The sequence below is a fragment of the Falsirhodobacter deserti genome (assembly GCF_004015795.1).
Classification (GTDB): Bacteria; Pseudomonadota; Alphaproteobacteria; order Rhodobacterales; family Rhodobacteraceae; genus Falsirhodobacter; species Falsirhodobacter deserti.
The window spans coordinates 57,672-115,342 of sequence record NZ_ML137221.1 but is presented as its reverse complement, the minus strand read 5'-3'; the positions used below and the strand labels follow the sequence as shown (position 1 = coordinate 115,342).

General features: G+C 62.6%; 48 protein-coding genes and 1 riboswitch (2 of these 49 cut by a window edge). Of the genes, 21 read left to right on the top strand and 27 right to left on the bottom strand.

Translation table 11 applies throughout. The features are described from left to right. A protein-coding gene (gene treS / locus JX25_RS14025; RefSeq protein ID WP_128255730.1) for a maltose alpha-D-glucosyltransferase crosses the window boundary here: on the bottom strand, positions 1-1,840 show its 5' portion. Its footprint begins 1,445 nt before the window's first position; only the first 1,840 of its 3,285 coding nucleotides appear in the window; the start codon lies at positions 1,838-1,840; the stop codon falls past the left edge of the window. After that, positions 1,840-3,810 (bottom strand): alpha-1,4-glucan--maltose-1-phosphate maltosyltransferase, encoded by a 1,971-nt coding sequence (locus JX25_RS14020; protein ID WP_421781003.1) that lies wholly within the window; start codon positions 3,808-3,810, stop codon positions 1,840-1,842. Before JX25_RS14020 ends, treS begins: the two co-directional genes overlap by 1 nt. Positions 3,811-4,227: 417 nt before the next feature. Here JX25_RS14020 and JX25_RS14015 point away from each other — a divergent pair, with 417 nt between their 5' ends. Together JX25_RS14015 and JX25_RS14010 are read left to right on the top strand one after the other, a co-directional pair. Then, on the top strand, positions 4,228-5,832 hold the full coding sequence (locus tag JX25_RS14015; protein WP_128255728.1) for a tannase/feruloyl esterase family alpha/beta hydrolase: 1,605 nt from the start codon (positions 4,228-4,230) through the stop codon (positions 5,830-5,832). Beyond that, positions 5,832-6,359, top strand: coding sequence for a DUF3237 domain-containing protein (locus tag JX25_RS14010; RefSeq protein WP_128255727.1), 528 nt, complete (start codon positions 5,832-5,834; stop codon positions 6,357-6,359). The genes JX25_RS14015 and JX25_RS14010 overlap by 1 nt, the downstream gene beginning before the upstream one ends. A gap of 1,139 nt (positions 6,360-7,498) precedes the next feature. On the opposite strand, the gene JX25_RS14005 is transcribed toward JX25_RS14010, so the two are convergent. The 3 genes from JX25_RS14005 to denD are packed head-to-tail and all read right to left on the bottom strand — an operon-like array spanning position 7,499 to position 11,141. Next, the gene (locus tag JX25_RS14005; RefSeq protein WP_128255726.1) at positions 7,499-9,277 is read right to left on the bottom strand and encodes an IlvD/Edd family dehydratase; all 1,779 of its coding nucleotides are present in this window, start codon (positions 9,275-9,277) and stop codon (positions 7,499-7,501) included. Beyond that, a complete protein-coding gene (locus tag JX25_RS14000; RefSeq protein WP_128255725.1) occupies positions 9,274-10,161 on the bottom strand; it encodes an NAD(P)-dependent oxidoreductase in 888 nt (295 codons plus the stop codon). Before JX25_RS14000 ends, JX25_RS14005 begins: the two co-directional genes overlap by 4 nt. Next, positions 10,158-11,141 carry a D-erythronate dehydrogenase gene (gene denD, locus JX25_RS13995; protein ID WP_128255724.1) on the bottom strand — a complete coding sequence of 328 codons (984 nt, stop codon included), beginning with the start codon at positions 11,139-11,141 and terminating at the stop codon, positions 10,158-10,160. The genes JX25_RS14000 and denD overlap by 4 nt, the downstream gene beginning before the upstream one ends. Positions 11,142-11,238: 97 nt before the next feature. On the opposite strand from denD, the gene JX25_RS13990 reads away from it, so the two are divergent. From JX25_RS13990 to JX25_RS13960, 7 genes are all read left to right on the top strand, one after another. Beyond that, positions 11,239-12,675: an FAD-binding oxidoreductase gene (locus tag JX25_RS13990; protein ID WP_128255723.1), complete on the top strand. Its 1,437-nt coding sequence runs from the start codon at positions 11,239-11,241 to the stop codon at positions 12,673-12,675. A gap of 34 nt (positions 12,676-12,709) precedes the next feature. Next, on the top strand, positions 12,710-13,426 hold the full coding sequence (locus tag JX25_RS13985) for a FadR/GntR family transcriptional regulator (protein WP_128255722.1): 717 nt from the start codon (positions 12,710-12,712) through the stop codon (positions 13,424-13,426). A 124-nt stretch (positions 13,427-13,550) separates the two neighbouring features. Further along, positions 13,551-14,717 (top strand): fumarylacetoacetate hydrolase family protein, encoded by a 1,167-nt coding sequence (locus JX25_RS13980; protein ID WP_128255721.1) that lies wholly within the window; start codon positions 13,551-13,553, stop codon positions 14,715-14,717. 1 nt (position 14,718) lies between these two features. Continuing rightward, positions 14,719-15,258 carry a TRAP transporter small permease gene (locus JX25_RS13975; protein WP_128255720.1) on the top strand — a complete coding sequence of 180 codons (540 nt, stop codon included), beginning with the start codon at positions 14,719-14,721 and terminating at the stop codon, positions 15,256-15,258. Continuing rightward, a complete protein-coding gene (locus JX25_RS13970) occupies positions 15,255-16,532 on the top strand; it encodes a TRAP transporter large permease (protein ID WP_128255719.1) in 1,278 nt (425 codons plus the stop codon). Before JX25_RS13975 ends, JX25_RS13970 begins: the two co-directional genes overlap by 4 nt. Positions 16,533-16,559: 27 nt before the next feature. Further along, complete coding sequence (locus JX25_RS13965; protein ID WP_164876166.1) at positions 16,560-17,573, top strand: TRAP transporter substrate-binding protein; 1,014 nt, start codon at positions 16,560-16,562, stop codon at positions 17,571-17,573. Between the two features lie 68 nt (positions 17,574-17,641). Beyond that, a complete protein-coding gene (locus JX25_RS13960; RefSeq protein ID WP_241557989.1) occupies positions 17,642-18,520 on the top strand; it encodes a DMT family transporter in 879 nt (292 codons plus the stop codon). Positions 18,521-18,541: 21 nt separating this feature from the next. Here JX25_RS13960 and JX25_RS13955 read toward each other — a convergent pair whose 3' ends face one another. Next, positions 18,542-19,465, bottom strand: coding sequence for a LysR family transcriptional regulator (locus JX25_RS13955; protein WP_128255718.1), 924 nt, complete (start codon positions 19,463-19,465; stop codon positions 18,542-18,544). A gap of 226 nt (positions 19,466-19,691) precedes the next feature. Between JX25_RS13955 and JX25_RS13950 the strand changes: the two genes are divergently transcribed. The 5 genes from JX25_RS13950 to JX25_RS13930 all read left to right on the top strand — a co-directional run bounded on the left by JX25_RS13950 (position 19,692) and on the right by JX25_RS13930 (position 25,313). Further along, positions 19,692-20,981: an ABC transporter substrate-binding protein gene (locus tag JX25_RS13950; RefSeq protein WP_128255717.1), complete on the top strand. Its 1,290-nt coding sequence runs from the start codon at positions 19,692-19,694 to the stop codon at positions 20,979-20,981. 4 nt (positions 20,982-20,985) lie between these two features. Beyond that, on the top strand, positions 20,986-21,930 hold the full coding sequence (locus tag JX25_RS13945) for a carbohydrate ABC transporter permease (RefSeq protein ID WP_128255716.1): 945 nt from the start codon (positions 20,986-20,988) through the stop codon (positions 21,928-21,930). Further along, on the top strand, positions 21,923-22,798 hold the full coding sequence (locus JX25_RS13940; protein ID WP_128255715.1) for a carbohydrate ABC transporter permease: 876 nt from the start codon (positions 21,923-21,925) through the stop codon (positions 22,796-22,798). The genes JX25_RS13945 and JX25_RS13940 overlap by 8 nt, the downstream gene beginning before the upstream one ends. Before the next feature lie 69 nt (positions 22,799-22,867). Then, complete coding sequence (locus tag JX25_RS13935) at positions 22,868-23,938, top strand: ABC transporter ATP-binding protein (protein WP_128255714.1); 1,071 nt, start codon at positions 22,868-22,870, stop codon at positions 23,936-23,938. A gap of 94 nt (positions 23,939-24,032) precedes the next feature. Further along, on the top strand, positions 24,033-25,313 hold the full coding sequence (locus tag JX25_RS13930; RefSeq protein WP_128255713.1) for a Gfo/Idh/MocA family oxidoreductase: 1,281 nt from the start codon (positions 24,033-24,035) through the stop codon (positions 25,311-25,313). Between the two features lie 753 nt (positions 25,314-26,066). Here JX25_RS13930 and JX25_RS13925 read toward each other — a convergent pair. Both JX25_RS13925 and JX25_RS13920 read right to left on the bottom strand, forming a co-directional pair. After that, a complete protein-coding gene (locus JX25_RS13925) occupies positions 26,067-27,095 on the bottom strand; it encodes a methionine synthase (protein ID WP_128255712.1) in 1,029 nt (342 codons plus the stop codon). Positions 27,096-27,123: 28 nt separating this feature from the next. After that, positions 27,124-28,251 (bottom strand): DUF1852 domain-containing protein, encoded by a 1,128-nt coding sequence (locus tag JX25_RS13920; RefSeq protein WP_241557988.1) that lies wholly within the window; start codon positions 28,249-28,251, stop codon positions 27,124-27,126. Then, positions 28,235-28,384, bottom strand: a riboswitch (cobalamin riboswitch). Its footprint overlaps the gene before it by 17 nt. A gap of 213 nt (positions 28,385-28,597) precedes the next feature. Here JX25_RS13920 and JX25_RS13915 point away from each other — a divergent pair. Then, positions 28,598-28,987, top strand: a complete 390-nt coding sequence (locus JX25_RS13915; protein ID WP_128255710.1) for an NUDIX hydrolase — start codon at positions 28,598-28,600, stop codon at positions 28,985-28,987. 127 nt (positions 28,988-29,114) lie between these two features. Here the strand turns inward: JX25_RS13915 and JX25_RS13910 are convergent, their stop codons facing one another. After that, positions 29,115-29,882 (bottom strand): HpcH/HpaI aldolase family protein, encoded by a 768-nt coding sequence (locus JX25_RS13910; RefSeq protein WP_128255709.1) that lies wholly within the window; start codon positions 29,880-29,882, stop codon positions 29,115-29,117. A gap of 229 nt (positions 29,883-30,111) precedes the next feature. Continuing rightward, the gene (locus JX25_RS14905) at positions 30,112-30,432 is read right to left on the bottom strand and encodes an enolase C-terminal domain-like protein (protein ID WP_164876165.1); all 321 of its coding nucleotides are present in this window, start codon (positions 30,430-30,432) and stop codon (positions 30,112-30,114) included. Positions 30,433-30,602: 170 nt separating this feature from the next. On the opposite strand from JX25_RS14905, the gene JX25_RS13900 reads away from it, so the two are divergent. Beyond that, entirely contained in the window at positions 30,603-30,896 is a 294-nt protein-coding gene (locus JX25_RS13900; protein WP_128255707.1) for an FCD domain-containing protein, read from the top strand. A gap of 189 nt (positions 30,897-31,085) precedes the next feature. Here the strand turns inward: JX25_RS13900 and JX25_RS13895 are convergent, their stop codons facing one another. Next, entirely contained in the window at positions 31,086-32,585 is a 1,500-nt protein-coding gene (locus JX25_RS13895) for a CoA-acylating methylmalonate-semialdehyde dehydrogenase (protein ID WP_128255706.1), read from the bottom strand. Between the two features lie 89 nt (positions 32,586-32,674). Between JX25_RS13895 and JX25_RS13890 the strand changes: the two genes are divergently transcribed. After that, the gene (locus tag JX25_RS13890) at positions 32,675-33,577 is read left to right on the top strand and encodes a LysR family transcriptional regulator (RefSeq protein ID WP_128255705.1); all 903 of its coding nucleotides are present in this window, start codon (positions 32,675-32,677) and stop codon (positions 33,575-33,577) included. Between the two features lie 646 nt (positions 33,578-34,223). Here the strand turns inward: JX25_RS13890 and JX25_RS15430 are convergent. The 10 genes from JX25_RS15430 to JX25_RS13840 form a co-directional block, all read right to left on the bottom strand. Beyond that, positions 34,224-34,550 carry an aldose epimerase family protein gene (locus JX25_RS15430; RefSeq protein ID WP_128255704.1) on the bottom strand — a complete coding sequence of 109 codons (327 nt, stop codon included), beginning with the start codon at positions 34,548-34,550 and terminating at the stop codon, positions 34,224-34,226. A gap of 322 nt (positions 34,551-34,872) precedes the next feature. Continuing rightward, positions 34,873-35,634 (bottom strand): SDR family NAD(P)-dependent oxidoreductase, encoded by a 762-nt coding sequence (locus JX25_RS13880; RefSeq protein WP_128255703.1) that lies wholly within the window; start codon positions 35,632-35,634, stop codon positions 34,873-34,875. Next, positions 35,631-37,331, bottom strand: coding sequence for an SMP-30/gluconolactonase/LRE family protein (locus JX25_RS13875; protein ID WP_241557986.1), 1,701 nt, complete (start codon positions 37,329-37,331; stop codon positions 35,631-35,633). Before JX25_RS13875 ends, JX25_RS13880 begins: the two co-directional genes overlap by 4 nt. Continuing rightward, positions 37,298-38,251 (bottom strand): NAD-dependent epimerase/dehydratase family protein, encoded by a 954-nt coding sequence (locus JX25_RS13870; RefSeq protein ID WP_128255701.1) that lies wholly within the window; start codon positions 38,249-38,251, stop codon positions 37,298-37,300. Before JX25_RS13870 ends, JX25_RS13875 begins: the two co-directional genes overlap by 34 nt. Next, a complete protein-coding gene (locus tag JX25_RS13865; protein ID WP_128255700.1) occupies positions 38,248-39,324 on the bottom strand; it encodes an ABC transporter ATP-binding protein in 1,077 nt (358 codons plus the stop codon). The genes JX25_RS13870 and JX25_RS13865 overlap by 4 nt, the downstream gene beginning before the upstream one ends. A gap of 1 nt (position 39,325) precedes the next feature. Continuing rightward, on the bottom strand, positions 39,326-40,156 hold the full coding sequence (locus JX25_RS13860) for a carbohydrate ABC transporter permease (protein WP_128255699.1): 831 nt from the start codon (positions 40,154-40,156) through the stop codon (positions 39,326-39,328). A gap of 9 nt (positions 40,157-40,165) precedes the next feature. Beyond that, a complete protein-coding gene (locus tag JX25_RS13855; RefSeq protein WP_128255698.1) occupies positions 40,166-41,092 on the bottom strand; it encodes a carbohydrate ABC transporter permease in 927 nt (308 codons plus the stop codon). An 11-nt stretch (positions 41,093-41,103) separates the two neighbouring features. After that, positions 41,104-42,342, bottom strand: coding sequence for an ABC transporter substrate-binding protein (locus JX25_RS13850; RefSeq protein WP_241557985.1), 1,239 nt, complete (start codon positions 42,340-42,342; stop codon positions 41,104-41,106). A gap of 49 nt (positions 42,343-42,391) precedes the next feature. Continuing rightward, a complete protein-coding gene (locus tag JX25_RS13845; protein WP_128255696.1) occupies positions 42,392-43,558 on the bottom strand; it encodes a mandelate racemase/muconate lactonizing enzyme family protein in 1,167 nt (388 codons plus the stop codon). Further along, a complete protein-coding gene (locus JX25_RS13840; RefSeq protein ID WP_128255695.1) occupies positions 43,555-44,460 on the bottom strand; it encodes a dihydrodipicolinate synthase family protein in 906 nt (301 codons plus the stop codon). The genes JX25_RS13845 and JX25_RS13840 overlap by 4 nt, the downstream gene beginning before the upstream one ends. A 108-nt stretch (positions 44,461-44,568) precedes the next feature. Between JX25_RS13840 and JX25_RS13835 the strand changes: the two genes are divergently transcribed. Then, positions 44,569-45,489, top strand: a complete 921-nt coding sequence (locus JX25_RS13835; RefSeq protein WP_128255694.1) for a 2-dehydro-3-deoxygalactonokinase — start codon at positions 44,569-44,571, stop codon at positions 45,487-45,489. Positions 45,490-45,583: 94 nt separating this feature from the next. Here the strand turns inward: JX25_RS13835 and JX25_RS13830 are convergent, their stop codons facing one another. The 3 genes from JX25_RS13830 to JX25_RS13820 form a co-directional block, all read right to left on the bottom strand. Further along, positions 45,584-46,579 carry a Gfo/Idh/MocA family protein gene (locus JX25_RS13830; protein WP_128255693.1) on the bottom strand — a complete coding sequence of 332 codons (996 nt, stop codon included), beginning with the start codon at positions 46,577-46,579 and terminating at the stop codon, positions 45,584-45,586. Between the two features lie 509 nt (positions 46,580-47,088). Next, on the bottom strand, positions 47,089-48,693 hold the full coding sequence (locus JX25_RS13825; RefSeq protein WP_128255692.1) for an ABC transporter substrate-binding protein: 1,605 nt from the start codon (positions 48,691-48,693) through the stop codon (positions 47,089-47,091). Between the two features lie 16 nt (positions 48,694-48,709). Next, positions 48,710-50,743, bottom strand: coding sequence for an oxidoreductase (locus JX25_RS13820; protein WP_241557984.1), 2,034 nt, complete (start codon positions 50,741-50,743; stop codon positions 48,710-48,712). A gap of 98 nt (positions 50,744-50,841) precedes the next feature. Here JX25_RS13820 and JX25_RS13815 point away from each other — a divergent pair, with 98 nt between their 5' ends. Beyond that, the gene (locus tag JX25_RS13815) at positions 50,842-51,756 is read left to right on the top strand and encodes a LysR family transcriptional regulator (protein ID WP_128255690.1); all 915 of its coding nucleotides are present in this window, start codon (positions 50,842-50,844) and stop codon (positions 51,754-51,756) included. A 449-nt stretch (positions 51,757-52,205) separates the two neighbouring features. Further along, positions 52,206-52,445, top strand: coding sequence for a hypothetical protein (locus JX25_RS13810; protein WP_128255689.1), 240 nt, complete (start codon positions 52,206-52,208; stop codon positions 52,443-52,445). Positions 52,446-53,060: 615 nt separating this feature from the next. Here the strand turns inward: JX25_RS13810 and JX25_RS13805 are convergent. Together JX25_RS13805 and JX25_RS13800 are read right to left on the bottom strand one after the other, a co-directional pair. Beyond that, positions 53,061-54,365 carry a CitMHS family transporter gene (locus JX25_RS13805; protein ID WP_128255688.1) on the bottom strand — a complete coding sequence of 435 codons (1,305 nt, stop codon included), beginning with the start codon at positions 54,363-54,365 and terminating at the stop codon, positions 53,061-53,063. Between the two features lie 237 nt (positions 54,366-54,602). After that, complete coding sequence (locus JX25_RS13800; protein ID WP_241557983.1) at positions 54,603-55,154, bottom strand: L,D-transpeptidase; 552 nt, start codon at positions 55,152-55,154, stop codon at positions 54,603-54,605. A gap of 364 nt (positions 55,155-55,518) precedes the next feature. Here JX25_RS13800 and JX25_RS13795 point away from each other — a divergent pair, with 364 nt between their 5' ends. Then, complete coding sequence (locus JX25_RS13795; RefSeq protein WP_128255687.1) at positions 55,519-56,916, top strand: L-serine ammonia-lyase; 1,398 nt, start codon at positions 55,519-55,521, stop codon at positions 56,914-56,916. 114 nt (positions 56,917-57,030) lie between these two features. Here the strand turns inward: JX25_RS13795 and nagB are convergent, their stop codons facing one another. Beyond that, positions 57,031-57,671: the 3' portion of a glucosamine-6-phosphate deaminase gene (nagB, locus tag JX25_RS13790; protein ID WP_128255686.1), read on the bottom strand. 127 nt of this gene lie beyond the right edge of the window; only the last 641 of its 768 coding nucleotides appear in the window; the start codon falls outside the window, past its right edge; its stop codon occupies positions 57,031-57,033.

The following is a 57,671-nucleotide window of genomic DNA, read 5'->3' as shown; positions in this document are numbered from 1 at the left end:
GCAGCCATTGCGGCAGAACGTCCTTGCGGAACTGCGTCCCCTCGCGCCCGCCAAGGGCCGTTTCCACCCGGCCATCGCGCGCGGTCAGCGTCATGAATTCAGGCAGGATGCCCGGCATCGCCTCGTGCCAAGACGGCGTTTCCCCTTCATCGCTGAGGGCAAACCAGTAGAAGCCATAAGCGGGCAGCGTCAGCATGTAGGGCAGATCGCCGATTGGGGGGAAGGCGGACCGCCCCGTAAGCTCGATCGGGACGGTGCCGCGATGGCGGCTCAGGTCCAGTTCCACCGCTTGTGCGCTGTCGGCCAGGTTTGCCACGCACAGATAGGCCTTGCCCTCATGCTCGCGCAGATAGGCAAGGATCTTGCGGTTGCGTGGATACAGCAGCACCATCGTCCCGCGCCCGAAGGCGGGATGCTGGCGGCGCACCGTGATCATCCGGCGCATCCAGTTCAGCAGGGACGACGGATCGTCCGCCTGTGCCTCCACGTTGATGACCTGATGGCCATAAACAGCATCGATGATCGTCGGAAGGTAAAGTTGTTGCGGCTTGGCGCGCGAAAATCCGGCATTGCGGTCGCCCGACCACTGCATCGGCGTGCGCACCCCGTCCCGATCCCCGAGATAGTAGTTGTCGCCCATCCCGATCTCGTCCCCGTAATAGATGATCGGGGTCCCCGGCATGGACAGCAGCATCGAATTCATCAACTCGATCTTGCGGCGGTTGTTCTGCATCAGGGGCGCCAGCCGGCGGCGGATGCCAAGGTTGATCCGCGCCCGCGTTTCGGCCGCATAGGTCTGCCAGAGATAATCGCGCTCCTCGGACGTCACCATTTCCAGCGTCAGCTCGTCATGGTTGCGCAGGAAGATGCCCCATTGGCATAGTTCGGGAATCTCGGGCGTTTGGCGGATGATGTCCGTGATCGGATGGCGGTCGGCCTGCGCCAGTGCCATGTACATGCGCGGCATCAGCGGGAAGTGAAAGCCCATGTGGCATTCGTCGCCGTCGCCGAAATAAGGGCGTGTGTCCTCGGGCCACTGGTTCGCCTCGGCCAGAAGCATCCGGTCGGGGAAATGCGCGTCCAGATCGGCGCGGATCTTCTTCAGGACGTCATGGGTTTCGGAAAGGTTCTCGTTGTTGGTGCCGTCGCGTTCCACCAGATAGGGGATCGCGTCCAGCCGCAGCCCGTCCACGCCCATGTCCAGCCACATGCGCATGACCTTCAGCACTTCCTCCAACACGCGGGGATTGTCGAAGTTGAGGTCTGGCTGGTGGGAATAGAAGCGATGCCAGTAGAACTGGCCCGCAACCGGATCCCAAGTCCAGTTGGACTTTTCGGTGTCCAGGAAGATGATCCGCGTTTCAGGCCATTTTTCGTCGCTGTCAGACCAAACATACCAGTCGCGGGCGGCCGAGCCGCGCTTGGCCTTGCGTGCTCGCTGGAACCACGGATGCTGATCCGAGGTGTGGTTGATCACCAGCTCGGTGATGACTCGGATGCCGCGCTTGTGTGCCTCGGCGACAAAGGCCTTGAAGTCCTTCATCGAGCCATAGGACGGGTTGATGGAGCGGTAGTCGGAGATGTCGTATCCGTCATCGCGCAGCGGCGAGGGGTAGAAGGGCAGCAGCCAGATCGCCGTCACCCCCAGTTCCTGCACATAGTCCAGCCGCTGCATCAGCCCCGCGAAATCACCGATGCCGTCGCCGTTCGAATCCTGGAACGCCTTGATGTGCAGCTGGTAGATAACAGCGTCCTTGTACCAGTCGGCCTGATCGCGATCGACCCCGCCGGTGCGGACGGCAAAGTTCGCGCTGTCTCGTTTCTTCGCGGATATCTCCATCAGCGCGGCACTCCCGGGGCGAAAATCTGCCAAATGGCGTAAGGACGGGTCTGGGGCTCAAGTTCCAGCCACTGATATTTGCCGTGCCAGGTGAAGCTGTTGCCGTGGATCAGGTCACGCACCTCCACCGACGCTTCATCCGGCAGGCCGAACTTCCACATCGGAACCTCGAACCGGAAGCTCTGCGTGTTGTGCGGATCGAGGTTGACGTGGATCAGGACAAAGTCGTTCCCCCTCTGCTTGCCATAGGCGAGGATGTTGTCATTGTCCGCTTCATAGAAGTGCAGGTTCGTGAACTCCTGCAGCGCCGGATGGGATTGGCGCAGGCGGTTCATAAGCCGGATGTCGTCCTGGATGTGGCCGGGTTGATCCATGTCCCACGCGCGGATCTCGTATTTCTCGGAGTTGAGGTATTCCTCCTTGCCCGGAACTGCTGCCGCCTCGCAAATCTCGTATCCGTTATAAACGCCATAGTTTCCGCCCAGCGTGGCCGCCAGAACCAGCCGCGTGCGAAAGCCCGGCCGCCCGCTGGTTTGCAGGAACTTCGGGTTGATGTCGGGCGTGTTCACGAAGAAGTTCGGCCGCATGTATTCGCGGCACTCCTCCTGCGTCAGCTCGGTCAGATACTCGGTGATCTCCTGCTTCTCGTTGCGCCAGGTGAAGTAGGAGTAGGACTGCGAATAGCCGACCTTGGCCAGCCGCTTCATCACCTTCGGGCGCGTGAATGCTTCGGCAAGAAAGATCACGCCGGGATCCTTTGCGCGCACTTCGGCAATCATCCATTCCCAGAACGGGAAGGGCTTGGTGTGCGGGTTATCCACGCGGAAGATGCGGACGCCGTGTTCCACCCAGAACAGGACCACGTCGCGCAGCGTATACCAAAGCGAGGGCAGGGCATCGCGATAGAAGTGGACGTTGACGATGTCCTCGTACTTCTTGGGCGGGTTCTCGGCGAACTTGATCGATCCATCGGGCCGCCAGTCGAACCATTCGGGATGCTCCTTGATCCAAGGATGATCGGGAGAGCACTGGATCGCGAAGTCCAGCGCAATCTCCAGCCCATGGTCTTTCGCGGCATCGACCAGGCGGCGGAAGTCGTCAAAGGTGCCAAGCTCGGGGTGGATCGCATCGTGCCCTCCCTCGGCAGAGCCGATGGCATAGGGACTGCCCGGATCGCCTTCCTCGGCTCGCAGGCTGTTGTTGCGCCCTTTGCGGTTGGTCTTGCCGATGGGGTGGATGGGCGGGAAATACAGCACGTCAAAGCCAAGATCGCGGATATAGGGCAGCCGCGGGATCACGTCGGCGAAGGTGCCGTGCCGGTTTACGTCGCCCGACTGCGATCGCGGCATGATCTCGTACCATGCGCTGAAGGCGGCGGCCTTGCGATCTGCGAAAACCGGCAGCATCTTGTAACGGGTAAGGCTGTCGCGCAGGTCGTTCCGCTGCATCACCTCGGCGATGGCGGGATCCTTCAGCCGGGCGAAACGGGCAGCCTGAACATCGGCATCATCACCTGCGCCGGCCTGCTGCGCATCATCGTGCAAAAGCTTTTCAAGGACGGCGCGATCCTCAGACGACGCGGCGCCTTGGGCCAGCGTTTTCTCGATGATCCGGCGGCCTTCCTCCAACTCCAGCCCGATCATCTGGCCGACGGCCTGCTTCTTGATGACCTCTTTCCGCCAGGCAGCAAACAGGTCCCGCCAAGCGATGATGCTGCATTCGTACCAGCCATTTTCCGGCAGGGTAAGAGTTCCGCCCCATCGGTCGTTCTCCACCGGTAGCATGGGCACCTCAGCAAGTTCCGTCCCGCCTTTCGGCCGCCAGACAAGGGCCGCCGCGATGGTGTCATGGCCGTCGCAGAAGATATCGGCGGCAACCTCGAACGGCTGACCGGCAACGGCCTTCGCTTCGAACCGGCCGCCGTCGATCTCGATCGAGACGGCCTCGATAGCGATCCGCTCGCTTGCCAGCGCGGCAAGGACGGGATCGTGGGTCACCACAGCTATTGTTTTCTGCTCGGCCGTCTTGACAGCTTTTTGCGGCGGGCGCCGCCGCTTCTCTTGCTTCAGTTCCGGTTTCGCCACGCGGAGCCTCCTCGCTGAGTCTGTCAGCAACATCGCCCGACTTGAAAAGGTTCCGGCGTCTTCACGATGATGCCCTGTTCGAAACGGCTGGCGATCGGCCCGCTCAACGGCTAGCCGCTATGCACTATAGCATTTTTGTTGACAGGCCGCAGGATGCAACGAACACTTCCTTATCCGAAAGGCGGGAGGGCGTTTCGGGTTTCGGGGGCATCTGGATCTGGGAGGACCAATGAACTGCGCATCAACGTCTGGCGACGGCCGAACCTTTAACTGTTTCACCACAACCAGTGGGGGAAAACAGGCATGATATCAAACAAGACGCTCTTGCTCGCCACTGCCGTCGCAGCTGCGGGCTTTGCGGCGACCGCGCCGGCGCAGGAAGCTTGCCCTGACATCTCGTTGGAAGAACCGGCAGGTGTGCGGCTTGACCCCGTGACACGATCCGATGAAGCCAAGGCCTGTCTGGTCACCGGACGCATGGCCGAGCATCAAGGGCAGGACGGCAATTCCTATGCGATCCGGTTCGAGATTGCCCTTCCCGATGCGTGGAACGGCAATTTCGTGCACCAGTTCAACGGCGGCGCGGATGGGAACGTTGTTCCTGCACGCGGTGGATTCAACGTGGCACATCCCGATCAAACCGCATTGGCACGGGGGTTCGCCGTTGTTTCGAGCGATGCCGGCCACGATATGGACGCCCATCCCGATCAGGGGCTGCAGGGTCCGTCCCAGTTCGGCTTCGATGCGACGGCGCGGGCGGATTACGGTCATGCCGCAGTAGCCAAGCTGGACCCTGTGGCAAGACGGATCGTCGAGGCGGCATACGGGGCGCCTATCCGGTATTCCTATGGTATCGGCCGATCCAACGGGGGGCGGCATGCCATGGTGGCCGCCTCTCGCCTCCCCGAGGCGTTTGACGGTTTTCTTGTGGGCTATCCCGGGTTCAACCTGCCCAAGGCGGCGATCCAGCACGCATGGGATGCACAGATCTTCCACGGGTTGACCGGCGATATCCGCACCGCCTTTTCGCAACAGGAACTGGATGTTCTTTCGTCCGGGGTGCTTGATCAATGCGACCGTCTGGATCGATTGGAAGATGGCATGATCTTTGCCTTTCAGACGTGTCAGGCTGTCTTCGATCCCGACCGTCTGGCTTGCGAAGGGGATGGGTGCCTGCCGCCGGCGAAGGTGGATGCGCTGAAGCGGATGATGGCAGGCCCCCACACCACCGGCGGCGCGCCCCTTTATTCCGGATGGTACTGGGACAGTGGCATGAACAGCGCCAACTGGCGGCAATGGAAGCTTGAAGGGCCTGAGGGGGCGATGGACCGGATGCCCCGGATCGTGGCGATGGGGTCGCCCACGCTGGCACAGGTTTTCAGCACGCCTCCGGTAACGCTTGGCACCACGGCGCAGGACATGCTTGATCATCTTCTGGGGTATGACTTCGATCGCGATCCGGCCCTTCTTGCCGCGACAACCGAAGACTTTCCGGAATCGTCCCTTGACGCGATGATCCCGCCTGACCTGAGCTTTGCCGGCTTCCGCGAGGCGGGCGGAAAGATGATCGTCTATCATGGGATAAGCGATCCGGTCTTTTCGGCGCAGGATACGGTCAGCTGGTACCGCGATGCGCCGCGGGCGGACAGCTATTCCCGGCTGTACCTGGTGCCCGGCATGCCGCACGGCCATGATCCGAATGCAGCGTCCGACTTCGATCTGCTTTCGGCGCTGGTCAACTGGGTGGAGCATGGGGTGGCCCCCGGGGCCGTCGAAGCACGCACGCGGCCCGAGGAAGGCGCGGGAGTGTCCCGCCTCCTTTGCCCATATCCGACGACGGCCATCTATGTCGCCGGCGATCCCGCACTTGCCACCAGCTTTTCCTGCCAGACTGAAGGAGCACTTTGATGAAGAACGTCATGCAACGCCGCAGCTTGCTGGCCTTTGCAGCGGCAGCGCCTATCGTGACCGCACTGCCTGCCGCGGCGCAGCAGACCGCCACCTCCGAAAAGGTACCGTTTGTCACTCCCGAACTGGAATTCGTTTATGAGGCGGTGGTGGATATCGCGGAAGGCGTAGACCTTGGGGCGGGTCCGGTGGGCGAACGCCGGATGGTGCCCATTACCGGCGGCACGTTTGAAGGACCGAAATTGCGCGGCACCGTATTGGCAGGCGGCGTGGACCGGCAACTGGTTCGCCCTGACGGGGTGCGCCTTCTGGATGCGTTCTATGAAATGCAGACCGATGATGGGATTTATCTGACGGTGCGAAACCGGATGGCATCCGTGCCCGACAGAACCCGCTTTTCCCATCTTGTGATCACGGCACCCGAAGGCCGGCATTCCTGGTTGAATGATCGCGTCTTCATCGGCACCATCGGCTCGTTACGACCTGACCGGGCGGCGGTCGTGATCCGCGTCTTCACGCCGGTCTGACCATTCAGGGCAGGGTGTTCCGCACAGGCCAGCGGGGGTGCGCTAGAAACGGATGCGATCCGCGCCCGCTGGGCTGAGTGGGAGGGCGGCCAATCCGGCCCTTCCACGCCCGAATTCAACCTTTCAGGTGGTGTGGAAGGGTTCAATGCCCATCTGGCAAAGCGGATCGCAGAACAGTTGCGCACGACGATCCAGATCGACAAACAGTTCTCGGACCTGATTCCGCATCGCGGTTAACAAGGGTTCCGCCTCTCACGAATACATTCAGAACAATGCTGCGGAAGATGGCCTGACCGTCACATCCGATGGCGCTGCAGCGGACGCGCTGGAGCGGTCCTGACCAGCCGGCGGATGCCTCGCTTACAAGCTCCACCGTTGCGGCCCGGGCGGTGCAGAAGCACCAGCGGCTGCAGATGGGGGCGTAAATCGGCACAGGTCTGGTTTGGGCGGTGCCCTTCCGCAAGGACGATGCAGCCAACCGCAAAAAGGTGGATGCGGTGCTTGGATGTTTGTAGATAGACGGCTCCCTCGCCGGCCTGTCGCAGAAGTGGCTTGGGGTCACGCCTGCCGAAGATACACCTTTCGTCACGCCCGTGGCCGGATATGACACACCGGGTTCGGCGAAACGCTGAGCAACATCAACCTGACGGTTGCGAGGGGGAGCTGGTCTTCGTGGTTGGCCCCGCCTGATCCGGCAAATCGGCGATGCTGTGCTGCTCCAACCGTCCGGAGGAGCCCACCTTCGGTTGGATCGCAATCGACGGCAAGAACATCATGAACGCCCTGTCGAGCGACCTGAACCATCTGCGCCTGCAGACCCGCATTGTGTCTCAGGGCTTCCACTTTCACCCCAGAGGACCGTGGTGCGGAACGTCATGCCGGCGCAGGTGAAAGCGCTGTCCTCCGCGGCGACTGTCTTCGCGCGCTTTCTGCGGATATGCTGATAGCCATGAGCGTTAACAGGAGGTCCGGTCGATCTATTGCCCCATGTGGCCGTTTTTCCGGTGGAGGTTCAGCAGCGCAGTACCGGCCTGATGATGCGCAGCATCACAGCACATCAGGCCGGCGGCAATCTGATCATCCCCCGTGCCGGAGTGCCGCACGGTGCTTGGCGCGCTGTAACGGCCGCGCGCCCATCGTCAGTGGTTGTGGCGCGGCATGTTCGTGCTGATGCGCCGGAACTCTTCGGCCCCTTCGATCGTCCCGCCATCGACAAGCTGCGTGGCCGTGGCGCGATAGATCTTCTGCCATGGCGTGGCGGAAGCGGGCACTGCCGGAAGGCCATCGGCCTTGCGCCGCTCGATCTCTGCCGCCTCCACCAGCATGTTGCACTGGCCCTTGTTCAGGTCGATCCGGACAATGTCGCCCGTGCGCAGCCAGGCAAGCCCGCCGCCCGCCGCACTTTCGGGCGAGGCGTTCAGGATGGAAGGGCTGTCGGCCGTGCCGGACTGGCGGCCATCGCCAATGGTTGGCAGGCTGCGGATGCCGCGCTTCAGAAGCCGGTCCGGCGGCTGCATGTTCACCACCTCGGCTGATCCGGGCCAGCCAAGCGGGCCCGCGCCGCGGATCACGAGGATGGACCGTTCGTCGATATCCAGCGACGGGTCGTTGATGCGATCATGATAATCGGCCGAGCCGTCGAAGACGAAGGCCGTTCCCTCGAAAACGCCCTCGCGCCCCGGCTCGGACAGGTAGCGGGCCCGGAACTCGTCCGAGATCACGCTGGTCTTCATGATCGCGAAGTCGAACAGGTTGCCGCGCAGCACAAGAAAGCCTGCACGCTCCATCATGGGAGCGTCGAAGGCCTTGATCACCTCTCGGTCCGTGCTTTCGCGGCCCTGCAGGTTTTCGGCGATCGTTCGGCCCGTCACAGTGGGGCAACCGCCATCAAGCCGCCCCGCCTGCAGCAGTTCCCACATGATCGCGGGCACGCCGCCGGCGCGGTGGAAGCGTTCGCCAAGATAGGCGCCTGCGGGTTGAACATTGGCCAGAAGCGGGATGTCATAGCCGTGGGCCTGCCAATCCTCGGGGAACAGTTCGGCCCCCGCATGCTTGGCCATGGCCATCAGATGCGGTTGCGCGTTGGTCGATCCCCCGATGGCGGAGTTGACGCGAATCGCGTTCAGGAACGCCGCCCGCGTCAGGATGTGCGACGGGCGGATATCCTCATGCACCAGCTCCACCGCGCGGCGCCCTGTGCGATAGGCGATCTGCCCCCGTTCGCGATAGGCGGCGGGGATGGCCGCGCAGCCGGTCAGCGACATGCCAAGCGCTTCAGCGATCGCGTTCATGGTGGAGGCCGTGCCCATCGTGTTGCAATGCCCGATGGAGGGCGCGGAATCGAGCGCGGTTTGCAGGAACTCGTCCCGCGTGATCTCTCCGGCGGCATGGCGGCGGCGCGACTGCCAGATGACCGTGCCGGACCCCGCGAGCTTGCCTTCGTGCCAGCCGTCCAGCATCGGCCCGCCCGACAGTACAATCGCGGGGATGTCCACCGTCGCCGCCGCCATGATGGCCGAAGGCGTGGTCTTGTCGCAGCCCGTCGTCAGCACGACCCCGTCGAAGGGATAGCCGTAAAGAAGCTCCACCAGCCCCAGATAGGCGAGGTTGCGGTCCAGTGCGGCGGTGGGGCGCTTGCAGTTCTCGAACAGCGGATGCGACGGAAACTCGATCGGGATACCGCCCGCATCGCGGATCCCGTCGCGCACGCGCTTGGCAAGGTCCAGGTGGTGGCGGTTGCAAGGGTTCAGGTCGCTGCCGGATTGAGCGATCCCGATGATCGGCTTGCCGGACCGAAGTTCCTCGGGCGTGGTGCCATAGTTCATGAACCGCTCTAGGTACAGGGCGGTCATGTCGGCGTGGTCAGGGTTGTCGAACCAGTCCTGCGAGCGCAGTCGGCGGGGGGCGTCTTGTGTCATCTGGTTTCCTTGCTGTCAGGGGCAGGATTCATCGCTTCAAGATGCATCAGCAACCCGCTGTGATCGGTTTCGCCATGGCCCGTGGCCACGAAGTCTCGGAACGCCGCGTGTATGTTCTCAGTCGATGGCAGTGAAAGCCCTGCCGTCCGGGCCAGATCGGCCACCGCCTCCAAGTCCTTCAGTTGCAGGCGCGCAGGGCCGCCGGGCGCAAAATCGCGGTCGATCATGCGCCCGCCATGCAGATCGAGGATGCGGCTTTCTGCGAAGCCCCCCCGGATCGCCTCGCGGAACTTCGCGCGGTCGGCCCCGCCGGCGGATACCAGCATCATCGCCTCGGCGACGGCACCGATGGTGATGGCAACGATCTGCTGGTTGGCCAGCTTGCAGACCTGTCCTGCGCCGGACGGGCCGACATGGGTCAGGCGGCCAAGTGGGGCCAGAATATCGGCAACCTTTTCGACCACGTCGGCACGTCCGCCCGCCATCAGGGCGAGCGTGCCGTTTTGCGCGCCCACCACGCCGCCGGAAACGGGGCAATCGACATGACCAATGCCCAGACCTTCCAGTCGCTGCGCATGATCGCGGGCCATGTGCGGCGCGATGGAGGACGTGTCGATCACCACCGCGCCCGGTGCCATCGCCTCGGCCACGCCGCGGATGAACAGAACATCGGCCACGGCGGCGCCATCCGACAGCATGGTGAACACAATCGATGCGCCCCGCGCCGCCTGCGCGGGATCGGGCGCAACAACAGCCCCAACCGCGGCCAGAGCCTCCGCCTTTTCAGCGGCGCGATTCCAGACCGTCACCCGATGCCCCGCCGCCAGCAGGCGCCGGGCCATGGGGGCGCCCATCAGGCCGGTTCCAAGAAACGCGATGTTCATGGGGTGCCGCCCAACTCGTCCTCGATATGGACGCGGATGATGTCGTCGAAGCTGTTCTCGGCGGTGAAGCCGAGTTCGCGCGCGCGCCTCGCCTCGAATCCCGGTGCCCAGCCTTCGCACATGCGGATGATGGCGGGGTCAGGCTCTCGCCGGATCAGCGCCACGGCCTTGTCGCCTGCGACGCGGCGCAGTGCCTCGATCTGGTCGGCCACGGTGGCACTGAGGCCGGGCATCGACAGGTTCCGCCGTGGGCCCACGCGGGACAGGTCCATCGTGGCGGCGTGGATCATGAACCCCACGGCCGACCGGGGCGAGGTGTGCCAGTGCCGGATCGTGTCCGGAACCGGCAGCACGGCCTCTTGCCCCGCAAGCGGTTCGCGCAGGATGTTGGAAAAGAAACCGGACGCCGCCTTGTTCGGCTTGCCAGGACGGATGCAGATGGTGGGCAGCCGGATGCCGATGCCGTCAAAGAAGCCCCTGCGGGTATAGTCGGACAGAAGCAGCTCGCAGATCGCCTTTTGCGTGCCGTAGCTGGTCAGGGGCGTGGTGTGGAAATCGTCGGGGATCGGGAAGGGCAGAGGCGCCCCCACCACCGCGATGGAGGAGGCGAAGACGACGCGCGGAAAATACCCGTCCGTATCGTGTGCCAGCCGGACCGCCTCGAACAAATCGCGGGTACCGTCGAGGTTGATGCGGTAGCCTTTTTCAAAGTCCGCCTCCGCCTCGCCGGAAACAATGGCGGCGAAATGGAAGATCACGTCGGGCCGCCCCGACACCAGCCGTGCCGCCGTGCCGGGGGTCGACAGATCTGCCGCGATGCAGTCGGCCGTGCCGGTGAAACCTTCCGGCACCTCGGGCGCGACCACATCCACCAGCGTCAGCGTAGCGACTGGCGAACTTCCCAGCGTGCCGTCGCGCGCGAGGCGCTGCGTCAGCTTGCGGCCAAGCATTCCGGCGGCACCTATGATCAGGATGTGCATGAAGATCCTCCTCCCTCAAATCTCCGGTCGCATTCCGGCGCGGACAGGTTAGTATGATTGTCGGACAACCTGCAAACCCTAAGACACGGATGGTGCCATGACGATCCACTCCGAAACTTTGCAACACGACCCGGCGCTGTCAGGGCGGTTGATCGACATGCTCGGCGCGGATCTGGTGCTGACGGGCGAAGCCACCGCATCCTATTGTCGCGACTGGCACGGGGATGTGCAAAGCAGCGCAGTTGCGGTTCTTCGCCCCCGAAGCACCGCCGAGGTGCAGGCCTGCGTTCGCGCCGCCGCTGCGCTGGAACTGGAAATCGTTCCGCAGGGCGGGAATACGGGGCTGGTGCTGGGCGCGCTGCCCGATGCACCTGCAAAGCAGGTCGTTCTTAGCCTGGAGCGTATGTCGCGCATTCGCGATCTGGATGTCGACAACTTTTCTGCCGTGATCGAGGCGGGCGCGGTGCTGGAACAGGTAAGGGAAGCCGTCGCCGCCAAAGGTCTGTATTTTCCCCTGTCACTGGGCGCGCAAGGCAGCTGCCAGATCGGCGGGAATGTTTCCACCAACGCGGGCGGCGTGAACGTCCTGCGTTATGGAATGACGCGCGAACTGGTGCTGGGGCTCGAGGTGGTTCTGCCTGATGGCAGCGTGTTCGACGGGCTGTCGCGGCTGCGCAAGGATAACCGCGGGATAGACCTGAAGCAGCTGTTCATCGGGGCGGAAGGAACGCTGGGCATTGTCACGGCGGTGTCCGTGAAGCTTCTGCCTGCGCCCGATCAGGTTGCCACGGCGCTGGTGGCCCTGCCGCGGCTGGAGGATGTGATCGCGCTTTATCGACGCGCTCGCCGCGACTGCTGCGACCTGATGTCGGCGTTCGAGTTCATGCCTCCGCTGGCGATGGTTCTTGCGCGCGAAGCGATGCCGGATCTGCCGATCCCGCTGGAGGGGCATCCAGCCTACGCTTTGATCGAGATATCGGGATCGGGCTTGGTAAATATCGACGATCTGATGGGGCGGTTTCTGGAGGCCGCCTTCGAGAGCGGGCTGGCTCTCGACGGGGTGGTCGCCCAGTCCCACGCGCAGGCCCGCAACCTGTGGGCGATCCGCGAGGGTATGAATCTGGGGCAGGCTGAAAGGGGACGGCATCTACGCACCGACATATCGGTCCCGCTGTCGCGGCTGGCCGATTTCGTGGCCGAGGCGGAGGCCGCGATCACCCGGCGGATGCCCGGCTGCATCTGCGTGTCCTATGGCCATGTGGGGGACGGGAACGTGCACCTGAACGTGCTGCCCGATTATTCCCAAGGCGCCGGGCAGGTGGAGCCGCAGATCCTGATGGCCAAGAAGATCGTGAACGAGGTTCTGGACCGCTATGACGGGTCGATCAGCGCCGAACACGGCATCGGGCGGCTGAAGAAGTCCGACTTCGAACAGCGTTTGCCGCCGGTGCATCGTGCGCTTCTGACCTCGGTTCGCAGGGCATTCGATCCCGATGGGCGGCTGAATCCGGGTTGCCAGTTCGATCTGCCCTGATCACACACGGCCCAGACGAAAAGGAGCAGGGACAATGAGCGCCGACTTCACCCAAATCATCCGCAGCGAGCATTTGCCCGCCCGTATCGCGGCGCAGTTCACGCAGCAGATCCAGAAGGGTGTTCTCAAGCCGGGGGACAAGCTGCCCACGGAGCACACATTGTCCAAGACCTTCGGCGTCAGCCGCACCGTCATCCGCGAGGCGATCGCCCAGTTGCGCAACGAAGGCATGATCGAAACGCGGCAGGGCGTCGGCGCCTTCGTGATCGACAGGCCCACGCGCCACATCCGGCTGGACGATGGCGTACAGATGGACAAGGAGGCGTTTCGCCACCTGTTCCAGCTGCGCATCCCGCTGGAGATCGAGGCGGCCGGGCTTGCGGCAACTAACCACCGCCCGGCGCATCTGCAGCAGATGGACGAGGCGCTGGTGCGCATGACGGCCACGGGCGACGGGGCGGGTGATGGCATCGTGGCGGATCTGGACTTTCATCGAACAATCGCGGCCGCGACCGGCAACGATTATTTCGTGCAGTTCCTCGGGGCGATATCGGACCGCATCATCCATACCATCGTTGCGTCGCGCAAGCGCATCAGCCTTCATGCGCTTGTGGCAGTTATCACGCAGGAACATACCGAACTTCGTGATGCCATTGCCGCAGGGGACGCCATTCGCGCCCGGACGGCGATGCGCCACCATATGGAAAAATCAGCAGAGCGGGTGGCGCTGGAGCTGGAGTTTCATTCCTGACCTTCCAGTGCATATTCCGGTGGACAGGCCGGCGATCCCCCGCTTAGGATCATGTAATACTGTTGTCTGACATCGTCAGGCGGCGCGGTGCTGGAGGGCGCCGTTACATGAAGGGAGGGGAAAGGTGGCTTCACAGCAACCTTTGCAGGCATCGGTGCTTTTGCCCGATGATGCCGATTGCGCCATGCTGCTGGGTCGGGTCTGGTCCGATGCACAGGGCGGGCCGTGTCCCGTGCTTGTGCGCGGCGGGCATCTGTTCGACCTGACGGGAATCGCGGCGACGATATCAGGCCTGCTGGAACGCAGTGATCTGCATCAGGCACTCGCCAACACCGATCTGCCGGATCTGGGCGCGCTGGACGCATTTCTTGATGGAAGCGCCGGCCGCCTTCTTGCGCCGGTGGATCTGCAGGCGATCAAGGCGGCCGGCGTGACCTTTGCTGACAGCATGTTGGAGCGCGTGATCGAGGAGCAGGCCCGCGGAGACAGCTCCCGCGCACAAGAGGTTCGCGCCCGGCTGGCCCCCGTGATCGGGGAAAACCTGCGCGGCGTGCAGGCCGGTTCGGAAAAGGCGGGGCGGGTGAAGGCTTTGCTTCAGGAAATGGGCATGTGGTCCCAATATCTGGAGGTGGGGATCGGCCCCGATGCCGAGATTTTCACCAAGGCGCAGCCGATGTCGGCCGTGGGCTGCGGTGACAAGGTCGGCATCCATCCCATGTCGGAATGGAACAACCCCGAGCCGGAGGTGGTGCTGGTGATCCGCTCTGACGGCACCATCCTCGGCGCGACGCTGGGAAATGACGTCAACCTGCGCGACGTGGAGGGGCGGTCGGCCCTGCTGCTGGGAAAGGCGAAGGACAACAACGCCTCTTGCGCGCTTGGGCCGTTCATCCGCCTGTTCGACGAAGATTTCACGCCAGGGGATCTGGAAAACACGGTTGTCTCGCTTCGGGTGGAGGGGGAGGACGGCTTCGTGATGACGGGCGAAAGCCCGATGCAGGCCATCAGCCGCACGCCTGCCGATCTGGCAGGGCAGCTGCTGAACCGTTCGCACCAGTATCCCGACGGCGCAGTGCTGTTTATGGGCACGATGTTCGCGCCCGTGAAGGACCGGCGCGGCGAAGGGCAGGGCTTCACGCACGAGATCGGGGACCGGGTGGAGATCGCGTCCCCACGACTTGGCCGGCTGATCAACTGGGTGGACCGCACGGATCGTTGCCCCGAATGGCAATTCGGCACCTTGGCGCTGATGCGCAACCTGTTCGAACGCGGCCTTGGCGAAAGGATCTGAGATGCAGGTGCTGGTGCGGCTCTTCTTCCGGTTCCTTGACATCCTGCTTGGCCTGCTTCTTGCAGCGATGGCGCTGATGGTCTTCGTCAACGTGGTCATGCGCTACACGATGAACTCCGGCATCGCGGTTTCGGACGAACTTGCACGCTTCGCCTTTGTCTGGCTGACGTTCATCGGCGCGGTCGTGGGTTACCACCATCGGCTGCATATCGGCATGGAAACAGTGGTGTCCCAGTTCAAACGGCGCGGGCGGTTGGTGTTGATGGGGCTTTCGGACCTTCTGATTCTTGGCTGCGCCATCGTGCTGACCGTTGGCACGTGGAAGCAACTTCCCATCAACGCAAGCATGAGCGCGCCTGTCACCGGCCTTTCGATGGCATGGGTTTACGGCATCGGCCTTTTCACCGGCGCCGGCATCATCGTCATCACGCTGGAGCGGCTGTTCCGCCTTGTCACCGGCAGGATGACCGAGGCTGAGATACGTGCCTTCGGAGGCGAGATGGATCCCCATGACCACACGGCAGAGGAGCGCATGAAATGACCCTTCTGGTCTTCATCGTCTCGCTTCTGGGATCCATGGCCATCGGGGTGCCGGTCGCCTTTGCGCTGATTTTCTGCGGCATCGTGCTGATGTCCTACATGGACATGTTCAACACGCAGATCATCGCCCAGAACATGCTGATCGGCGCGGATACGTTCACGCTGCTGGCAATCCCCTTCTTCATTCTGGCGGGGGAGTTGATGAACGCGGGCGGCCTGTCCAAGCGCATCATTGACTTCGCCATCAGCTGCGTGGGGCACATCCGCGGCGGCCTTGGCCTTGTGGCGATCATCGCAGCCGTCATCATGGCCTCGATCTCGGGCTCGGCTGCGGCGGATACGGCGGCACTGGCCGCGATCCTTATCCCGATGATGGCGCGTGCCGGCTATAACGTGCCCCGATCTGCCGGGCTGATCGCGGCAGGGGGCGTGATCGCGCCCGTGATCCCGCCGTCGATGGCCTTCATCATCTTCGGTGTTGCGGCCAACGTGTCGATCTCAAAGCTGTTCATGGCGGGCATCGTGCCGGGCGTGCTGATGGGGATCGTGCTTGTCATCACCTGGATGATCGTGGCGCGGAACGACAAGGTGGAAACCCTGCCGCGCGCCAGCTGGTCTGACCGCCGCCGCACCTCGGCCCGTGCGATATGGGCGCTTGGCATGCCGGTGATCATTCTGGGCGGCATCAAGATGGGCGTCGTGACCCCGACCGAGGCTGCCGTGATCGCCGCTTTCTATGCAATGTTCGTCGGTATGGTGATCTACCGCGAGCTTAAGATTTCTGACCTTCCCGGCGTGCTGATCGCGGCGGGGCGGACGACGGCAGTGATCATGTTCCTTGTCTGCGCGGCACTGGTTTCGGCTTGGCTTATCACCGCAGCCAACATCCCGGCGGGCATCGCGAACATCATCCAGCCGTTGATGGACAACCCCAAGCTGCTGATGCTGGCGATCATGGTGCTGATCCTGATCGTGGGCACCGCGCTGGACCTGACGCCGACGATCCTGATCCTGACACCGGTCCTGATGCCGATCATCACGCAGGCGGGCATCGATCCGGTCTATTTCGGGGTGCTGTTCATCATGAACTGCTGCATCGGGCTGCTGACGCCGCCCGTGGGGGTGGTGCTGAATGTGGTCAGCAGTGTCGGGCGCGTGCCGCTTGGCAAGGTGATCACGGGGGTTTGGCCGTTCCTGATCGCGCAGATCCTCGTGGTGCTGCTGCTGATCGCCTTTCCCGCGATCGTCATCATTCCCGCAAACTGGTTTTACTGAGGCGCTATCCAGATACTGGAGGAAAACATGCTACGTTCCACACTGAAAGCCGTCCTTTGCGTCACCACTCTCATGACTGCGGCAAGTCCCGCATTGGCCGAATACCGTGACCGCACGTTCCGCGTGTCGAACGGCATCAACGAAGATCACCCCGTCAACACCGGCATGAAGGCAATGCAGGCCTGCCTGGATGAAAAGACCGGCGGCAAGATGAAGATGCAAGGGTTCTGGGGCGGCGCACTTGGCGGCGACCTTCAGGCCACGCAGGCTGTCCGCAGCGGCCTGCAAGAGGCGGTGGTCACCTCGTCCTCGCCGCTGGTCGGGATGGTGCCGGCCCTTGGCGTGTTCGACCTGCCCTTCCTGTTCCGCAGCCCCGAAGAAGCCTATGCCGTGATGGACGGACCGTTCGGCGAAATGCTGAACGAGAAGCTCGATGCGGTGGGGCTGGTCAACCTCGGCTATTGGGAAAACGGCTTCCGCAACATGTCGAATTCGCAACGACCCATCACGCAGTGGGAGGATTTCGAGGGGATGAAGGTTCGTGTCATGCAGAACAACATCTTCCTCGATACCTTCTCGAACTTCGGGGCCAATGCGACGCCCATGTCGTTCGGCGAGGTGTTCTCGGCGCTGGAAACAAAGGCGATCGATGCGCAGGAAAACCCCTACGTCACGATCGACACCTCCAAGTTCTATGAGGTGCAGAACTATATCAGCGAAACGAAGCACGCCTATACACCGTTCCTGTTTCTGTTCTCCAAGGCGATCTTCAACACTTACACCCCCGAGGAACAGCAGGCGCTGCGCGAATGCACCATCGTGGGCCGCGATGTGGAACGGGAGGCAATCCAGGAGCTGAACAAGCAGTCCCTTGAAAAAATGGAAGCCGCCGGTCTGAAGTTCAACACCATCGCCCCCGAGGAGCAGGAGGAGATGCTGGAGAAGTCGCAGGTCGTTTACGAAAAGCACAAGGATGCGATCGGCGCAGACGTGGTCGATCAGGTCCAGCAGATCCTTTCGGAAATCCGCGGAACGAACTGATCGGAAGATCTCCCGGTGCCGGAAGCGGCGCCGGGGGTTGTGCGGGGGCTGAGGGGATGCGGAACAGGATGAGCGGCAATGCGGCCGGCGCGTTGCTTATGCTGCTGGGAATGGCGGCTTTCGCGATGAATGACGCCTTGGGCAAGTGGCTTGTGGCCGATTACAGCGTGGCGCAGGTGATCCTTCTGCGCTCGCTTGCAGCGCTTGTGTTGATGATGCCTTTCCTGATGCGCGGGGGGCGCGCGTTGGCCCGCATCCGTTCGGCCCCCCGTCCGGGACTGCAGGCCCTGCGCGCGCTTTGCGCCACGGCAGAGGTATTCTGCTTCTATCTGGCTGTCTTTTACATGCCGCTGGCCGACGTGATGGCCTTCTGGATGGCCTCGCCCATATATGTCGTTGCCGTATCGCCGCTGTTGCTGGGCGAGCGTGTCAGCCCGCGCACATGGGGCGCGGTGGCCCTCGGCTTTGCCGGTGTTCTGATCCTGCTGGCACCCTCGTTGCAGATATTCACGGTTGGGGCGATCTTTGCGGTGCTGGGCACCATTGCCTTTGCCGCCATGATGATGCTGGGCCGGTCCCTGCGCGCAACGCCCGATCGTGATCTTGTGCTGTTCCAACTTCTTGCAGCAGCCGGTGCGGGATTGCTTTTGGCCCCGTTCGACTGGCAGCCGGTGCGCACGGGGGTTGATCTGGGGCTTCTGTTTCTCCTGGGCATGGTGGCGACAGCGGCGCATATGCTGGTCACACGCGCGCTGAAGATGGCCGACGCATCCGTGGTGGCGCCGTTGCAATACACGCTTCTTGTCTGGGGGGCGCTGTTCGGGTTTTTCATCTTTGGCGATGTGCCAACCCTTCCGATGTTGCTGGGCGGGGCGCTGATCGTGGGCTCAGGCCTTGCGGTCATGCGCCGGCCAGCCCCACCCGAGGTGGAGAGGACGGCAACCTAGCGGGCTGTTCTTGCGCCCCGATCAGGGGGTCTTGCGCGGGAACAGCTGCAGGCGTTCCGATTGCGCGATAAGCGCGTCAATGCAGGCCTGAACCTTGGGGTTCGCGCGGCGTTCGGGAAGAACGTGAATTCCCATGACTGCGGTGCGCGGATTGTCATCGGGATGGACCTGAACCGGAACAAGGCCTTCCTTCACGAAATGACTGCTCAGCACGGTGCTGTGGATCAGAACGGCCTCGGTGGTGCGCACGAAGTCTATGCATGCCTCCAGGGAATTGGAGGTGAAGACATGTCCGAAGCGGCTCGCATCCCCTTCGGTGCCGCCTGCGATCAGCCGTTTCTGGCGGGCATCGGGCGGATAGGCCATTGTCGTGGGGAAGGCGCGGATGTCGGCCTCGTGGTGCGCACCATCCTGAAGTGGGTGTCCCCGCCGAACGAAGTACCCGTCCTGCGCCATGCCAAGGGGAATGAAGTCCACTTTCAGGCCTTCCTTCAGCCGGTCGATTCGGTGCCCGATGAACAACGAGATGTCGCCGGCAAGAAGTTGGTCCATGCAGCGCATCATGTTGCCGATGCTGACATTGATCGGGGCTTGGGGATGGGCGCGGTGATGGTCGATGACATAGTCGCGCAGGATAAGGATCCACGTCGAATATCCGGTGCCGATGCTGATCCCTTCCTCATCCTCGGCCTTCTGGCTGGCGATGGTGGCCAGCGCATTGGAATAAAGACGCCCCATGAACAGCGCGCTGCTGTACAGCGTTTCGCCATAGCGGGTCAGCTGCACCCCGCGGGGCGAACGTTCAAACAGTGTCACGCCCAGCGTCTGTTCCAGCCGCTTCAGGTTGTAGCTTAGCGGGGGCTGAGAGACATGCAGCACCTCCGCTGCCGCGACAAGAGAGCCGGCCTCTGCCATTGCCACGAACTGCTCCAGAACCTTGTCCATCGTCACCCTCCACCCGGATGATTTACTATCAACATTCTTTATGGCTGGGCCAAAACATTATATTTGTCAGGCTGCGGCCAGTGCGTAGACTGATCTGAAGTGAACGGTACCGCGAGGGAGGCGCGTTCACGAACCACCGGCGTGGGAGTGCCGGAACAGAACGTGCGGAACCGGCCTGCGGCAAAGACCCGAGGCGGAAAACCGTATCGCATTGGGAGGGAAACCTATGACAACGCCCTTGATGGGTCGGCGCCGGTTCATCGGTGCCGGGATGCTTGCGGCTGGCCTGCCGCTGTTGATCGGCCGCGCCGCACTGGCGCAGCAAAGTGCCATACGCATGATCTGGTGGGGCGGCGATGAGCGGGCGCGCCGCACGGAGGCGGCCGTTGCGCTGTTCCGCGAGAAGCATCCGGAGATTTCCATTCAGACCGAATCCATGGGCTGGGACGATTACTGGGCGCGTCTTGCCACGCAGGTTGCAGGTGGGAACGCACCCGATTTCATCCAGATGGATTATCGGTATATGTTCGAATACGCCCGGCGGGGCGCGCTTCTGCCGTTGAACCAGTTCCTTGGTAACGAACTGAAGATCGCCGATTTCGGCGAGGCTAACCTTGCCAGCTGCTCCATGGACGGAAAGCTATATGGCGGCAATGTGGGCGTGAATGCCTATACCCTGCTGCTGGACGGCGCGGCGTGGGACGAAGCTGGCGTGGAGATGCCGGCATACGGCATGACGTGGGACGGTTTCGCCGAAAAATGCGCGGCCTTCACCGAAGCCAACCAGCGGCCCCGAGTTTTCGCCACTGCCGATGGAAGCTGCCAGGAAGCGCTGTTCGAGGCGTGGCTGCGCGCACAGGGCAAGGCGCTTTATACGCCCGAAGGTACGCTTGGTTTCAACGCCGAGGATGCAGGCCGCTGGTTCGCCTATTGGGCCGAAATGCGCGATGCGGGATATTGTGTGCCCGCGGATGTGCAGGCGCTCTACAAATTCTCGCCGGAAACATCGCCCATTGTGCAACGACGCTCTGCCACCGACTTTGGCCATTCCAACCAGTTCGTCGCCTTCCAGATGCTGGTGGACGCGGAACTGTCGCTGACCAGTACGCCCGTTCTGCCCGACGGCCAGCCCCCGCAATATTTCAAGCCTTCGCAGATGTTCTCCATCTCCTCCAAGGCGAAAGACCCGGCGGCCACAGCGCGCCTGATCAACTTCCTGATCGCAGAGCCGGAGGGGGCGAAACTGCTGGGGCTGGATCGTGGCGTTCCCGCATCGGCCGCAATCCGTGATGTCATCGCATCAGATCTGGACGAGCCCGGCCGCAAGGTGGTCCGGTTCATCTCTGACATGACGCCGCAGATTGGCATGCTGCCCCCCTCACCGCCGCAGGGTGCCGGAGAGGTGAATGACACCATCATCCGCATCAGCCAGGAGGTCGGGTTCAAGGCGGTGACTCCTGAACAGGGCGGTGCCAACCTGGTGGACGAAGCGACCTCCATTCTTGGGCGGGCCTGAGGTCATGGCGGAACAGACGCTGAGCCGCCCTGCGGCGGCCCGGATGCGGGCCTCGCCCTCCCGTTTGGGCGCTGCCATGCGGCGCAACGGTGCGGGATACTTATTCCTCGCACCGTGGCTTCTGGGCTTCTTCCTTCTGACGCTTGGGCCGGCGCTTGCTTCGCTGTATCTGTCCTTCACCGATTTCGACCTGCTGACCACGCCGGAATTCATCGGGGCCCAGAACTATGTCCGCATGGTCACGCAGGATCCGAAATTCGCGGCCTCGATGAAGGTCACGCTGCTTTATGTCTTGCTGTCGGTTCCGCTGAAGCTGGCTTTCGCGCTGGCGGTTGCAATGCTGCTGAACCGCGGGATGCAGGGGCTGCCGGTCTATCGGGCAATCTTCTATCTGCCGTCGCTTCTGGGAACATCGGTGGCCATCGCAGTGCTGTGGCGGCAGCTTTTCGCATCCGACGGGCTGGTCAACAGCCTGCTGGCGCAGATCGGTATCGAAGGGCCAAGCTGGATCTCCAATCCCAATTACTCGCTTTACACGCTGGTGGTTCTTTCGGTGTGGCAGTTTGGATCGCCCATGATCATCTTTCTTGCAGGATTGCGCCAGATCCCGACCGACATGTACGAAGCCGCAAGCCTTGATGGCGCCTCGCCCACGCGGCAATTCCTTCGCATAACCCTGCCGCTGCTGTCGCCTGTCGTCTTCTTCAACCTGGTGATCCAGACGATCGAGGCATTCAAGGCCTTCACACCCGCCTTCATCATTTCGGGCGGGTCCGGCGGGCCGATCAACTCCACGCTCTTCTACACGCTGTATCTGTATCAGGAGGCGTTCGGTTACTTCCGCATGGGCTATGCCTCGGCACTGGCATGGGTTCTTGTGATCATCATCGCGATCTTCACGGCGATTTCCTTCCTGTCCACGAAATACTGGGTGCATCACGATGACTGACGCATCGAACAACATGCCCGGCCTGCAGCCCAAGCACCCGCGGCTGACCTCCACCCTGCGCCACGCGCTGCTGATCGCCGTCTGCTTCGTGATGATCTATCCGATCCTGTGGATGCTTTCAGGGTCGCTGCGCCCGCCGGAAGAGTTGTTTGGCGGCGATGCGGGGCTTGTGCCGTCGCAGGTGACGATCAGCGCCTATCCCGACGGATGGTTCGGCCTGCAGATCAGTTTCGGCCGGTTCTTCGTCAACTCTCTCATCATTGCGGTGCTGTCGACGATCGGCAATGTGCTGGCGGCATCGCTTGTGGCTTATGCCTTCGCGCGGTTGCGCTTTTTCGGGCAAAGGTTCTGGTTCGCACTGATGCTGGGCACGCTGATGCTGCCCTATCACGTGACGCTGATCCCGCAATACGTGCTGTTCCGCAGCCTCGATATGGTCAACACGTGGTGGCCGCTGATCCTGCCGAAATACTTTGCAGTGGATGCCTTCTTCATCTTCCTGATGGTGCAGTTCTTCCGCGGCATCCCGCGCGAGCTGGACGAGGCGGCCCGGATGGATGGGTGCAGCCCCTGGCGGATCTATTGGAAGATCATCCTTCCGCTTTCGATGCCGGTGCTTGCGACGGCCGCGATCTTCTCGTTCATCTGGACGTGGGAGGATTTTTTCGGACCGCTTATCTATATCAGCGAGATGCGCAACTACACGGTCCAGCTTGGCCTGCGCTCGTTCATCGACTCTTCAGGCACATCCAGCTGGAACGAGCTGTTCGCGATGTCGGTGCTGTCACTTGTCCCGATCTTCCTGATCTTCCTGTTTTTCCAGCGATTGCTGATCGAAGGCATCGCCACCACGGGCATGAAACGCTGACGCCCGTGCAGGCCCGCCGCGCAGATCGCGGGGCAGGGCAGCCCGAGGCCCCAATTTCGGATAACGCGAATGGCTACAAGAATTGAACTGAAAAGGGTCGAAAAGCGGTACGGCGCCTTCGACGTGATCCGCGGAATAGATCTGGAGATCAAGCCGGGGGCCTTCACCGTCTTTGTCGGCCCGTCCGGCTGCGGCAAGTCCACGCTTTTGCGGATGATCGCAGGGCTGGAAACGATTTCGGACGGGGATCTTCTGATCGATGACGAACGGATGAACGATGTCGCCGCCGCAAAGCGCGGCATCGCGATGGTCTTCCAATCCTATGCGCTTTACCCGCACATGAGCGTTTACAAGAACCTTGCCTTCGGGCTGGAAACAGCCGGTTATCCCCGTGCCGAGGTTGATCGCCGCGTTCGGGCCGCAGCGGAAACGCTCCAGATCACCGATTACCTGCAACGCAAGCCAAGGGCATTGTCGGGCGGCCAGCGGCAAAGGGTGGCCATCGGCCGGTCGATCGTCCGCGATCCCAGGATATTCCTGTTCGACGAGCCTTTGTCAAACCTTGATGCGGAACTGCGGGTCCAGATGCGGGTCGAGATTTCCAAGATGCATGAACGCCTTGGAAACACGATGATCTATGTCACGCATGATCAGGTGGAGGCGATGACAATGGCCGACCAGATCGTCGTGTTGCGCGGCGGCAAGGTCATGCAGGTCGGCTCCCCGCTGGAGCTTTACAACGCGCCGGCGAACGAATTCGTCGCCGGCTTCATCGGATCGCCCAAGATGAACTTCATGCCCGTCAAAACCGAGGGCGATGGCGTGATGCTTGCAGGGCAGCGGTTGCAGGTGGGTCATGCCCTTACCGCTGCACCCGGTACCCCGCTGACGCTGGGCATCCGCCCCGAACATATCTCGGTCGGCGGCGAAGGTGCATCCCTTGGCGACGGGCGGGTGGAACTTGTGGAGCATCTGGGCGGCAGCACCGTCCTTCATGTGCGCCCCGCGGGGGATCGGAACGCCTTGGCCGTTGTGCTTCCCGGCCAGCAGCCGTGCCGCACGGGCGACACGGTGCCGATGCGGGTCGATCCGGCGAAGTGCCACCTTTTCAACCCCGACGGCTCGGCCCTTCGCCACTGAAGAACATCCCGCTGGATCATCATGAACCCGGTCCCTTCAGGGGCCGGGGCTGGAAAACCTGCCGCGACGGTGGTCGCATATCAAGGAGAAGAAGATGCGCAAGAAATACGCGCTTGTTGGCACCGGCGCACGGGCCAGAATGTTCTATGAGGCAGTCGCCGGTGCCTACCGCGACAGTTCGGAGCTGGTGGCGCTGTGCGATACCAACCAGACGCGCATGGATTACACGAACAAGGTTCTTGTAACGGAATTCGGCTATCCGAACCTACCCACCTACAAGGCCGAAGATTTCGGCCGGATGCTGGAGGAGACCGGCGCCGAAGCCGTGATCGTCACGACCATAGACCGGACGCACCACACTTATATCATCGCCGCGCTGGAGGCAGGGCGCGACGTGATTACGGAAAAGCCGATGACGACCGACGTGGAAAAGTGCCAGCAAATCGTCGACGCGGTAAAGCGCACGGGACGCTCGGTTCGCGTCACGTTCAACTATCGTTATGCCCCCCACAACGCAGCGGTAAGGGAGCTGATCGCCTTGGGCGGGATCGGTGAGGTGTTCTCGGTCCATTTCGAATGGCTTCTGGATACGAAGCATGGCGCGGATTACTTCCGACGCTGGCACCGCGACAAACGCAACAGCGGCGGCTTGATGGTCCATAAGTCCACCCACCATTTCGATCTGGTGAACTTCTGGCTGGGCACGCAGCCGGAAACGGTGTTCGGCATGGGCGATCTGCGCTTCTATGGGCGCGCCAATGCCGAGGATCGCGGACTGTTCACCCCGTATACCCGCACAACGGGTGTGGAGGCTGCGCGAAACGATCCCTTCGCCATCGACCTTACCTCCAGCCCGGCCCAGAAGGGCCTTTACTGGGATGCCGAGCATGAGGATGGATATCAACGTGACCAGAACGTCTTTGGCGATGGCATAAGCATAGAAGACACGATGCAGGTCATGGTTCGTTACCGCAACCGCGCCGTCATGACCTATTCATTGAATGCCTACGCGCCCTGGGAAGGGTTCAATGTAAGCTTCAACGGATCCGGCGGCCGGATCGAGTTGATGGTGCGTGAGACGTCCTACATCAACGCCGGCGGCGAAGCGGACCAGGAAGGCGCGGCCGAAGGTATCCAGCTTTATCACTTCCCCCTTCATGGAACGCCCCGCGTCGTTCCGGTGGAGATGGGTGAGGGCGGCCATGGCGGCGGCGACAACAGGATGCTGGCCGATATCTTCGGGCGATCCAATTCGGGCGGGCATTACGCTGCCGGTTACCGCGATGGTGCCATGTCGATTCTGACAGGGCTTGCGGCAAACCGCTCTTTCGCTACGGGACTGCCAGTGCAGGTTTCGACGCTGGTCACCCTTTGAACGGCGGTGCCGGTGCAAGGCGCACCGGCACTCGCGCTTGCATCTGCGGTATCGTGAGAGGTCTAGCTCAGCGGCGCACAACAGCAGCACGGTCAGGCCCACAAAATGCAAAGGGCCACGACAGCTGCCACTGCTTGCAGCTTGCAATCAGCGCCCCGCTAGGGCCGCGGCCTTCGCCGGAAAGGGCGGTCGCGCCCGCCGTCCCATCAGCATCGGATACCGGTTATCTCGATGAACCACGGCAGTCATCCTTGCGCGATGGAAAAGACGCCAATGTCAGCGCCGTAGAAGATGCGAAGGCGAGCATCTTCATATCCTTTGCCCGGACTGGCCCCACGCCAAAGCAGGCGATGGCGCGGCCGACTTGAGGCGACACCAGCCCGGCGCAGGCCAATGCCGCCGAGATTGCTCCTGCTAAACACGGCAACGGTCAGCCTGTATCTGCCAAGATGGGCGCGGCCAGCACGGCCATGGGATAGTAACTGCCGCCCCAGGCGAAGATCTGCACGATGCCAGCGCAGAGGTGACGGGACGGAGCCGCGTCAGGTCACTTCATCTGGTTCATCCAAATGCTTGCTCCCGCACCTGACTTGCGCTCTGCATCGGGCTCGCGCCAGACATGCTCAAGCGTCGTAAGAAGCTCCTCCTGGGGGACGACAAAATCGCTTTCGGCCAGCGGATACCTCGTTACATCAAGGCTTGCTCAGCGAATTTAGGCTCCGCTTCCGTCCCAGGCGGGCAGAAAGATCATCGTCAGGCCGAAAGTTCGTTTCGTACGATGGCTGCACCTGCGCTCAATGCTGTTAACTTTCCTTGGGCCACATGTCGGGGCAGGGGGGCCATCCCGCAATTGGTGCAGGGATAAAGCTTGTCGGCATCCACGAACCGAAGCGCATTCCGCAAGACGTCGGCGACTTCGTCGGGCGTTTCTATGGTGTGGGTCGCAACATCGATGGCTCCGACCATCACCTTCTTGCCCCGGAGGAGTTCGATCAGATCCATCGGAACGCGGGAATGTTGGCATTCAAGGGATATCATGTCGATGCTGGATGTCTGCAACTTGGGAAAGATCTCCTCGTATTGCCGCCATTCGGTACCCAAGGTCTTCTTCCAATCCGTATTGGCCTTGATGCCGTAACCATAGCAGATGTGAACGGCGGTTTCGCACTTGAGGCCTTCGGCCGCTTTTTCCAATGCCGCGATCCCCCAGTCGTTCACCTCATCGAAGAAGACGTTGAAAGCCGGTTCATCGAACTGGATGATGTCAACGCCCGCAGCTTCCAATTCCTTGGCTTCCTGGTTAAGGATCCTGGCGAATTCCCACGCCAGTTTTTCGCGGCTTTTGTAATGGGCGTCGTAAAGCGTATCGATCATCGTCATGGGGCCGGGCAGGGCCCATTTGATCGGTTGATCGGTCTGTCCGCGCAGGAACTTCGCATCATCCAGGAAAACCGGCTTGTGGCGGGATACGGCCCCGACGACAGTCGGGACGCTGGCGTCATACCGATCGCGGATCCTGACGGTTTCGCGCTTCTCGAAATCCACGCCGCCCAGATGCTCGATGAACGAGGTGACGAAATGTTGGCGCGTCTGCTCTCCGTCGCTGACGATGTCGATGCCTGCCCGCTGCTGATCGTTCAAGGCGACGCGCAGAGCATCCTGCTTGCCTTCCACCAGCTCCTGCCCCTGCAGCTTCCACGGCGACCAGAGGGTTTCCGGCTGCGCAAGCCAGGAGGGTTTGGGCAAACTTCCCGCAGTCGAGGTGGGCAGCAGTTTGTTCATGATAAGATGTCCTTGCATGTCCGGATATTCAGGCGGCGTATTGGGCGGACCATTCTTCAAGAATGGCCCGGTATGGCGTCATGAAATGCTCTTCGGCAAACTTGCCTTGTTCGACAGCCAGTCGACTGCGCTCTTCCCGGTCATAGACGATCCGGGTCGACGAATAATCCTGATGCTTCAGGCTGGGCCGGTAGCACGCCCCTGCGGGCGAATTGGCATTGTAGATCTCGGGCCGGTAGATCCGCTGGAAGGTCTCCATCGTGCTGATCGTGCCGATAAGCTCCAGATTAGAATAATCGTGAAGGAGATCGCCGGTGAAGTAGAAAGCCAGAGGCGCGACGCTGTTTGCAGGCATGAAATAGCGGACCTGCAATCCCATCTTCGCAAAATACCGATCAGTTGAGGAGAATTCATCCTGCCGGTATTCGACGCCCAGTACGGGATGCGTATTCTCGGTCCGGTAATAAGTACGGCTGCTTGAAACGCTCAGGCATATGACGGGGGGCTTTGCGAAATGCTTCCGGTACTCGGCCGAGTTCAGGAAGAACTTGAACAGGTTTCCGTGCAGATCACCGAAATCTTCGGGCACGCTGAACTCGGCCCGGCCCTTGTTATGCTGCGGTAGCACGATGCTGAAATCATAGTCCCGAACATAGGACGAGAAGTTGTTCCCCGCGATGCCATCAATCCGCTTGCCGGTCTTCCGGTCTAGGATGGTCGGTTTCAGGATTTCAATCAACGGAAACGCATGCACGCGGCTCCCGTCACCGATGCTCATCTCGGCCGTAACGATATCCAGCTCGACCGAGTAGCGATCACCGTTCGGATTGTCCCAATGCGCCAGTGCATTGAACCGATTGTCGATCATGTTGAACGCGGCGCGCAGATTGTCGCGGCGGCTGGTCCCCCTGGCCAGGTTCGCGAAATTGGTCGTGGCCCGGGTATTCTCCGAGGGTGCATAATTTTCGTCGAAACGGATGCTTTTGATGGAGTAGGCGAGATCATTTCTCATCCTGACATGCCTTCTGAATGGCCTGCGGGGACAAGCCTTGAAATCAATTGACTCCTCGCGATGGATGTCGCGAAGCAGCGATGTCACCTGGCGGATGGGCCGCTCCCGACGCGCCCATGGCGGTCGGAACAGGTGATAGATCAAGGCAGGTTTCCTGACTTGCGGGGTCTAACCTTGTCCAGCCTTCCCGGCGCAGTCGCATCGGATTTGGCGACGGCCGCACCGAATTCCCCTTTTACCCGAGGCTCCCTCCGGCAGCTTGATCTGTGGGTAAAATCATATTTAACCCTGCTCATGTCAACGCGGCACAACACCAGAAATTTTCATGTTAAACATGAGCAGGACGATGTTCGTCACTGCCTGTCATGGCGTTGCGGCACCCCATAGTGGGTGAGTGTTGTTGGTTTCGCCTGAGGGCAATCCAGCCATTGGCCGCCGGCGCGCCTTCGCCTAGGAAGGGCCTGATACAAGAACGACGGAAGATACCCTCATGGAGATACGCATAGCCGCCGCCGCAATCATTCGGGATGATGGGGCAACCCTGCTTGTCCGAAAACGCGGAACATCTGCTTTCATGCAACCGGGTGGGAAGATCGATGGCGACGAGACGCCCTTGGCCGCCCTACGCCGTGAACTTCACGAGGAGCTTGCGCTGAACCTCCAACCGCATGAGGCGGATTACCTCGGCTGTTTTTCCGCCCCTGCTGCCAACGAGCCCGGTTTTCTTGTGAAGGCGGAGGTGTTTCGGGTGCAGATCCATAAAGAGGTCGAAGCTCAGGCAGAGATTGAAGAGGTTCGCTGGGTGTTCCCCGGGTCGCAAAACCAACTCGATCTCGCGCCACTGACGCGTGATATGGTTCTTCCGGCCATCTGGAACTGACAATGAAGATCAGCATCAGGCCCGAGGCGCCTGATGCTGATAAGACATCTCTGCCAAAAGGCGATGCTTTCACGCTGCTCGTTTCCGGCTAATTTTCAGGACCGGGTGACCACCGGTGATGACGAGACTATAGGTCGGTCCTGACCACCTGCAGCATGCGGTCCATCGCCTGCGCCAGAAGCCATGAATCGCCCGCAATGGCGACAAAGTCTATTCCGGCTTCGAAATAGCGTCGCGCTGCATCCTCGCCGTAACCCAGAATGCCGACGGGCATCCCGGCAGCCTTGCAGGCCGCCGTTGCGCGCCGTATCTCTTCCTGCACTGCTGCCGCACCGACATTCCCGACCTCCCCCATGGAGGACGCAAGATCGCCCGGCCCGATGAAGATGGCGTCAATCCCTTTGACCGCGACAATCTTGGGGATCTCGTCGATGGCCTCGGAACTTTCGACCTGCACGATGATGCAAAGGTCCTCCTCGTAAGTCTTCAGATAATCACCTTGGCGGCCATAGCGGTTGGCGCGGATGGTGCCTGAATGGCCGCGGATGCCAACGGGCGGATAGCGGGTCCAGCTGACGGCTTCGGCGGCCATATCAGCGGACTGGATCATCGGAAACATCAGGCTGCGCGCGCCAATATCAAGCAGTCGCTTCGTCATCACCGGTTCAGCCACGGGCAGGCGCACCACAGGTTCCGGGCCGCCAGCGGCCTGCGCCGCGCGCAGCTGGTCGTCGATCATCGACAGATCGTTCGGTGCATGCTCCATATCGAGCAAAAGCCAGTCCGCGTCGCTTCCACCTGCGATTTCAGTAACAGTGGGGGAACAAAGCGACAGCCAGAAGCCCGGCAGTTTGCGGTGCTGCGCCATCGCAGCCTTCAGGGGATTGCGGGTCATGACGTTGAAGTCTCCTTGACAGTTTCACCGGCTCTGGCTGTGCGGTTCTGCCATAAGAGCGCCGTAAGAAAGAGCGCGGCAAGCAGGAAAATGGTGGCGCTGATAAGGCGCAGAAGAAAGCCGTCAGTCACCGTCGAATACGATCATACCGCGCCAAAGGTTCGATTCCGTCAGCGGCACTCCATCACGCCGAAACCCAGTATGAGCCAGAGTTCGAAGGCCGCCCTGTTCACGGCATATCCCCGATCACGCAGAACATGAGGATGAGCGGCATCGTCCGGTCATACGCCATCGCCAGATGCGCGAGGCCGTGCGCTTCGGCCAGACCTCCGACCCTTGCGACATCGAAGTTCGGCACATCGATGGCGCCGCGCCCGAACATCTCGCGGTACCAAGGCAGAGTTCCGGGATTTGCCGATCCCGCCACCCGCGTGTTCGACCTTCCAGCATAGCGTTGCAACTCCCCGAAGCCCTCCAGCTTGATCGGATCTTCTTGCCAGAAGATGCCGTATTCCTCGGTGGCGTGGACAATCTCCAGCGCTGGCGGCAAAGTACGTGGAACGTGATCGTGGTTTTTCGTCCGGTTCTGGGCGCTTGCCGCACTGCGCGAGGAGTGGCAAGTCCTTTCTCGCAGGAGGTCGGGAATGATGTTCAGCCTAGGATGACAGTTGATCCGCTGATGGTTGATTCCGGGCCCTGTCGATCCGGACCGTACACGACATGAAGCGCTGCATGCGATTTCGTCACGTGGTGGAATTGGCAGACGCAGAAGATGCGGCGCGTGTGCAGGACGCCGTCGCCATCAAGGCCACGGAAACGGCCCGCCGCATTGACCCACATCCCCCCGGCGGCAGCGTCTTCGACTACGACTTTGCGTTCCACCTGCCGATCGCTGCAGCGGCGGGCAACGCTACGGCAGCAGATTGCACTTGGGCTGGCTTTGGTTGCGAGCTGCGCTGGATTTCGGCTAATGATGTTTCTGACAGCGTGCTGGAAGAGCATGCCGAGGTTTAGAACGCCATCTGCCGCGGCGACTGCCTTGCCGCACCGCAGGCCATGGGGCGGCACATCCAGCAAGGCATCGCCCGTGTCTGCGGCGGGGAGGACTGCGTCTGACTGGCCTGCCGCCTGATCCTTGCAGAAGCCGGCGCGACGACGATGAAAGCCGGAACCGCCCACAAGTGGCGATCCCGGCACCGGCGATCAGCCCAGTGTGGGCATCACGAACTCTGCAGCTGTCGGAACGCCCGTGGGCCAGCGCGTGGTGATAGTCTTCAGCCGCGTATAAAAGCGGACGCCCTCCATTCCGTGCATGTGATGGTCACCGAACAGCGAGGCCTTCCAGCCGCCGAAGGAATGGAACGCCATCGGCACCGGGATCGGTACGTTGATCCCGACCATGCCGACCTCCACCTCGTTCGCGAAGCTGCGGGCCGCGTTACCATCGCGCGTGAAGATGGCGACGCCGTTGCCATATTCGTGCTTCGCCACGACGGCGGCGGCCTCCCGGTAATCGCCTGCGCGGACGACGGACAGAACAGGGCCGAAGATCTCCTCTTTCCAGACGGTCATGTCGGGGGTCACGTTGTCCAGAAGGGTGCCGCCGATGAAATAGCCGTCCTCGTACCCCTGCGGCGCGGTGAAGCTTCGGCCATCAACGACCACCGTCGCGCCTTCTGCCGCGCCTTTGTCCACAAGACCCCGCACCTTCTCCAGGTGCTGCTTCGTGACCAGCGGGCCCATGTCGCTGCCGCGGTCGGTGGAGGGGCCGATCTTCAGCGCCTCGATCTTCGGGACCATCTTTTCGATCAGGCGGTTGGCTGTGTCTTCGCCCACGGGAACCGCGACCGATATGGCCATGCAGCGTTCGCCCGCGGACCCATAGGCCGCGCCCATCAGTGCATCCGCCGCCATGTCCAGATCCGCATCCGGCATGATGATGGCGTGGTTCTTCGCCCCGCCAAGCGCCTGCACGCGTTTGCCGTTTGCGGTGCCGGTCGTATAGATGTGGCGCGCGACCGGGGTGGACCCGACGAAGCTGATCGCCTTTACGTCCGGATGGGCCAGCAGCCGCTCCACAGCCTCGCGGTCACCCTGAATGACGGTGAAGACCCCCGCCGGCAGCCCGGCTTCGGCGAGCCAGTCGGCCAGCAGCAGCGCGGCCGAGGGCGTCCGCTCCGACGGTTTCAGGATGAAGCAGTTGCCGCAGGCCAGCGCGACGGGGAACATCCACATCGGCACCATCGCCGGAAAGTTGAAGGGGGTGATGCCCGCCACCACGCCCAGCGGCTGGCGCAGTGCGTGACTGTCCACCCCGGTCCCGACGTTTTCGCTGACCTCTCCCTTCAGAAGGGTGGGGGCGGCGATCGCGAATTCCACCACCTCCAGCCCGCGCGTGATCTCTCCGACCGCATCGTCCTGCGTTTTGCCATGTTCGGCGGAAATCGCCTCGGCCAGTTGCGTCGTGCGGTCCTGCAACAGGGTCTTGAAGCGGTCAAGAATGCGCGCCCGGCGCAGAGGGGGCATCTGTCCCCACTCGCGCGATGCCGCCTTCGCCACCTCCACGGCATGATCGACGTCAGCGGTGGAGGCCAGCACGACCTGCCGGTCACTTTGTCCGGTCGCGGGGTTGAAGACAGGCTGGCTGCGCCCGGATGTTCCTGCAACCCGTTGATTGCCAATGAAGTGGCCAATGTCCGACATGCTGATCTCCTCTGTTCGTACCACTATGGAATGGATTATTCTGCATATAAATCGCCATGTTTGGTGAACCGTTATGCAGGAATGGCCATATGAACTGGGATGACGCCCGCGTATTCCTTGCGGCCGCCCGTGAGGGCCAAATGCTTGGGGCAGCTCGACGCCTTGCTGTAAGCCAAGCGATGCTGAGCCGCCGTGTCGCCGCGTTGGAGGAGGCGACGGGCACGCGCCTGTTGCACCGGTCCACCCGCGGCTGCACCCTGACCACCGAAGGCCGTATCCTTTTCGAAACCGCGGAACGGATGGAGGCAGAGATGCTGGCCGCGCTGGCTGAAGTGCAGGGCCGCAGTGGGGTTTCCGGCACCATCCGCATCGGCGCGCCTGACGGCTTCGGGAGCGCGTTCCTCGCGCCCCGCCTGCAGCAGATCATACAGGCCTATCCTGATCTGCACTTGCAACTGGTTCCGGTTCCCCGCAGTTTTTCTTTGTCACAGCGCGAGGCAGATGTTGCCGTGATGATCGGCCAGCCTGCCAAGGGCCGACTTCGTACGCGGCGGCTGACGGATTATACGCTCGGCCTCTACGCCAGCCGCTCGTATATTTCGAGACGTGGCATGCCCCAGACCCCCGATGACCTGCGCACCCATCAACTGGTCGGGTATGTTGAAGATCTGATCTATACCGCGGAACTGACTTACGCCCGCGAGATCCTGCCCGATTGGCGCTCCGCGGTCGAGGTGGCGACTGCGGTCGGGCAACTTGCAGCCGTGCGCGCGGGCGCAGGTATTGCGGTGCTGCATGACTTTATGGCGGCCGACTGCGCCGAACTGGTACCCGTGCTGCCGCACCTGCACATGACGCGCACATACTGGACCGCATGGCATGAAACCCTGCGCGGTGCGCGCGGCGTGCAGGCGGTGTTGACGTCGCTCACCACGATGGTGCGCGATGAAGGGAACTTGTTCATACGCCCCCGCACTCAGGACAGTCGGTAGCTTGCAGAAACAGCACCGGTCAGTAGGATGCCTTGGCACCACTTTGCCGAGTCATCGTCACATCCTGTCTCAGCAAGTTTTCCAACATGCCGGCGTGCGATCAACCTGGGAAGTACACGTGTTTTCCTGACGAGTATCATGTGCATCGTCCCTCCAACATCCCGATGGCCCAATACGTCGCATCGCGCCGAAAAGAGCCCCGTCCGTCGCAGATGTCGTGATCGCCCCGCCGTATCAGGAACGGGATTCGTGCCATGGCCCATGCGACTTCCGGCGAAGCGTAGAAGGCGACATGGTGTAGTAAAAAACCGCTCTCGCAGATGATGCCGCAGGTCGGCCAGCGCTTCGGGTGAAGGCGTTTCGCCGGCATGTCCGGCCAACCTCCGGTCAGGCATGTCCATCCGCCACTTCGTCATGCGCAACCAAGGCTGCATCGCCGATCGGAGCCGAGGCTGTGAGAAAAACCTATGTTTAGGTCGCATCGCTATCGGCCGTAGTAGCCTTGCCCACGATCGCAATGTCCAACTGGAGGCGGACGGCGCCCGCATATGCCGGGGATGGCCCGGATCGATTGGCAGGAGGAGGGCAAGGCTCGCGCCGAGAAGGTCGCCCATCATTTGTCGCAGGGCCTAGCAGGACTGTCGGCTCAGGCGCTGCGGCCGAGGGAGATCGCCTCCATGGTGGCGGCAGGGCGGCGCATCGGCGGTTCGGCATCCGGGAAGAGGGTCAGTGTGTGTTCTGTGCTCGTACCGCCAGCCAGTGGAAGCGCAAGGGCCGGATGAAAGCCGATCTGGAAAGGCATGGGTCTTTCATCCTCATTTCGAAGGGTCGCCGCCACCTGCAGCATGCCTCTGGCGACGCGATACTTGACTGTCAGGCGAAAGGCGAAGCTGCGACGTGTTTCGGGGCTGTCCTGCAGTTCAAGCCTGAGGCAATCGACGTCGTGGTGACGGGGGTGAACAGTGCCTGACATGCAAAGCCGTGCGGTGGCATCGGATATGACCGGCCATCAACCGTCATCCTGCCGTCGATGCTGACGCCGATCACCGGAAACAGCAGCGCTGCCCGGAAGGATCACCATATCGGATCGCCTTGCCAGAGCGATTCATCATTACCGGTGCGGATGGACATCACCTTGGCTCCCAGCGGGGAACCGAAACGCTCAGCCCGCCGTCAGCGATATGAAGCGTTCTGCTGTCAGAAGGTGTGGTCATGGGCCTTCACCATGTCGGGCGTCACGCCGCGAAGGACTGCTGCTAGGGCGCGCGGCAGGTCGGAAAATGGGATAGCAGACATCAGAATCCTCCGGTCAGGAAGATGGTCTCGCCGGTCATGAAACTGCACGCATCCGAGGCAAGGAACAGCGCGGCCCCCACCATCTCCTCGGGGCGGCCGGCGCGACCCATCCAGTTCAGCGTGCGGGTATAGGCGTTCCATGCTTCAGGATCGGCATTGCGGCGGGCGGCATTGCGATCCGTGTCCACCAGCCCCGGCGCGAGCGTGTTCAGCAGGACGTTGTGGCGGGCATATTCGCGCGCCTGACTTTGTATGATGTTATGCTGGGCGGCCTTTGTTGCGGCATAGGCCGTCACCACCGCCTTCGGCCGCGCCTGATTGACCGAACCGATGGACACGACCCGCCCCCAGTTGCGCTGTGCCATCGCCGGAAGGGCCACCTGCAACATTCCAAGCGTACTACGCAGGTTTACCGCCAGTTGCAGGTCCAGATCACTTTCGGTCAGGTCGGCCAGTTCGGCATTTACCTGTGCGCTGGCATTTATGACGAGAATGTCGATGGGGGCCACAGCCCCGGCGCGCCGCATCAGGTCGGCTCCCGCATCGGGCAAAGCCAGGTCGCCAGATATCTGCATGGCCTGCCCGCCCGACGCAAGGATGCAGTCCCGCACTGCATCCGTATGTCGTGTGTCCACATCGTGCAGGACCACATGGGCCCCGGCGCCCGCCAGCCCCTTCGCGATGGCGGCGCCGATGCCTCTGCCGGACCCCGTGACAAGCGCTGTGCGGCCACGCAGGCCGAAGAGGCTCGCCGGTGTCATGCCGTGGTCTCCGAGAAAGCGGGCGGGCCGCCGATGTCGGGCGTGAAGGCGAAGATACCGCCCGACAACGGCGTTTCAGCCAATGTGGTGGCGGGCAGGCGCGTGCGGGCGCTGGTGACGAACAGCGTCCGCATATCGGCACCGCCGAAGGCGACACTAGTCGGGCGGGGAACGGGCAAGTCGACGACCCGATCCAGCCGCCCGTCCGGATCATAACGATGCAGGCACCACCCGTCCCAGATCGCACACCAGACGCCCCCCTCTGCATCAACAGTCAGGCCATCGGGACGTCCCGCATCCTGCTCCACGCGGGCGAAGACCCGCCGCTTGCCAAGGGCGCCGGTGGCGGAGTCGCAGTCATAGGCGTGGATGATGCCCGGCACCGTATCAACAAAATACAGCACCCGCCCATCGGCCCTCCACCCCAGTCCGTTGGCGACGGTAATTCCGCCTTCCTTCCGTTCTGTCTGCCCGTTTCGGTCCACACGGTAAAGGCCGCCGGTCGGCTTTGTCGCGTCGATCCGCATCGACCCGACCCAGATTGCACCATCCGGTCCCAGCTTGGCGTCGTTCAGGCGATTGCCGGTCAGCCCGCCTTCGGGGTTGGCGAAGGGAATCAGCGTACCGGTCGCAAAATCCAACCTTTCGATCCCGTCCTGCGAGGCGACGAACAGGCGGTCCCCCGCCGGAATGACGGCGCTGACCAGCTTTCCCGTCTCGCACGTGTCATTGCGGCCCGTCGCGGGGTCGAAGGCATGAACGGCGGGATGCAGGATATCCACCCAATACAGCCGGCCCTCGTGCCAGACGGGGCTTTCACCCAGTTGTGCCCCCCAGGGCAGCACGCATGACACCTGCGGCAGCGGATGGCCCTTCGCCATGCGGGGGCGGGGGCGCGAGGTGATGGCGATGGCCCCTTCGGCGCCGGTGATCCGGCGGGCAGCGGCGATCAGTTCGCGCCCTGCGGGGTGGATGCTGCCCTTGTCCAGGCGGGAGGAGGGGCCGAGCGCGACAAGTGCCCCGATCGGGCTGCCGTCACGTCCGATGATCGGCGCTGCGACCGAGTTCACGTCCGGCAGGTTTTCCTGAAACGACAGGGCATAGCCGCGCGCACGGGTCAGCGTCAGGTCGGCCAGCAGCGGTTCGGGCGCAGTTATGGTGGAAGGGGTGTGCCGGTCCAGAATGATCTGGTCCATCAGCGCCCGTCCAAGTGCGGGGTCCTGAAATGCCAGAAGTGCCTTGCCGCCGGCGGTGCAGTGAATTGGGACTCGTCGGCCCGTTTCTACGCGTACAGCAAGGCCGCTGCCGGACCGCTCGGCCAGATACTGCACCATCGCCCCGTCAAGTCGGCAAAGCGCGACCGTCTCGCCCAGTTCAGCGGCCAGACGCTCCAGCTCTGGCTGGGCGGCGGAAACGAGATCGAAGCTGTCCCAGACGGAATGCGACAGCTCCAGAAAGCGCCGCCCCAGCATATAGGTGCCGCTGGCGTCGTCCTGACGCACCAGCCCGAAAGCGATCAGGGTGCGCAGGATCCGTGCAAAGGTGGGCTTGGGCAGGCCGGATTCGCGCAGCAGGTCATTGAAGCGCAGCGGCTCCGGCGCATCGGCCACCGTGTTCAGCAGCGTCAGCCCCTTGGACAGCGCCGCTGTCCCGTCCGGCGTCTTCACATCAGCCCCCTCTGCCGCCGTGCGAGACAAGCCTCCTCCAGCATTCGGTCGATCGTCCATTCCGTCCTGAATCCCAATTTGTCGCGGATACGCGCATTCGAGGTTTCGTAATAGACGCCATCTCCGGGAAGATCGACCGTGACAAGCGGCAGCCCCGTTGCTTGTGACATGCGCGGCAGCAGATCGCCGAAATCCACGGGCATGTCCGCGCCAAGGTTGAAGGTTTGCCCTGCTGCGGCGGGGTGATCCAGCGCCAGCAGGATGCCCGCCACCATGTCGCGTGTGTCGGTGATGTGCATCCGATAGGGGCGGCCGGCTGCGTTGCGTGCCAGAACATGCGCGGGATGGCCGGGATCGGCGGCGCGCAGGGCCGCGACAGTCGCAGCATTGCCCAACGCTTCCTGTTGGCGGATGCGGGGGTGCAGGAAGAAGCGCGGCCCGGAAAACACGCTACGCTCGTCCAGAAGCTCCGTTGCGTCCTGCGTGTGGGAAAACCGCAGGATCACGGTCTCCAGCCCCGCGCGCTGATGGAATCGCACCAGCTCCTCGCCCAGCAACTTCGTCAGGCCATAGGGTGTTGTTGGCTGCAGAGGGTGAGCCTCGTCCACCGGCAGTGATTTCGGGCGGTTCTCGGGGTAAACCTCGCCCGAGGAGGCGAAGATGAAGCGACGGACATCCGTCACCGCTTCCAGCAGGTGGTGTGTGCCGTCCACGTTGGCGCGAAACATCCGGTCGATGTCCTGCGGTGCCCATGACATGAATGCACCCAGATGCAGCACCTCGGTCACGCGATCCATTGCGGCGATGACGGCTGATCGGTCCTCCAGCGCGCCGGCGATATCGGGCGCGTCCGCGTGCAGATCGAAGCCGCGCACCTCGCGCCCCTGAGCGCGCAACGCAGCCATGACGGCGCGCCCGATGCGGCCCGCCGATCCGGTCACGAGGATCACAGCGCCAACCCCGTCTGCGCGTCAAACAGGTGCAGATCGTCCGGATCATATCCCAGGACCAGTTCGCTGCCTGCCGCGATGGGACCGGAATGGGCAACGCGCGCGATCAGGCCCTTCGACCGCTCGCTGTCGCTTTCGGTGCGGTAGGGGGCGCCCGCGTCGAAATAGACGTATTTCTCGGAGCCGAGGCTTTCGACCAGCGTCGGACGCACCGAAAATTGCGCGCGGCCTTCGCCAATTCGCAAATGCTCCGGCCGCAGACCCACGATCACCGGGCCGTCACGTCCGGCCCTGCGGTCCACCTCGTGTCCCAGAACAGAAAGCCGCCCCCCCGACGCCATGCCGCGGACCATGTTCATGCCCGGCGATCCGATGAACCCGGCCACGAACAGGTTGGCGGGGCGCTGGAACAACTCCTCGGGGGGGGCGATCTGCTGGATTTCGCCGCCGCGCATGATGACCACGCGGTCTGCCATCGTCATCGCTTCCACCTGATCGTGGGTGACATAGACGGTGGTGGTTCCGATGCGCTGGTGCAGCGCGCCGATCTCGGCCCGCATATGGACGCGAAGCTTGGCGTCAAGGTTCGACAGTGGCTCGTCCATCAGGAAGGCGCGGGGCTGGCGGACGATGGCGCGGCCAAGGGCAACCCGCTGGCGCTGACCGCCCGACAAATCCTTGGGGCGGCGATCAAGATAGGGCCCGATCTCAAGCACCTGTGCCGCGTCATTGACGCGACGCGTGATCTCGGCACTATCCATGCCGCGCATCCTCAGTCCGAAGCCCACGTTCTGGCGCACCGTCAGATGCGGATAAAGCGCGTAGTTCTGAAACACCATCGCGATGTCGCGGTCGCCGGGGGCAAGGTCGGTGACGTCCTCTCCTCCGATCAGGATCTGCCCGCCCGACGCGGGTTCCAGGCCGGCAAGGATCTTCAGCATCGTCGATTTGCCGCATCCGGAAGGTCCGACGAGGACGACAAACTCCCCGTCCTCGATCTCCAGCGAGAAGGGCTTCAGTACGTTCAGCGCGCCGTAGGATTTTTCCACGTTGCGGATGGATATGTTGGCCATGTTATTTCTCCGCGCCTGCGGTCAGGCCGCCGACCAGATAACGTTCAAGAAAAAGGTAGATGACGATGATCGGGATCGCGACAAAGATCGCCGCCGCCGAGATGTCGTTCCAATAGGTGACGTATTCGCCCTGCATCGTGGTGATGCCAAGGTTGGCCGTCCAGTTGTCGGGGGCGTTCACAAGGAACGTCCGGGCATAGGCATAGTCGGCCCAGGACAGCACGAAGGCATAAAGCGCCGTCGCCGCCAGCCCCGGCGTGGCGATGGGCAGCACCACCCGCACCATTGCGCCGAGGGGGGAGCATCCGTCGACCATCGCGGCCTGTTCCAGTTCCTTGGGGATGGTGTCGAAATAGCCCTTCAGCATCCATGTCGCAAAGGGGATGATCAGTGTGGAATGGGCGATCACCAGCGTCCAAAGGCTGCCGATCATCCCGGCTTTGGCAAAGATGGAAAAGAGCGGGATGACAAGCAGCGTGGCGGGAAGCATCTTCGCGGTCAGAACGAACATGCCCATCGCTGCCCCCCCGCGCATCGAATAGCGCGACAGCGCATATCCTGCGCTGACCGATACCAGCATCGACAGCGCGACCGACCCCACCGCCGCGATCAGGGAGTTCGTCAGCCATTGCAGGATCGGCTTGGCCTCCCACACGCGGGCGAAGATGTCCCAGTGGGGGTCCACCGGCCAGAACTTCGGCGGCAGGGCATAGAGCTTGTCCGTTGTGGACAGCGCCGTGACCAGAAGCCAGTAGACGGGGAACAGGATCAGCCCCAGCGTCAGGATCACAACGGCATAGAGGATCAGGCTCTGCAATGGTGTGCGTGTCATCCTCGCCCCCTAATAGATGGATTTGGCACGGCGCCCCAGCATCAGGACGCTTGCGATGATGCAGATAACCAGCGTCACGATCCCCACCGCGGCGGCACGGCCATAGTTCTGGTACTGGAACGCCTGGTCATAAGTCATGATCGACAGGGTCTGCGTGCTCCGGAGCGGCCCCCCCTGCGTCAGAACCTTGATGATGGAAAAATCGCGGAACACCCACAGCGTGGTCAGCACCATCGTCACCCCCAGCACCGGCATCAGCAGGGGCACGGTGATCCAGCGAAAGCGTTGAAGGGCGCCGGCCCCGTCCACCTTTGCCGCGGCGTAATAGTCTGATGGAATTGATTGCAGCCCGGCCAGCACCATGATCGATACGAAGGGAAAGCCCTTCCAGACCATCGTGATCGCGACAGCCCAGAAGGCGGCGGCGGGGCTGCTCACCCACGGGATCATGTGGTCCGCGATGCCCAGCTTCACAGCCACCCAGCCGAACAACCCGAACGAGCTGTCGAACATCCATGCAAAGATGACCACGGCGATGATCTCTGGCACGGCCCAGGGCAAGGCCATGCCAAGGCGTGCCAATCTGCGGCCCCGGAACCTCTGGTTGACCAGAAGCGCCGTCGCCATGCCAACGACAAGGCAGCAGATGGATACCACGATCACCAGTTTCAGGGTGATCCAGCAGGCCATCCAGAACTCGGTCGACTGGAACAGCCACTCGTAATTATCCAGTGTGAACGGCTTGCGCGCTGTCCCGAGGCGCGGGATCTTCACCCTTTGCAAAGACAGGTCCAGCGCCAGCATCAGCGGCCACAGGATAATGAGCGCGACCATGATAACGGCTGGCGCGATAAGGATATAGCCCAGAATGTGCTGCCGGCTGGGCCGCGCCAGATCGAAGATCCTGCGCCGCCGACGTGTCGGAATGTGGGTCATCGCCCTGCCTTTCAGCCCTGAAGGTCCTCGGCCTTGGCCTGCATGGTCTTGACGACCTCGGCCGGGGCGAGACCCTGGATCAGCATCCGCTGCGTTTCTTCCATGATCATCTTGCTGAACTCGTTATAATAAAGGTCCAGCCCTGTCGGAATGCGGTCCACGCCCGCCTCGGCGGCCTCGGTCATGGTCTGCTGCAACAGCGGGAAATGCGGGATGGTCTCCTCCACGCCCGAAACGTCGGCGGTGGGGCTGGGGGGCGTATTGCCGCCAAGGGTTGCATAGGTGCGCTGAAACTCCGGCGACATGGTCAGGGTGATGAAATCCCAGACCAGCGCCTTTTCATCTTCCGGTATGTCCGCGGGCATCGCCAGCACATTTGACGATCCACCCACCGGCGGATGGAAGGGCGGGGCGGCATAAACGATGTCGTCCTTCGCTATTCCCCGCTCGGTTGTGCCGTACAGCCACGGGCCGTCCAGCTTCAGCGCCATCTTTCCGTCAGCGAACAGCTTACGAACCTCGCTGGCAGCCATGTCGATCGGCGTCAGCTTTTCGTCGATGACGGTTTTCCAGCGGGTAAGGCCCTCGATCATCTCGGGCGTGTCGATGGTCACGTTCCCTTCAGCGTCGGTCCAATAGGCGCCCGCATCCAGGATGTAGTTCAGCATCTCGGTCAGATACTGTCCCGCACCGCCACGCGTTTCGTGGCCGGTGCCGAACTGGTCCATGATCCCGTCGCCGTTCAGATCCTTGGTCGTGGCCCGCGCGACAGCAAGATAGCTGTCCCAGTCGGTCGGGGGTTCCAGTCCGGCCTCTGTCAGGATCTTCCGGTTATACGCCATGATGTACCCGAAGTAGTTCATCATGATGCAGACGGTTTCGCCGTTCATCTGGCAGGTTTTCTGGCCCGCCCATCCTGTCATGTCGATGCCGGACTTCTCGATCCACGGGTCCAGCGGTTCCAGCCAGCCGCTGTCACCGAACATCTGGAATTCGAATGACGCCAGATGCACGATCTGCGGCGGATCGCCCGCCGCGAACAGGGTGGTCATCGTATCGGCATAGGTGCTGCGATCGGCCTTCGTGAATTCGATCGTGACGCCGGGATGGGAGGCTTCGAACGCGTCGATGGCCGATTGCCACCATTCGCCCGTGCCACCGTCATCGGTTTGCCACGAAATGAATTTCAGCCTCGTATCCGCCTGCGCCGCGCCCGCCAGCAACAATGCGGACAGGGCCGCGCCTGCCATAAGTCTCCCGTATAGCCTTCTCATCGTGTCCTCCTCCCAAAAGACGTGATCAGATTGGTTGAAGCCGTCGCAGCGCCTCATCGGATGGGGCGACGCCAAGGCCGGGGCCGTCGGGCAGATGATACTGCCCTTCCCGGCAATCCATGTTCCCCTGCAGAAGCTGCCGGTTCGGCTCGAAGATCGAATGCTGGAACTCATGCCCCTTCAGCGTGGGTAAGGTAGAGGCTGCCTGAAGGCTGGCGGCAAGGAATATTCCCGCGCCCACCGTTGCATGGGGGATCACGTCGATCCCCTTGTCGGCGGCCAATGCCCCGATGCGGGTGACGTTGGTAATGCCCTTGTGGCCCATTTCGGGCTGCACGATGGCGATGCGGCAGCGATCGATCCGCATGCGCATGTCCCAGGGGGTGCGCCATTCCTCGCCCACGGCGATGGGAATGTCGGTGCGGTGGGTGACGGCCTCCAGTCCCGCGATATCCTCGGTATAGACGGGCGCTTCGGCGAACCAGGGATCGAAGGGAGCCATGGCGGCAATCAGCGCCAGGGCTTCGTCCGCCGTCTGGTTCCAGTGCATGTCGGCGGCGATTTTTGCAGCGGGGCCAAGTGCGCCGCGCAGGCTGTCCATCTCGGCCGCCGGACCGTCATCGGCGACGGGAGTGGCGAACTTGAAGGCGGAAAAGCCACGGTCCTGCCAGTGGCGGGCAAGATCCGCTCGAGCGGCCATCGTCTTTTCCGGCAGGCCGGAGACGTAGGCGGGAATCCTATCCGTGCCCCCGCCCAGAAGATCGCGCACCGACCGCCCCGCCTCATGTCCGGCGATGTCCCACAACGCGATGTCCAGCGCGGCAAGCGCATCGACATAGAACCCGCCGGTATAGCCGCGCACGCGCATCAGGTCATACAGGTCGTCATAGATCGCGGCAGGGTCCGTGGCCACGCGCCCGATCACGAAGCCCGCCAGCAGGTCATTGATGATGGCGGCCACCGCGCCGGGGGCGACGATGCCATAGGTTTCTCCCCAGCCGACGGTTCCGGCCTGCGTCGTCAGGCGGACCAGTACGCTGCGGTCGAAGGTGGGATAAACGGTGCGGTTGCGCTGCCTGACGATGTAGCCATTGGGATTCACCGCCTCTCCCGGGCGCAGCGCACCAAGGTAGGGGGTCTGGCGCGGCTGGGTCAGGGTGAACACTTCGACAGTGGCGACGGGGCTGGTCATGCGGCCTCCGTCATCAGGCCGAGGGCTGCCAGGTTGGCGTCGATATCGGCGATTGCCATGGCATCGGGTTCCGGCGTCGGTGCGCGGACGATGCTGTTTGCCAGAACACCGCGCCGCATCAGGACATGCTTGGTCAGGCGCATACGGTATACAGCCTGCAGCGCCAGCAGGGGCAGGGTGCGGACATAGATGTCGCGCGCGTCCTGCGTCCGCCCCTCTCGCCATGCGCGGTCAAGGGCTACATGCGCATCGACAATCTCCAGCGCCGGCATGGCGGCGGTTGCGCCACGGGCGTATTCGTCAAGAATATACCGTGCCCCGCCACCGCCGATCACACCCTTCAGCGAGGCAGGGGCATGGGCGAGGATGTGGCTGATCGCAGGACCCGCGGGCAGCGTCTCCTCCTTGACATAGGCGATGCGGGGCAGGGCGTGCAGGATCTGCACGATGGCTTGTGGCGACAGGTCCGATCCGCGCGGGGCAGGTGCATTCTGCAGGATGATCTCCAACCCGGGCAGCGCATCAAGGATGTGGCCAAGGAACGCAATCAGCCCGTCCGCAGCGGTACCGACGGATTTGGGCGGTTGCACCATAAGGTGGCGCACACCCAATGCGGCGGCAGTGCGCCCGTGCCGGACGACCTCCTCCCAATCAGGGGCGCTGGCACCGGCAATCACGGGTGCGCGACCATCTGCCGTGCGGATCACCACCTCCAGCAGGCGGGCCCGCTCGTCTTCAGACAGCATCTCCACCTCGCTGGCAAAGCCGGGAAATACAAGGCCGTCGACGCCTGCGTCCAAGGCGAACTGAACGAGCGCCGACAGCGCGTTCACATCCACCCCTCCGTCACTTTTGAATGGTGTCGGCAGGACGGGGCAAATGCCTCGCAGCTTATCGATCATTTTGCTACCCCTCCCAAGGTGCCACAATGCGATACTTCTGTCGCGCAAGTTGACACTACAACCCTGACGTGCTTATGACAAGACTTATCTGTCGAGGGAGGAGCGCAGATGACCGACAAGGCAATCGTGATCGACTGGGGCACCACATCGCTGAGAGCCACACTGGTAGGAGGCGACGGTGCGCGGCTTGATCAACTGGAAACCGCGCAAGGGATTTCGACGCTGAAAGCCGGAGAACATGAGGGTGTTCTGATGGCAGCATTATCTGGCTGGTTCACCGCGCACGGCCCTGTGCCTGTTGTGGCGATGGGAATGATCACCAGCCGCAACGGATGGGTGGAGGTGCCCTATGTTTCTTGCCCCGCAGGTGTCGCGGATCTTGCCCGGGGCACGATCCGGCGCAGCCTTTCGAACGGGGCCGAGATCGTGTTCCTTCCCGGCCTGACGGATCAGAAACTCGAGCCGTTTCCCGACGTGATGCGCGGAGAGGAGACGCAGATCGTTGGCCACGGTCTGGGAGAGGACGCAACCGTGATCTTGCCGGGCACCCACAGCAAATGGGCGCGCGTGGAGGGGCGGCGCATCATCAGGTTCCAGACCTTTATTACGGGCGAGATGTTCGCCTTGCTGATAAACCATTCGTTTGTGGCCCGTGGCGCGGCAACGCCCCCTGTGGATGATCCGCTGGCGTTCCGCCGCGGACTGGCCGACGCTGCCGCATCGGGTGCGATGTTGTCACTTTTGTTCGCCGCCCGAACTGGCGTGCTGGCCGGACGCCTTTCGGCGGAGGAGATTCGAAGCTACGTTTCCGGCCTTGTGATCGGGCAGGAATTTCGGCAGGCAAGGGAGGCAGGTTGGTTCTCCCCGGGCGATCACGCTGTCATTGTGGGGAATGACGGTCTGAACGCGCTGTATGCCATTGCGGCCGATGCATATCAACTGCACGCCACCACGCCTGAACGCGATGAAGCTGTCGAGGGTGCTCGCGCCATCCTTGAAGCGAGCCGGCAGGTTTATCGAGGAAACTGAGTCCCTTCAGTCCGGATACATCACGGAGCCGATGCCGGATCCGGACTGCCCCCGATCATGAACCGGCAGACCCGGATGTGGTCGTGCCTGTCAGTCAGGGCTTCACCCAGGACCCGCTTTCGCCGGCACGCAGCAGGGCCGAAAGCGCAGCGGCGTTGCCTACTGCGTCGTCGATGGGAGTAGCAAGGGCTTCGCCGCTTATCGCACGGACGAAGGCCTCGGCTTGCAACCTGTATTGATCGGCGGCTGGCACTGCTTCGACCCTGCGGCCTTCGCCATGGTGGCCCCTGCCGCTGTCGATAACAAGTTGCGCAGCGTGATCTGGAGGGCAGTTGAAGGGTATGTCGAAGATGATCCGCCCCCTTTGACCCAACAGCACCATGTCCTGGGCCCGCGCGGCCTGGGTTGATACGGTGAAGCTAAGCTGTCGTCCCTCCGGGAACGCGGCGAGGCCGCTGGTAAGTCGGTCGGTTTTAAAGCTCGGATCCCGGTCGATTACGGAGGCAACCCGTTCCGGCTCCGCATCGAAGAACCAGCGCGCAGCGTTCATCGCATAGCAGCCGATGTCCCAGACACCGCCGCCGCCTATCTCGGGCAGATTGCGGACGTTTGCTGGATCATTGTTGAAGTAGCTGAACAGGACATGGATCGCGCGAAGTTCGCCGATCTCACCCGAACGAACGATCTCACGGGCGCGAAGCCATTGCGGATGATAGCGGGTCATAAAAGCCTCGGCCACGACCAGGCCTGTTTCGGCCTGGGCCTTGACGATCTTCGCTGCGTCCTCAGCTGTCAGGGCCAATGGTTTTTCGCATAGGACATGCTTGCCGGCCGACAAGGCCTGCAGTGTCAGCGGCACGTGTAAATGATTGGGCAGCGGGTTGTAGACGGCGTCGATTGCGGGGTCTGCCAATAACGCCTCATAGCTGGCGTGGTGGCGCGATATGCCAAGCTTTTCTGCCGCCTGCGCCGCGCGGATACCATCCCGCGAGGCAATGGCGTCTACCCGGCAGCCCTTTGCAGCTTGTATAGCAGGAATGACGCGCGTCATGCCAATTTTCGCAGTGCTCAGGATGCCCCAGCGGATCATGACGCAACCTCAGGGACGCTGCAGGCAACTCGGGTCGAAGGTCGTCCCGCGGGTGAGAGAGCTGAAGGGTGGCTATAGGTGCCAACAAAGGATGCTATCCGTTCTGGCTGAAGATCAAGCACGTCGTTACAGTTCAGCGCGGTTCCGGTTGCATCGCCACCGCGCGTAAGGCCCCGTGGTCGGCCGCCTGCGCGCGAACCTTCCTCGGTGAGCCGGCAGGCGCGTTCGGCACAAAGGAGGTCGAACACGTCGCCAAACAAGACACCAGCCGCAGCGGTGCCGGCCTCATGATCCTTGTCAGGTTCCATACTTCACCCTTCTGCTTGCGCCTACTCGGATAACAACTCCGACAAACCTCCCCACCACTTGATTGGGAAGGAGCCGAACGCCGCAAACGGCATTGGCCAGAATGTTACGATGCCGGGCTTATGAATGTCGATTCTTGTGAGCGGCATCTTCCGAAAGATACCGCCACTTGGTGCCCCATTTGGAGCCGCCCGCGGAGGCGGTTATGGCTCCAGCCAGACGTGTTCGGCGAAGGCAAAGCCCATCAAGTTGCCCAAGGGGCTTTTCCGCATCCCCTTCACCTTGTCCGACAGCGCGTCGACATTGGCGATGAAGGCGGGGATGATGGTCCCAGCCTCGGCCGAGATCATGGCTTGCATCTCGCCATACATTTCCTTCCGTCGGGCCTCGTCAAGGCTGCCGCGCGCCTCCACCAGCATTGCGTCGAATTTCGGGCTGGAATACTTGCTCTCGTTCCACGGCGCATCCGAGGCATAGAGCAGCGAGAACAGGATATCCGGCGTAGGCCGCGGGTTGATGTTGCCAAAATGCACGGGGGCTTTCAGCCAGAAGTTCGACCAATAGCCGTCGGCCGGCACCTGCTGCACATCGAACCGCATTCCGATCTTGCCGCCTTCCTGTTGCATCACGGCGGCCATGTCGGCCGACCCCGCCGCCGCGTCCGAACAAACCAGCGGGATCGCCTGGCCCAGCAGCCCCGCCTTTTCAAACAGCGCCTTCGCCTGATCCGGATCATGGGCGGGGGCGGGCAGGTCGGCGTTGTAGTAGGGGTTGGAGGGCGGGACGGGCTGGTCGTTTCCCGGCTCCGACATGCCGCGCAGGATGGACCGCTGGATGGCCTCGCGGTCGATCAGCAGCTTCATCCCCTGCACGAAACCCGCCTTCTGGCCCGGATCCATGTCCAGCCGCATGTTCAGCCCGGTGTAGTTTCCGGCGGTCGCGCGTTCCAGTACGACGTTTTGCTGACGCTCCAGCTGGCGCATCTGCTGGGGCTTCAAGTTGGCGGCGATGTGGATGTTGCCCGCCAGAAGCGCATTCGCCCGCGCGCCGTTGTCGGCCAGCCCGAAGAACTCGAAGCTCTCAAGCGGGACGGGGCCTTTGAAGTAGTTAGTGTTGCGGGCCATGATCGACCGCACACTCGGCTCGAATGTATCCAGCGTGAAGGCACCGGTGCCGATGCCCATGGAAAAGTCGGTGGTGCCGGCCTGCACAATCATGAAATGGTGCATGGCAAGGATGGTAGGAAGGTCCGCGTTCGGCGCGACAAGGGTGATCTTCACGGTCGTCGGGTTTTCCGCAACCACGGCACTGATCTGGTTGGCGATGGCATTGACCTTGGACGCCGTCACGGGGTCAAGGTGCCGCATCAGCGAGAAAACAACATCGTCGGCCGTCAGCGTCTTGCCGTCGTGGAAGGTGACGCCCGGCTTCAGCGTCACGGTCCATGTGGTGGCGTCGGCTGTCTCGATCGTGTCGGCCAGTTCCATCTGCACGGCCCCTGCCTCGTCCAGCACGGTCAGGCGGCTGTAGAGCGAGCAGCAGCGGACATAGTCGGTGGATAGCGAGGCCTTCGCCGGATCCAGCGTGTCCATCACGGATGAGGACCATCCCGCTGCCACAAGGTGGCCGCCCGATACAGGCGCTTGCGCCAGCGCCGCCGTGGCACGGCCCAGAAGGGTGCCGCCTGCGGCAAGGCCGATGCCCCCCGCCATGAACATGCGCAACAGGTCGCGGCGGCTGGCCCCGCGGCGGATTGCGTCTTCCACGCGGGCGGCGTCGCGGGCCGTCCAGTTGGTGATCTCGGTCATGGTCGTCTCCCTGTTCTCATAATTGGCGGCAAAGGCGGTAGGCATCGAGGATGGAGGCATGCAGGTCGCGGCTCGCCGAGGCGTCGCCGATCCGGTAAAGCACGAAGCCATTGGATCGAACGGGCGGTTGCGGCGCGTTGGCCAGCAGGCGATCGATGTCGGTGATGCCGTCATTGACTGAGGCAGTGCGCAGGTCGAGGAACAGCTCCTCCATCGGCAGTGTGCCATGTTCGACGACGACCTGTGCTGCGTCGATCCGGCGCTCCTCTCCGGTCATCTCGTTCCGCAAAATGGCGGTCAGTCGGCTGCCGCCGCGGGTGACGCGGACCAGCGTATGATCAGTCAGCGTCCCGATGCCGTTCTGGTACAGGCGTTTGCGGAAGCTGGTGGCGTCCTGATAGGGCATCTCCACCGCCGGAACGGCGTCGGGCGTCACGAACACGACCTTGCGCCCCGCCAGCTTCAGCGCGGCAGAGGGCGCGGCCTGCCGCCCTGTGCCGTCATAGATAAGCACGTCGTCCTGCATGGGCACGCTGCCGGTCAGGATGTCCCAGACCGAGGTGCAATGCTCCCCCCCGTCCAGCCAGTCCAGATCGGGGATGCCACCGGTGGCGGTGATCACGATCTGCGGGCGCTCGGCGAAGATGTCCTGCGCCTCGGCATAGGTATCAAGGAGGATCTTCACGCCCAGCCGTTCCAGTTCCGCGGCGCGCCATTCGGTGACGCCCAGCAGATCCTGCCGCCCCGGTGCGCTGGCGGCCACCAACACCTGACCGCCAAGGCGAGGGCCGGCCTCCATCAGCGTGACGCGGTGGCCGCGTTCGGCCAGCACCCGCGCCGCCTCCATCCCGGCAGGGCCGCCGCCGACCACGACGGCATGTTGCGGCGTGTCCGTGCGCGGGATGTCGTGGGTCAGCGTCGTTTCGCGCGTGGTGGCGGGGTTATGGATGCAATGGGCTTTACGATAAAGGCAATAGGACGCGCCGACACAGGGGCGGATGCGCTCCTCCTCACCGGCGGCGATGCGATTGACGATCTGAGGGTCTGCGATATGTGCGCGGGTCATGCCGACCAGATCAGCCACCCCTTCGCGAACCACGTGACGGGCCGTGGCCACATCCCGGATGCCCGCCGCATGCATGATCGGCAGGCCGATCTCGGCGCGGAAGGCCAGAACCTCGGGCAGGAACGGGGCACTTTTCTGGAACATCCCCGGCATGTTGTGCTCGGTCAGCAGCAGGTCGCTGTCCATCCGGCCATAGATGCAGTTGAACAGGTCGATATGCCCCTCGGCTTCCAGCAGCTTCGCGATCTCGATACAGTCGTCGGGATGCAGGCCGTCCTCTCCCGCTTCATCCACGACATAGCGGATGCCGACGACGAAATCGTCGCCCACCGCGCGGCGGATCGCTTCATGCGCCATCAGCACGAAGCGGGCACGGTTCCTGGCGCTGCCGCCGAAGCCGTCGGTGCGGTGATTGGTGCGGGGCGACAGGAACTGGCCCATCAGATGCCCGCCGGTGATCGTCTCCACCCCGTCCAGCCCGGCCTCTTTGCAGCGCAAGGCGGCTGCGGCGAAGTCGGCGATCACGCGGTCAATGTCTGCGCGGTCCATCTCGCGCGGGAAGCTGCGGGTCCGGGTCTCGCGGATGCGCGAGGGCGCGATCGCAGGCAGCCAGCCCGAGCCAAGCGCCGTCGCCCGCCGACCAAGGTGCGAAATCTGGCACATCACCGCCGCACCATGTCCGTGCACCCGTTCGGCCAGCCGCGTCAGATGCGGGATCACGGTATCGCCCGTTAGGTTGAGCTGCCCCGCACCCCAGCTGGCATCGCGCGAGACCATGGCCGAGCCGCCGATCATCGTCAGCGCCAGCCCGCCCTTGGCCTTTTCCTCGTGATAGGCCTGATAGCGGTCCAGCGGTATCCCCCCATCATCAAGCATGGAAGCATGGCTGGTGCTGACCACGCGGTTCCGCAGCGTCAGCCCGCGCAGGCGGAAAGGCTGCAGCAGCGGGTCGGCGGTAAGGGACGGGGGGGCAGTCATCTGCATGGCTGGGCTGGCTCCTTGCGCGGGCATTGGCCCAGAATGGGCCTGCCGTGACACGCGCGGAAGCTTGATAAATCTTACGACCGGTATACGCTGTGGGCATGACCCCCATTGCCAAGCTGGTGCCTTCGGCCCGCGCATTGTTCATCTTCGAGGCGGCCGCACGGACAGGAAGCTTTTCCGCCGCCGCGCGTGAATTCAACGTCACGCAGCCCTCGGTCAGCCGCAGCGTCGCGCAGCTGGAGGCGGCGCTGCACATCCGGCTTTTCCTGCGCGGTCCCACCGGCACGACCCTGACCCCCGAGGGCGAGGAAATCTTCCGGGCTGTCCAGGGCGGCATCGACGGCATCACCCGTGCCATTGCCGCCGTGCAGGGGCGGGCGGCGCGGAAGCGGGTCAACCTGTCGTTCTCAAGCTCGTTCGCGACGCACTGGCTGATCCCGTGCTTGCGCGACTTCAAGCTGGCCTTCCCCGACGTGGAGCTGCGGCTGGATCTGGCGCAGGGGATGTTGGCCGACCCTTCTCCCGATACGGACATCGCCACGCGCATCGTGGCCGATGGCGACCCCCGCTATCACATCCGACCTTTCGCGCCGGAGGTCATCCTGCCCGTCTGCAGCCCCGCCTATCTGGCCGAACACGGGCCGTTGGCGGATGGGGCAGGTCACGCGTTCCTGAACCTTGATGATGAACATGCCGGGCATTGGGCGACGATCCTCGGACACAGGCGGCGCCTGGACGATACGGGAACGTGCCACCGCCTGTCTGATTACTCCGTAGCGCTTCAGGCCGCAGGGAATGGCGAGGGGGTCGCGCTCGGGTGGGTCAGCGTGGTGGCGGGGGCGCTGCGCCGGGGCGCGCTTGTGCCCGCCTCGATCGCGCACGTGCGGACGGGGCGATGGCATTCGCTGATCTCACCCCGCGCGCGGGGCCAACAAAGCCCTATCCCCGAGATCTGTGGTTGGCTTATCGACAGCATGGAGGCCGATCTTCACGCCGTGCTGCCGGGGCTGTGACTGCGAGGTTCTGGGTTGCGGGACGGAAATGGCCAGACTTGGGTAGTCGCGCTGATGATGCAAGCCTCGCATTGCGGTGAAGCTTGTCACAGTCGCCGAGGCGGGAGCATCCCGTGGACCAGAACCGATGGAACCGAAAGGGGCTTCTGTCCGAGACCGGGCAGAAGAAGATGGCTTATGACGTTTTGGCCGCCTTCTACCGAAATCATCGATGCGATCGCTAGATTGCCCCCTTGTTCAAAACCGACCGGTTTTGAACAAGGGGGCGGGGAGGATGCCCTGAACCGCGGTGGCCGGCACATCCATCCTGACGCTAAGCTACACCCGCCCCGCAGCACCTCCACAATCACATAATTATGGTTATCCGACTTTTAAGCGCAAAGTAGACATTTCGCCATCTGGCAGAGTTAAAGTGTCGCCTCTCGTGGATTTCGCAGAGGTGGAAGTAGATGGGACTTGTTGTGATGAGCGTACACGAACTTCAGCACGCCGAGGTTGAGGCCGGCGACGCCTTCCTGTCCGGCTTCATGGCCGACCACCACGCCCGCTTCGCGCGGACGTTCGCCCGATCCGACAATCTGCACCGCCCGCTGCCTGTGCCCGCGTTCCGCATGACGGAACATCCTGCCTACGGGACGACCTCGCCGTCAGCGCTCAGCTCGTCATCTGCTATGAGCGTAAGCGCCTGATCCCTCGGGACGGCGATCTGGCTCAAGTTGAAGCGGGCAAATATGTAGAGACGTTCTCCTTCGCGGATAGCCGGAGCGAGCTGCACTGGAAGGGGTCTCCCTGCCCTACAGGATCTTCGACAAGGACCAGAAGCTTGTGACCCACGCGGCGATCACTGCAAACAAGCGTTTGAGCCGGCCCTGGCGCATGTCATGGAGCTACAGAAGACGCAGCCAAAACCGATCCGCGTAGACGAGCAGGCCACGATCTACACCCCGCCCGGCCGCCGCAATGACGGTTGGAGTTCTGGCGCCGCGACGGCCGCAAAGCGCAAAGCCGCTGCGATCGGCGGAACGGCGACACCGTCACTTTGGGCCGAGGCTGTATGGAAACTCGATGCTGTGGTAACGTAGACATGGCTGCGGGGGATGGTCATGTCCGGTTTCATCTAAGGCGTTGCGCGCGTGCGAACAGACGGTCCCCGGATCGGCTCGAGGACTGGGTCGATGAGGATTCATGAGCGCGATGGGATGTGGACCTCGGCCCCGGAAGCTTCCAGCGCGGCCTGAACAACATGAAAAAGGCCTCGGCTTGAGAACACCTGCCGAGGCCTGTCAATCAAAGATTGGTTCGCCTCAGAACAGGCCCATCAGCATGGCCGCGCCGAAGACGACAAGTGAGAACCCCCACATCCAGAAGAAGGAATAGCGCAGGTGTGTGCCGATATCGGCGCGTGCCAGTCCAAGGGCAAGCCAAAGCGCGGGCGAGAATGGGCTGGCGAAGGTGCCGATGATGTTGCCGATTACCATCGCGTGCACGATTTCGTCCGCGGGAACGCCCGTCGGCTGAACGACCTCCAGTACGATCGGCAGCATGCCGAAATAGAAGGCATCCGTGCTCAGCACAAGCTCCAGCGGCATGCCAACAGCACCGACGATCAGGTGCAGGTTGCCGATCGCAGCCTCAGGCAGGACCGAAACCATCGCCACTGCCATTGCGCGAAGCATGCCGGTGCCGTCCATGATGCCAAGGAAGGTGCCGGCCGACAGGATGATCGCACCCATCAACAGCGCCGAGGGCGCATGTGCCCGGATGCGCTGCATCTGGTCTTCCACCCGCGGATAGTTGACCAGAAGAACCAGCGACAGGCCGATCATGAAGATCAGTGCGGGCGGCAGGATGCCGGTGACAAGCGATGCAAGCACGGCCAGAAACAACACGGCGTTGACGGGAAGAAGCCGGTGACGCTCCAGCGCGGCCTCTTCGGCACTGGCCGCAACACCCCCCAGATCATGCCCTGCCTCGACCCCGCTCGGGCCCTCAGCGCCGACGCGGCGTTGTTCGCGGATCCCAAGGCATACCGCCAGAACCAGAAGCAGGACAACACCCAGAACCTGAATGGGGATCAGCGGCTGCCACAGTTCGGAAACGTCGATGCCTGTCACGGCGGCAGCACGGCCAAGCGGGCCGGCCCAAGGCAGCATGTTCGCGATGCCGGCCCCGATCGCCAGCATCATCAGCATGAGGTAGCGGCTCATCCCAAGGCGCAGATAAAGTGGCAGCAGCGCCGGAACGGTCAGCAGGAAGGTTGTCGCCCCTGCCCCGTCCAGATGTGCCAGCACCCCCACCAACGCCGTTCCGGCGGTGACGGCAACGACATGTCCGCGCGTCATGCGGATCAGCCCGTTGATGATTGGGCGGAACAGGCCGGTATCCTGAAGCACCCCGAAGAAGGTGATCGCGAAAATGAACATTGTCGCGATTTGCATGACCCGCCCAAGGCCCGCATTGAAGAATTCCGCCAGTGCGTCGGGACCGAACCCTGCCACCAAAGCGCTGATGATCGGCACTAATGTCAGTGCCACGATCGGAGACATCTTCCCGATAAGAAGGAATCCCACGACCAGAACGATTGTAACCAGCCCAATGAATGCCAGCATGTGCTTCCTCCCCTCCCGGTTGGTATTCGATCGCATACCGTAATTGATCGGCGGTTCCAACCATTTGGCAGGGGATAATTACTGCGCGAGTAACATGGTCCTGGGGTGACGGCGTGACCGGGCATTGGCCGCGTTTTCCTGCCGCAGACGTACCCGCCAGCAGCATGCTTGGTCACCTGACCGTCACGGGGTGCCTGCCGGGAAGCCCGGCAGAGCATCCCCGGCTATTATCGATTGTCAGAGGAGACGCACCTGCGTGCCGATCGGCGCCAGCTCGTAAAGTTCCTCCACATGCTCGTTGTAAAGACCGACGCATCCCGAAGAGGAGGGACGACCGATCTTCCGCGTGTCATGCGTGCCGTGGATGATGTATGCGGGCCACGACAGGTACATCGCGCGCGTGCCCAGCGGGCATTCCGGACCCGGCGGGACGTATTTTGGCAGCGTGGGATCCCGGCGCAACATGTCGGCGGTCGGGCGCCAGTCCGGTGCATCGCTCTTGCGGACGATCTCGGTATAGCCGCGGCGTGTCAGCTCTTCGGTCATCGGAATGGAACTGGGATAAAGACGATAGGTCTGGCCGTCCGCGCCCCAGAAATGCAGCGCACGCGAGGTGAGATCAGCAAGTATCGCGCCCTTGCCAAGACCATCGAAATGGTCGCGCCAGTCCTGCATCTGAAAACTGGATACGTTGCTGCGCGTGGACATAACTTGCGCCCGCAAAGGTGTAGAGATCAGAGCCGGCGCGGCAAGCGCGCCCAGAAGAAGGGTGCGGCGTGTAAAGGTCATGGATTTGCCTTGTGGTTTCATCTCGTGCAAGCTTGAGCGGACCTTAAGATGGCGTTTGTGCTCGTAAGGCGCAAGACGGTTGGAAGCGGGTGCGTCATTCGATCCCAGGCAACAGCGTCAGCCGAGGTCTCACCGGAGCCACACGCGTGGAGACGGAGGTTATCCCGGGCAGGTCCCGCCCGTTCGCAGACTGCCTAGCTTCGATCGGCAGACCTCAATACACCCTGAAAGGACAGAAGGCATCTCTTTCGGGCGGCCCTCAGGATGGCGCAGCGGTTGACGCTGCCGTGGAAAATGCACAACTGGTATCCAGATGCGCAGCGAACCCGCCGCGCCGTTCCTCATCAAATCTGCGGCGTGCAATATGTTCCTTTCCGTCTTTGACATCTTCAAGATCGGCATCGGGCCGTCCTCGTCGCATACAATCGGGCCAATGGTGGCTGCCGCGCGATTTCTTGATGATCTGCGCGGCGGGGCCGAAAAGATACCCGGCGCCGGACGTCTTTGTGCGCTTGGGGCAAGCCTTCACGGCTCACTGGCGTTCACCGGCAAAGGGCACGCGACGGATCGGGCGGTGGTTCTTGGCCTGATCGGTCTGCGCCCCGACACGATGGACCCGGATCAGGCAGAGGCGCTGGAGGCAGAGGTTCAGGCCACCGGCCGCGTCCGGCCCGAAGGGCTGGGGGAGTTGCGGTTCGACCCCAGAACCGACCTTGTCTTCGATTACGGCCCGTCCCTGCCGGGGCATCCAAACGGGCTGGTGCTGAAGGCGTTCGATCAGGCGGGCAATCTTTATCACCAGCAGACCTATTACTCCATCGGCGGGGGCTTCGTGCAAACCGCGGCGGAGCTTGAGGGGACGACAACGCCCAAACCCGGCACCGGCCCTTTGCCGGTTCATCCCTTCCCCTTCACCACGGCGGCAGAGATGCTGGCCATGGGCCGTGCCTCCGGCAAGACCATCGCCGAGATGAAGCGCGCGAACGAGGATGCAAGTGGCGGCAACCCGAACGCCGGCCTTGACCGGATCTGGGATGCGATGGACAGCTGCATCGCCCGCGGCCTGACGCAGGAAGGCATACTTCCCGGCGGCTTGAAGGTGAAGCGCCGCGCCAAGGGCATCCATGACAAGCTGATGGCAGAACGTGGCCGCAACATGGGCCATCCGCACCAGATCAACGACTGGATGAGCGTTTACGCCATGGCTGTGAACGAAGAAAACGCAGCTGGCGGGCGTGTCGTCACCTCCCCCACCAACGGCGCGGCGGGCGTGGTACCGGCAGTCGGGCGTTACTATCTGGATCACTGCATGGGGGCCAAACGCGAGCGTTTGCGTGATTATCTTCTGGTGGCCGCTGCGATCGGTGGCCTGATCAAGCACAACGCCTCCATCTCGGGGGCCGAGGTTGGCTGTCAGGGAGAGGTGGGTTCGGCCGCGGCCATGGCGGCGGCCGGCCTTTGCGCGGTGCTTGGCGGCACCAACGAACAGGTGGAGAATGCTGCCGAGATTGCGCTGGAACATCATCTGGGCATGACCTGCGATCCGGCAGCAGGCCTTGTTCAGGTGCCCTGCATCGAACGCAATGCTCTTGGCGCCATCAAGGCGGTTTCCGCTGCCAGCCTTGCCCTGCGCGGAAGCGGGGACCATTTCATGCCGCTGGACAACTGCATCCGCGTGATGCTGGAAACCGGACGAGACATGAGCGTGAAGTACAAGGAAACCTCGCGGGGCGGGATCGCCGTCAACCTGCCAGAGTGCTGACTGCCTCTTGCAAGGTGGCGCTAATGCGACGCCCGTTCCCTTCAACAACGGAAACCACTGTCGCAGCCACCGCCGTGCACGGGATCAATCATCTTCGCGCGTAGCGATGATGGATCAGCTGCCGGACGGGTGAATGTCCTCGTAATACGATCGCAAGGCAAGTTCCGAAGCCGCCTCGGCGTCGAGAACGACAGTGCAGTTGCGGTGAAACTGAAGGACCGACGCGGGGCAAAAGGCGGTGACGGGGCCCTCGATCATCCGGGCGGCCACCTCGGCCTTTCGGGGACCGACTGCCAGAAGCACAACCTCCTGCGCACGCAGTATCGTGCCGATGCCCATGGTGATGGCCCGGCGCGGCACATCCTCGGGGCGGTCGAAATACCGGCTGTTGGCTTCAATAGTTGCGCGTGCCAGCGTCTTGACGCGCGTCAGTGAGGAAAGGCTGGAACCGGGTTCGTTGAAACCGATATGGCCGTTCGGCCCCAGACCAAGAAGCTGCAGGCCGATATCGCCCGCCGCCGCAATTGCGTTCTCGTAGCGATCTGCCTCGGCTTGCGGGTCGGGCCCGTTCCCTCGCGGCAGATGGGCTTGGCCTGCAGGCAGATCGACGTGATCGAAAAGATGATGCCGCATGTAATGCCAATAAGAACACGGGTGCGTCGGCGATAAGCCCACATATTCGTCAAGGTTGAAGCTGGTCGCTTCCGCAAAACTGCACTCGCCGGCATGGTGGCGGCGGATCAGGCGGCGATAGA

Bases quoted from the DNA above. Each gene is read 5' to 3' on its own strand.
- JX25_RS13940 (WP_128255715.1), top strand. From the start codon at position 21,923: ATGACTGACGCATCGAACAACATGCCCGGCCTGCAGCCCAAGCACCCG.
- JX25_RS13950 (WP_128255717.1), top strand. From the start codon at position 19,692: ATGACAACGCCCTTGATGGGTCGGCGCCGGTTCATCGGTGCCGGGATG.
- JX25_RS13810 (WP_128255689.1), top strand. From the start codon at position 52,206: ATGGGACTTGTTGTGATGAGCGTACACGAACTTCAGCACGCCGAGGTT.
- JX25_RS13895 (WP_128255706.1), bottom strand. From the start codon at position 32,585: ATGTCGGACATTGGCCACTTCATTGGCAATCAACGGGTTGCAGGAACA.
- JX25_RS14015 (WP_128255728.1), top strand. From the start codon at position 4,228: ATGATATCAAACAAGACGCTCTTGCTCGCCACTGCCGTCGCAGCTGCG.
- JX25_RS15430 (WP_128255704.1), bottom strand. From the start codon at position 34,550: ATGTCAGGCACTGTTCACCCCCGTCACCACGACGTCGATTGCCTCAGG.
- JX25_RS13970 (WP_128255719.1), top strand. From the start codon at position 15,255: ATGACCCTTCTGGTCTTCATCGTCTCGCTTCTGGGATCCATGGCCATC.
- JX25_RS13915 (WP_128255710.1), top strand. From the start codon at position 28,598: ATGGAGATACGCATAGCCGCCGCCGCAATCATTCGGGATGATGGGGCA.
- JX25_RS13865 (WP_128255700.1), bottom strand. From the start codon at position 39,324: ATGGCCAACATATCCATCCGCAACGTGGAAAAATCCTACGGCGCGCTG.
- JX25_RS13805 (WP_128255688.1), bottom strand. From the start codon at position 54,365: ATGCTGGCATTCATTGGGCTGGTTACAATCGTTCTGGTCGTGGGATTC.
- JX25_RS14005 (WP_128255726.1), bottom strand. From the start codon at position 9,277: ATGACACAAGACGCCCCCCGCCGACTGCGCTCGCAGGACTGGTTCGAC.
- JX25_RS14010 (WP_128255727.1), top strand. From the start codon at position 5,832: ATGAAGAACGTCATGCAACGCCGCAGCTTGCTGGCCTTTGCAGCGGCA.
- JX25_RS13815 (WP_128255690.1), top strand. From the start codon at position 50,842: ATGACCCCCATTGCCAAGCTGGTGCCTTCGGCCCGCGCATTGTTCATC.
- JX25_RS13880 (WP_128255703.1), bottom strand. From the start codon at position 35,634: ATGACACCGGCGAGCCTCTTCGGCCTGCGTGGCCGCACAGCGCTTGTC.
- JX25_RS13955 (WP_128255718.1), bottom strand. From the start codon at position 19,465: ATGGACAAGGTTCTGGAGCAGTTCGTGGCAATGGCAGAGGCCGGCTCT.
- JX25_RS13990 (WP_128255723.1), top strand. From the start codon at position 11,239: ATGACGATCCACTCCGAAACTTTGCAACACGACCCGGCGCTGTCAGGG.
- JX25_RS13925 (WP_128255712.1), bottom strand. From the start codon at position 27,095: ATGAACAAACTGCTGCCCACCTCGACTGCGGGAAGTTTGCCCAAACCC.
- JX25_RS13795 (WP_128255687.1), top strand. From the start codon at position 55,519: ATGTTCCTTTCCGTCTTTGACATCTTCAAGATCGGCATCGGGCCGTCC.
- JX25_RS13830 (WP_128255693.1), bottom strand. From the start codon at position 46,579: ATGATCCGCTGGGGCATCCTGAGCACTGCGAAAATTGGCATGACGCGC.
- JX25_RS13975 (WP_128255720.1), top strand. From the start codon at position 14,719: ATGCAGGTGCTGGTGCGGCTCTTCTTCCGGTTCCTTGACATCCTGCTT.
- JX25_RS13945 (WP_128255716.1), top strand. From the start codon at position 20,986: ATGGCGGAACAGACGCTGAGCCGCCCTGCGGCGGCCCGGATGCGGGCC.
- JX25_RS13825 (WP_128255692.1), bottom strand. From the start codon at position 48,693: ATGACCGAGATCACCAACTGGACGGCCCGCGACGCCGCCCGCGTGGAA.
- JX25_RS13985 (WP_128255722.1), top strand. From the start codon at position 12,710: ATGAGCGCCGACTTCACCCAAATCATCCGCAGCGAGCATTTGCCCGCC.
- JX25_RS13900 (WP_128255707.1), top strand. From the start codon at position 30,603: ATGAAGCGCTGCATGCGATTTCGTCACGTGGTGGAATTGGCAGACGCA.
- denD (WP_128255724.1), bottom strand. From the start codon at position 11,141: ATGCACATCCTGATCATAGGTGCCGCCGGAATGCTTGGCCGCAAGCTG.
- JX25_RS13860 (WP_128255699.1), bottom strand. From the start codon at position 40,156: ATGACACGCACACCATTGCAGAGCCTGATCCTCTATGCCGTTGTGATC.
- JX25_RS13935 (WP_128255714.1), top strand. From the start codon at position 22,868: ATGGCTACAAGAATTGAACTGAAAAGGGTCGAAAAGCGGTACGGCGCC.
- JX25_RS13850 (WP_241557985.1), bottom strand. From the start codon at position 42,342: ATGGCAGGCGCGGCCCTGTCCGCATTGTTGCTGGCGGGCGCGGCGCAG.
- JX25_RS13820 (WP_241557984.1), bottom strand. From the start codon at position 50,743: ATGCAGATGACTGCCCCCCCGTCCCTTACCGCCGACCCGCTGCTGCAG.
- JX25_RS13855 (WP_128255698.1), bottom strand. From the start codon at position 41,092: ATGACCCACATTCCGACACGTCGGCGGCGCAGGATCTTCGATCTGGCG.
- JX25_RS13800 (WP_241557983.1), bottom strand. From the start codon at position 55,154: ATGACCTTTACACGCCGCACCCTTCTTCTGGGCGCGCTTGCCGCGCCG.
- JX25_RS13965 (WP_164876166.1), top strand. From the start codon at position 16,560: ATGCTACGTTCCACACTGAAAGCCGTCCTTTGCGTCACCACTCTCATG.
- JX25_RS13890 (WP_128255705.1), top strand. From the start codon at position 32,675: ATGAACTGGGATGACGCCCGCGTATTCCTTGCGGCCGCCCGTGAGGGC.
- JX25_RS13845 (WP_128255696.1), bottom strand. From the start codon at position 43,558: ATGACCAGCCCCGTCGCCACTGTCGAAGTGTTCACCCTGACCCAGCCG.
- JX25_RS13930 (WP_128255713.1), top strand. From the start codon at position 24,033: ATGCGCAAGAAATACGCGCTTGTTGGCACCGGCGCACGGGCCAGAATG.
- JX25_RS13840 (WP_128255695.1), bottom strand. From the start codon at position 44,460: ATGATCGATAAGCTGCGAGGCATTTGCCCCGTCCTGCCGACACCATTC.
- JX25_RS13835 (WP_128255694.1), top strand. From the start codon at position 44,569: ATGACCGACAAGGCAATCGTGATCGACTGGGGCACCACATCGCTGAGA.
- JX25_RS14000 (WP_128255725.1), bottom strand. From the start codon at position 10,161: ATGAACATCGCGTTTCTTGGAACCGGCCTGATGGGCGCCCCCATGGCC.
- JX25_RS13960 (WP_241557989.1), top strand. From the start codon at position 17,642: ATGAGCGGCAATGCGGCCGGCGCGTTGCTTATGCTGCTGGGAATGGCG.
- JX25_RS13910 (WP_128255709.1), bottom strand. From the start codon at position 29,882: ATGACCCGCAATCCCCTGAAGGCTGCGATGGCGCAGCACCGCAAACTG.